This window comes from Pseudarthrobacter sulfonivorans (assembly GCF_031454915.1).
GTDB lineage: Bacteria > Actinomycetota > Actinomycetes > Actinomycetales > Micrococcaceae > Arthrobacter > Arthrobacter sulfonivorans_C.
Window position 1 is genome coordinate 565772 of sequence record NZ_JAVDRS010000002.1, and the last position, 56167, is coordinate 621938.

53 protein-coding genes and 1 pseudogene (1 of these 54 only partly in view) are annotated in these 56167 nt (G+C 65.9%); 26 read left to right on the forward strand and 28 right to left on the reverse strand.

Going from position 1 to position 56167, the window contains the following annotated elements:
• From J2808_RS06615 to J2808_RS06630, 4 genes are all read right to left on the reverse strand, one after another.
• On the reverse strand, window positions 1-283 hold the beginning of the coding sequence (locus J2808_RS06615; RefSeq protein ID WP_309813457.1) for a flavodoxin. Its footprint begins 416 nt before the window's first position; 283 of the gene's 699 nt are visible here — the first part of the coding sequence; the start codon lies at window positions 281-283; its stop codon lies off the left edge, out of view.
• A gap of 13 nt (window positions 284-296) precedes the next feature.
• Complete coding sequence (locus tag J2808_RS06620) at window positions 297-1142, reverse strand: aldo/keto reductase (RefSeq protein ID WP_309813458.1); 846 nt, start codon at window positions 1140-1142, stop codon at window positions 297-299.
• The gene (locus J2808_RS06625; RefSeq protein ID WP_309813461.1) at window positions 1139-1576 is read right to left on the reverse strand and encodes a (R)-mandelonitrile lyase; all 438 of its coding nucleotides are present in this window, start codon (window positions 1574-1576) and stop codon (window positions 1139-1141) included. Before J2808_RS06625 ends, J2808_RS06620 begins: the two co-directional genes overlap by 4 nt.
• A 112-nt stretch (window positions 1577-1688) precedes the next feature.
• Window positions 1689-2627: a carbohydrate kinase family protein gene (locus J2808_RS06630; protein ID WP_309813463.1), complete on the reverse strand. Its 939-nt coding sequence runs from the start codon at window positions 2625-2627 to the stop codon at window positions 1689-1691.
• Window positions 2628-2694: 67 nt separating this feature from the next.
• Here J2808_RS06630 and J2808_RS06635 point away from each other — a divergent pair, with 67 nt between their 5' ends.
• From J2808_RS06635 to nagA, 9 genes are all read left to right on the forward strand, one after another.
• Window positions 2695-4416 carry a sialidase family protein gene (locus tag J2808_RS06635; protein WP_309813465.1) on the forward strand — a complete coding sequence of 574 codons (1722 nt, stop codon included), beginning with the start codon at window positions 2695-2697 and terminating at the stop codon, window positions 4414-4416.
• Window positions 4417-4528: 112 nt separating this feature from the next.
• Window positions 4529-6148, forward strand: coding sequence for an ABC transporter substrate-binding protein (locus tag J2808_RS06640; RefSeq protein WP_309813467.1), 1620 nt, complete (start codon window positions 4529-4531; stop codon window positions 6146-6148).
• Window positions 6149-6258: 110 nt separating this feature from the next.
• Window positions 6259-7215: an ABC transporter permease gene (locus tag J2808_RS06645; RefSeq protein WP_309813468.1), complete on the forward strand. Its 957-nt coding sequence runs from the start codon at window positions 6259-6261 to the stop codon at window positions 7213-7215.
• Between the two features lie 3 nt (window positions 7216-7218).
• Window positions 7219-9366: a dipeptide/oligopeptide/nickel ABC transporter permease/ATP-binding protein gene (locus tag J2808_RS06650; RefSeq protein ID WP_309813469.1), complete on the forward strand. Its 2148-nt coding sequence runs from the start codon at window positions 7219-7221 to the stop codon at window positions 9364-9366.
• Window positions 9363-10169 carry an ATP-binding cassette domain-containing protein gene (locus tag J2808_RS06655; RefSeq protein WP_309813471.1) on the forward strand — a complete coding sequence of 269 codons (807 nt, stop codon included), beginning with the start codon at window positions 9363-9365 and terminating at the stop codon, window positions 10167-10169. The genes J2808_RS06650 and J2808_RS06655 overlap by 4 nt, the downstream gene beginning before the upstream one ends.
• An 86-nt stretch (window positions 10170-10255) precedes the next feature.
• Window positions 10256-11173: a dihydrodipicolinate synthase family protein gene (locus J2808_RS06660; protein WP_309813473.1), complete on the forward strand. Its 918-nt coding sequence runs from the start codon at window positions 10256-10258 to the stop codon at window positions 11171-11173.
• A gap of 314 nt (window positions 11174-11487) precedes the next feature.
• Window positions 11488-12435 (forward strand): ROK family protein, encoded by a 948-nt coding sequence (locus J2808_RS06665; RefSeq protein WP_309813475.1) that lies wholly within the window; start codon window positions 11488-11490, stop codon window positions 12433-12435.
• 59 nt (window positions 12436-12494) lie between these two features.
• Window positions 12495-13178 carry an N-acetylmannosamine-6-phosphate 2-epimerase gene (locus J2808_RS06670; RefSeq protein ID WP_309813477.1) on the forward strand — a complete coding sequence of 228 codons (684 nt, stop codon included), beginning with the start codon at window positions 12495-12497 and terminating at the stop codon, window positions 13176-13178.
• Complete coding sequence (gene nagA / locus J2808_RS06675; RefSeq protein WP_309813481.1) at window positions 13175-14425, forward strand: N-acetylglucosamine-6-phosphate deacetylase; 1251 nt, start codon at window positions 13175-13177, stop codon at window positions 14423-14425. Before J2808_RS06670 ends, nagA begins: the two co-directional genes overlap by 4 nt.
• A 31-nt stretch (window positions 14426-14456) precedes the next feature.
• Here the strand turns inward: nagA and J2808_RS06680 are convergent, their stop codons facing one another.
• From J2808_RS06680 to J2808_RS06695, 4 genes are all read right to left on the reverse strand, one after another.
• Window positions 14457-14825 (reverse strand): nuclear transport factor 2 family protein, encoded by a 369-nt coding sequence (locus J2808_RS06680; protein WP_309813483.1) that lies wholly within the window; start codon window positions 14823-14825, stop codon window positions 14457-14459.
• Window positions 14826-14910: 85 nt separating this feature from the next.
• The gene (locus tag J2808_RS06685; protein ID WP_309813484.1) at window positions 14911-15678 is read right to left on the reverse strand and encodes a glucosamine-6-phosphate deaminase; all 768 of its coding nucleotides are present in this window, start codon (window positions 15676-15678) and stop codon (window positions 14911-14913) included.
• A gap of 91 nt (window positions 15679-15769) precedes the next feature.
• Window positions 15770-16501, reverse strand: coding sequence for a FadR/GntR family transcriptional regulator (locus J2808_RS06690; RefSeq protein ID WP_309813486.1), 732 nt, complete (start codon window positions 16499-16501; stop codon window positions 15770-15772).
• Window positions 16502-16629: 128 nt separating this feature from the next.
• Complete coding sequence (locus J2808_RS06695; RefSeq protein WP_309814222.1) at window positions 16630-17433, reverse strand: alpha/beta hydrolase; 804 nt, start codon at window positions 17431-17433, stop codon at window positions 16630-16632.
• Window positions 17434-17838: 405 nt separating this feature from the next.
• Between J2808_RS06695 and J2808_RS06700 the strand changes: the two genes are divergently transcribed.
• The 5 genes from J2808_RS06700 to J2808_RS06720 all read left to right on the forward strand — a co-directional run bounded on the left by J2808_RS06700 (window position 17839) and on the right by J2808_RS06720 (window position 20758).
• On the forward strand, window positions 17839-18570 hold the full coding sequence (locus tag J2808_RS06700; protein WP_309813487.1) for a GAF and ANTAR domain-containing protein: 732 nt from the start codon (window positions 17839-17841) through the stop codon (window positions 18568-18570).
• Window positions 18567-18815: a hypothetical protein gene (locus J2808_RS06705; RefSeq protein ID WP_309813489.1), complete on the forward strand. Its 249-nt coding sequence runs from the start codon at window positions 18567-18569 to the stop codon at window positions 18813-18815. The genes J2808_RS06700 and J2808_RS06705 overlap by 4 nt, the downstream gene beginning before the upstream one ends.
• 11 nt (window positions 18816-18826) lie before the next feature.
• Window positions 18827-19603, forward strand: a complete 777-nt coding sequence (locus J2808_RS06710) for a GAF and ANTAR domain-containing protein (protein WP_309813494.1) — start codon at window positions 18827-18829, stop codon at window positions 19601-19603.
• A 140-nt stretch (window positions 19604-19743) separates the two neighbouring features.
• Window positions 19744-20484, forward strand: coding sequence for a GAF and ANTAR domain-containing protein (locus tag J2808_RS06715; protein WP_309813496.1), 741 nt, complete (start codon window positions 19744-19746; stop codon window positions 20482-20484).
• Window positions 20471-20758 carry a hypothetical protein gene (locus J2808_RS06720; protein ID WP_309813497.1) on the forward strand — a complete coding sequence of 96 codons (288 nt, stop codon included), beginning with the start codon at window positions 20471-20473 and terminating at the stop codon, window positions 20756-20758. The genes J2808_RS06715 and J2808_RS06720 overlap by 14 nt, the downstream gene beginning before the upstream one ends.
• 51 nt (window positions 20759-20809) lie before the next feature.
• On the opposite strand, the gene J2808_RS06725 is transcribed toward J2808_RS06720, so the two are convergent.
• The 5 genes from J2808_RS06725 to J2808_RS06745 all read right to left on the reverse strand — a co-directional run bounded on the left by J2808_RS06725 (window position 20810) and on the right by J2808_RS06745 (window position 27107).
• Window positions 20810-21649, reverse strand: a complete 840-nt coding sequence (locus J2808_RS06725) for an IclR family transcriptional regulator (RefSeq protein ID WP_309813500.1) — start codon at window positions 21647-21649, stop codon at window positions 20810-20812.
• Window positions 21650-21660: 11 nt separating this feature from the next.
• Complete coding sequence (locus J2808_RS06730) at window positions 21661-22485, reverse strand: creatininase (RefSeq protein ID WP_309813502.1); 825 nt, start codon at window positions 22483-22485, stop codon at window positions 21661-21663.
• An 86-nt stretch (window positions 22486-22571) separates the two neighbouring features.
• Window positions 22572-23825 carry an aminopeptidase P family protein gene (locus J2808_RS06735; RefSeq protein WP_309813505.1) on the reverse strand — a complete coding sequence of 418 codons (1254 nt, stop codon included), beginning with the start codon at window positions 23823-23825 and terminating at the stop codon, window positions 22572-22574.
• A gap of 46 nt (window positions 23826-23871) precedes the next feature.
• Window positions 23872-25182, reverse strand: a complete 1311-nt coding sequence (locus J2808_RS06740) for an MFS transporter (RefSeq protein WP_309814225.1) — start codon at window positions 25180-25182, stop codon at window positions 23872-23874.
• Between the two features lie 407 nt (window positions 25183-25589).
• Window positions 25590-27107: an HNH endonuclease signature motif containing protein gene (locus tag J2808_RS06745; protein WP_309813509.1), complete on the reverse strand. Its 1518-nt coding sequence runs from the start codon at window positions 27105-27107 to the stop codon at window positions 25590-25592.
• Between the two features lie 37 nt (window positions 27108-27144).
• Here J2808_RS06745 and J2808_RS06750 point away from each other — a divergent pair.
• A pseudogene (locus J2808_RS06750) lies at window positions 27145-27603 on the forward strand (serine hydroxymethyltransferase); the annotation flags it as partial.
• Between the two features lie 361 nt (window positions 27604-27964).
• On the opposite strand, the gene J2808_RS22345 reads toward J2808_RS06750, so the two are convergent.
• Window positions 27965-28183: a hypothetical protein gene (locus J2808_RS22345; RefSeq protein WP_463675843.1), complete on the reverse strand. Its 219-nt coding sequence runs from the start codon at window positions 28181-28183 to the stop codon at window positions 27965-27967.
• Here J2808_RS22345 and J2808_RS06755 point away from each other — a divergent pair.
• Window positions 28116-28496 (forward strand): FAD-dependent oxidoreductase, encoded by a 381-nt coding sequence (locus J2808_RS06755; protein ID WP_309813512.1) that lies wholly within the window; start codon window positions 28116-28118, stop codon window positions 28494-28496. The genes J2808_RS22345 and J2808_RS06755 overlap by 68 nt on opposite strands.
• 70 nt (window positions 28497-28566) lie before the next feature.
• Here the strand turns inward: J2808_RS06755 and J2808_RS06760 are convergent, their stop codons facing one another.
• Window positions 28567-30108, reverse strand: a complete 1542-nt coding sequence (locus J2808_RS06760; protein WP_309813515.1) for a helix-turn-helix domain-containing protein — start codon at window positions 30106-30108, stop codon at window positions 28567-28569.
• A gap of 107 nt (window positions 30109-30215) precedes the next feature.
• On the opposite strand from J2808_RS06760, the gene J2808_RS06765 reads away from it, so the two are divergent.
• Window positions 30216-31745, forward strand: coding sequence for a purine-cytosine permease family protein (locus J2808_RS06765; protein ID WP_309813518.1), 1530 nt, complete (start codon window positions 30216-30218; stop codon window positions 31743-31745).
• 82 nt (window positions 31746-31827) lie between these two features.
• Here the strand turns inward: J2808_RS06765 and J2808_RS06770 are convergent, their stop codons facing one another.
• From J2808_RS06770 to uriH, 3 genes are read right to left on the reverse strand one after another with little or no spacing between them, the layout of a single operon-like run.
• Entirely contained in the window at window positions 31828-32802 is a 975-nt protein-coding gene (locus J2808_RS06770) for a ribokinase (RefSeq protein ID WP_309813521.1), read from the reverse strand.
• A complete protein-coding gene (gene uriT / locus J2808_RS06775; protein ID WP_309813523.1) occupies window positions 32799-34226 on the reverse strand; it encodes a uridine transporter UriT in 1428 nt (475 codons plus the stop codon). Before uriT ends, J2808_RS06770 begins: the two co-directional genes overlap by 4 nt.
• The gene (gene uriH / locus J2808_RS06780) at window positions 34223-35209 is read right to left on the reverse strand and encodes a uridine-preferring nucleoside hydrolase UriH (RefSeq protein ID WP_309814227.1); all 987 of its coding nucleotides are present in this window, start codon (window positions 35207-35209) and stop codon (window positions 34223-34225) included. The genes uriT and uriH overlap by 4 nt, the downstream gene beginning before the upstream one ends.
• A gap of 216 nt (window positions 35210-35425) precedes the next feature.
• Between uriH and J2808_RS06785 the strand changes: the two genes are divergently transcribed.
• From J2808_RS06785 to J2808_RS06805, 5 genes are all read left to right on the forward strand, one after another.
• Window positions 35426-35629: a hypothetical protein gene (locus J2808_RS06785; RefSeq protein WP_309813526.1), complete on the forward strand. Its 204-nt coding sequence runs from the start codon at window positions 35426-35428 to the stop codon at window positions 35627-35629.
• 56 nt (window positions 35630-35685) lie between these two features.
• Window positions 35686-36735 (forward strand): LacI family DNA-binding transcriptional regulator, encoded by a 1050-nt coding sequence (locus J2808_RS06790; protein WP_309813528.1) that lies wholly within the window; start codon window positions 35686-35688, stop codon window positions 36733-36735.
• A gap of 90 nt (window positions 36736-36825) precedes the next feature.
• On the forward strand, window positions 36826-37935 hold the full coding sequence (locus J2808_RS06795; RefSeq protein ID WP_309813531.1) for a GTP pyrophosphokinase: 1110 nt from the start codon (window positions 36826-36828) through the stop codon (window positions 37933-37935).
• Between the two features lie 215 nt (window positions 37936-38150).
• Window positions 38151-39437 carry a glycosyltransferase family 87 protein gene (locus J2808_RS06800; RefSeq protein WP_397428010.1) on the forward strand — a complete coding sequence of 429 codons (1287 nt, stop codon included), beginning with the start codon at window positions 38151-38153 and terminating at the stop codon, window positions 39435-39437.
• 61 nt (window positions 39438-39498) lie between these two features.
• Window positions 39499-40719 carry a glycosyltransferase 87 family protein gene (locus tag J2808_RS06805; protein WP_309813534.1) on the forward strand — a complete coding sequence of 407 codons (1221 nt, stop codon included), beginning with the start codon at window positions 39499-39501 and terminating at the stop codon, window positions 40717-40719.
• 54 nt (window positions 40720-40773) lie between these two features.
• Here the strand turns inward: J2808_RS06805 and J2808_RS06810 are convergent, their stop codons facing one another.
• The 7 genes from J2808_RS06810 to J2808_RS06840 all read right to left on the reverse strand — a co-directional run bounded on the left by J2808_RS06810 (window position 40774) and on the right by J2808_RS06840 (window position 48106).
• Window positions 40774-41379, reverse strand: a complete 606-nt coding sequence (locus J2808_RS06810; protein ID WP_309813537.1) for a TetR/AcrR family transcriptional regulator — start codon at window positions 41377-41379, stop codon at window positions 40774-40776.
• Window positions 41380-41486: 107 nt separating this feature from the next.
• The gene (locus tag J2808_RS06815; protein WP_309813540.1) at window positions 41487-42140 is read right to left on the reverse strand and encodes an IclR family transcriptional regulator; all 654 of its coding nucleotides are present in this window, start codon (window positions 42138-42140) and stop codon (window positions 41487-41489) included.
• 22 nt (window positions 42141-42162) lie between these two features.
• Window positions 42163-43845, reverse strand: coding sequence for a thiamine pyrophosphate-binding protein (locus J2808_RS06820; protein WP_309813544.1), 1683 nt, complete (start codon window positions 43843-43845; stop codon window positions 42163-42165).
• Window positions 43846-43879: 34 nt separating this feature from the next.
• On the reverse strand, window positions 43880-44419 hold the full coding sequence (locus J2808_RS06825) for a gamma carbonic anhydrase family protein (protein ID WP_309813546.1): 540 nt from the start codon (window positions 44417-44419) through the stop codon (window positions 43880-43882).
• An 89-nt stretch (window positions 44420-44508) separates the two neighbouring features.
• Window positions 44509-45888, reverse strand: a complete 1380-nt coding sequence (locus J2808_RS06830) for a 2-hydroxycarboxylate transporter family protein (RefSeq protein ID WP_309813549.1) — start codon at window positions 45886-45888, stop codon at window positions 44509-44511.
• Window positions 45889-45994: 106 nt separating this feature from the next.
• Window positions 45995-46870, reverse strand: a complete 876-nt coding sequence (locus J2808_RS06835; protein WP_309813550.1) for a hydroxymethylglutaryl-CoA lyase — start codon at window positions 46868-46870, stop codon at window positions 45995-45997.
• Entirely contained in the window at window positions 46871-48106 is a 1236-nt protein-coding gene (locus J2808_RS06840) for a CaiB/BaiF CoA transferase family protein (RefSeq protein WP_309813553.1), read from the reverse strand.
• 253 nt (window positions 48107-48359) lie between these two features.
• On the opposite strand from J2808_RS06840, the gene J2808_RS06845 reads away from it, so the two are divergent.
• On the forward strand, window positions 48360-49088 hold the full coding sequence (locus J2808_RS06845; RefSeq protein WP_309813556.1) for an IclR family transcriptional regulator: 729 nt from the start codon (window positions 48360-48362) through the stop codon (window positions 49086-49088).
• Here J2808_RS06845 and J2808_RS06850 read toward each other — a convergent pair.
• Window positions 49069-49503 (reverse strand): hypothetical protein, encoded by a 435-nt coding sequence (locus tag J2808_RS06850; protein WP_309813560.1) that lies wholly within the window; start codon window positions 49501-49503, stop codon window positions 49069-49071. The genes J2808_RS06845 and J2808_RS06850 overlap by 20 nt on opposite strands.
• 9 nt (window positions 49504-49512) lie before the next feature.
• Window positions 49513-51510, reverse strand: a complete 1998-nt coding sequence (locus tag J2808_RS06855) for a primary-amine oxidase (RefSeq protein ID WP_309813562.1) — start codon at window positions 51508-51510, stop codon at window positions 49513-49515.
• A gap of 122 nt (window positions 51511-51632) precedes the next feature.
• Between J2808_RS06855 and J2808_RS06860 the strand changes: the two genes are divergently transcribed.
• The 3 genes from J2808_RS06860 to J2808_RS06870 all read left to right on the forward strand — a co-directional run bounded on the left by J2808_RS06860 (window position 51633) and on the right by J2808_RS06870 (window position 54535).
• Complete coding sequence (locus tag J2808_RS06860; RefSeq protein WP_309813565.1) at window positions 51633-52223, forward strand: TetR/AcrR family transcriptional regulator; 591 nt, start codon at window positions 51633-51635, stop codon at window positions 52221-52223.
• Window positions 52224-52326: 103 nt separating this feature from the next.
• On the forward strand, window positions 52327-53424 hold the full coding sequence (locus tag J2808_RS06865) for a D-TA family PLP-dependent enzyme (RefSeq protein ID WP_309813568.1): 1098 nt from the start codon (window positions 52327-52329) through the stop codon (window positions 53422-53424).
• 154 nt (window positions 53425-53578) lie between these two features.
• On the forward strand, window positions 53579-54535 hold the full coding sequence (locus J2808_RS06870; RefSeq protein WP_309813572.1) for an AraC-like ligand-binding domain-containing protein: 957 nt from the start codon (window positions 53579-53581) through the stop codon (window positions 54533-54535).
• A 105-nt stretch (window positions 54536-54640) separates the two neighbouring features.
• Here the strand turns inward: J2808_RS06870 and J2808_RS06875 are convergent, their stop codons facing one another.
• Window positions 54641-56116, reverse strand: coding sequence for an APC family permease (locus J2808_RS06875; protein WP_309813575.1), 1476 nt, complete (start codon window positions 56114-56116; stop codon window positions 54641-54643).
• Window positions 56117-56167 lie beyond the last annotated feature (51 nt).

The window sequence follows — 56167 nt, forward strand, 5'->3', positions numbered from 1 at the left end:
CCATGCCCGCCAGGACCTCGGTGTTGCCGACGTCGAGCTCGGTGCGTCCGCCGTAGTAGTAGTTCTCCCCGGCACGGGAGAAGTAGGCCAGCAGCACCCGTCCACCGCTTGCACGCGGGGCGGGGCTGCTCTGGGTCGCGGTGGACTCAGCAGTGTCCTGGGCGGGCATGGTGTTTGGCTCTCCTGTGGTGCATGCTGACGTCCCGGCGGCCACCACCGCACCGGCTAGGCCGGCGAACGCGGAGCGCAGCACGGTTCGCCGCTCGATGCTCGGCAATTCCATGCGCATCGTGGCCTTAGTCGACGCGGCGCTGGCCGAGAAAGCTGACCATCTGGGGATCGCGGTGGTCGAAGAACAACGAGGTGCCCGTGTCCATGGGTGCGATGAGGGCCATTTCTGCTGCGCCCAGTTCGAAGTCGAAAACGTCCAGGTTTTCGGCCATGCGGTCCGGGCGGACGGATTTGGGAATCACGACGACGCCGCGCTGGATAAGCCAGCGGAGCACCACCTGTGCCACGGACTTTCCGTGCGCGCTGGCGATGGACGTCAGGGTGGGGTCGGAGAACAGGTTGTTCCTTCCCTCCGCGAACGGGCCCCAGGACTCATGCTGGACACCGTGCTCCCGCATGAAATCATGGTCGGCCTGGCGCTGGTGAAACGGGTGGGTTTCAATCTGGTTCACGGCCGGGGTGATGTCGTTGTGCGTAATCAGGTCCATCAGCCGGTCTGTGTGGAAGTTGGACACGCCGATGGCCCGGACCAGTCCTTCAGCGTGCAGCTCCTGCATGGCCCGCCACTGGCTGTAGTAGTCGCCGTAGGGCTGATGCATCAGGTACAGGTCAACGTGGTCCAGGCCCAAGCGCTTCAGCGAGTTCTCGAAGGCGCGTTTCGTGTTGCTCTCGCCCGGGTCCTGCACCCAAAGCTTGGTGGTGACGAACAATTCGTCGCGGGCGATGCCACTGTTCCGCATGGCGCGGCCAACAGATTCCTCGTTCTGGTACGCGGCTGCGGTGTCCAGTGAACGGTAGCCCGCTGCGAGCGCATCAGTGACGGCCTGCTCGGTCTGGTCTTCCGGGATCTGGTAGACGCCGAAACCGAGGACTGGCATTTCGACGCCGTTATTAAGCGTGATGGTGTTCATGGCAGGTTCCTTGCGGTGGTGAGTTGGGGCTGGCTCTGGGACTGGGCAGCGGCGTATTCCCGGCCGGAGACCGGTTCGAGCCATATGGCGGTCTTGCCGCCGTCGTTCTCGAGGAGGGCCAGGTGGCACATCATGCTGTCCGCGGTGGCGCCGTGCCAGTGTTCTTCTCCGGGTGGGGTGTGGACGGTATCTCCCGGACGTATGACGATGACGGTGCCGTCGCGGGTGGCGACGAGCCCCGTGCCGTCCGTGCAGTGCAGGGTCTGTCCGAGCGGGTGTGAATGCCAGTTCGTGCGGGCACCCGGCGTGAAGCGGACCATGGCAGCCACGAGCCTGGACGGGGAGTCGGCATTGTGCAGCGTGTTGACATACACGTCCCCGGTGAACGTCTCTGCCGGGCCTCGAGCGGTGGTTGTGGGAGGGATGAGTTTCATCTCCCAAGAGAACCAGTCATTGGGCGTGCCCGGGAGTGCCTGCTGTTACAGGTACTACCAGTACCTGTATGGGCAAGGCCAGCCGCCTCCTTGCTCCCCCGGGTCATGCCGCTTACTCCTCCGGAACCGCGTTCAGTTCCGCGCGGGTGGGCGGGTTGGCGCCGGGGCGGGAGACAGTGACGGCCGCTGCGCGGGAGGCGTGGGCCAGCAGTTCAGCAAGGCCCTCGGCTGGCAGTTCGCGCAGGTCCTTCCGGTTCTGTGCGCCGTCCAGGCCCCGGTCCACAATCCCGGAAAGCAGCGCAGCCATGAAGGAATCCCCCGCACCCACGGTGTCCGCCACCTCCACTTCGGGTGCCGGATATTCTGCCTCGCCGGCGGCGGTGATCCCCCACGGACCGGCCGCGCCGCGGGTAACCACTACCATCGCCGGCCCCTCCGCACCGTCCTGGGACAGCCAGCGGCGGGCCGATTCCAGCACGTCGACGCCTGGGTACAGCCACGCGAGATCCTCATCCGAGGCCTTGACAACATCCGCCAGTGACGCGAACTTTTCCGCCTGCTTCCGTGCATAGTCCACGTCGGTGATGATGCTGGGCCTGCAGTTCGGGTCGAAGCTGATGGTGGCGGACGGGTGGGCGTGTTCCACGGCAGCGAACACCGCCGCGGCGCCCGGCGCGAGCATCGTGGCAATGGAGCCGGTGTGCAGCAGCGTGGTGCCCTGCAGCATAAAGGCGAGCCGGTCCGCCAGGTTGGGAAGCTCCCAGGCGAGGTCGAACGTGTAGGTGGCGGCGCCGTCGTCGTCAATCAGGGCGGTGGCCACGCTGGTGGGCAACTCGTCCGGGCCCTGCGGCAGCATCACGGAACTGGCCCGCAGGTGGGCGGCAACGGCGTCGCCGTAGGCGTCGCGGCCGTAGCGGCCGATGAACTGCACGGGATGGTCCAGGCGGGCCAGCCCCACCGCGACGTTGAGTGGGCTGCCGCCTACGTGGGCTTCGATTCCGGAGGCGCGCTGGACAACGTCAACAAGGCCCTCGCCGATAACAGTGAGCATGGGTCATACTCTGCCAGAGAAGCGGCCGCGCCACGCAGGTTTATTACCCATCGCCTACCATGGAGATATGACATCCCATGTCCTGCCGATGGCCGCAGCCATGCCCGACGTCGAGCACGTCCTCGCCGTCCGGGGAGCCGGCGGTTACCGCCAATACAGAATTCCCGCCCTCGCCGTCTCGCAGGCAGGCACTGTGCTGGCGGCCTATGACGGGCGACCCAACCTCGATGACCTGCCCAACCCGATCGATCTCCTGCTTCGCCGCAGCACTGACAACGGGCAGACCTGGGGACCCCAGCAGGTGGTGCGGACCGGCGGCGGCCTCAACGGCTACGGCGATCCGAGCCTCCTGGTGGACGCGGACACCGGCCGGATATTTTTGTTCCACGCCGCCGGAACGCGCGCCGGCTTCTTCGAGGCCGTGGCGGGAATGGAGCCCGATGACCACGTCCAGCACTGCGACCTCAGCTTCTCCGACGACGACGGCCTGACCTGGCAGCACCGCCGGATCACCGCCCAGCTCAAGCTCCGGCCGCCCGCACGCGCCGGCGAACCGGCCATCACCGGAATCTTCGCCGCGGCGGGCCAGGGCATCCAGATCCACGCCGGCCCTTTCCGCGGCCGGCTGGTGCAGCAGTACGTTGTCCTGGCCGGCGGCGAAATCATGGCGGCATCCGCCTACAGTGATGACCACGGCGAGAACTGGACGCTCGGGGAACTGATCGGCGCCGGCACGCACGGCTTCAGCCCCAACGAAAACAAGGTGGCCGCCCTGAAGGACGGCCGGCTTCTGCTCCACAGCCGAGGCACGCCGCGCCGCCTGGCCGCAACATCGGACGACGGCGGCGCCACCTGGGGTGCGCTGGCCCCGGTCGGGGACCTCCCGGACCCGGGCGACAACGGTTCGCTGGTCCGCTTCGACGGCCTGCCGTCCGTGGCCTGCTTCGCCCACGAAGCCACCGATTCATGGCTGCTGGCCACCAACAACCACGACACGTCATTGCGTCGGAACACCGCCCTCAGCCTGTCCGCCGACAACGGACGCAGCTGGCCGGCCAAGCTGGTGCTGTGCCCGGGCAGCTCTGCGTATTCGACGGCTGCACGGCTGCCCGACGGGAACATCGGCGTCCTGTACGAGCGGCAGGGATACCGTGAGATCGTGTTTGTTTCCGTGCCGGCGGGGCAACTCAGCAAACAGCTCGTTGCCTTTCGCGACGGCCCCGTTGGGAGTCCCCCGCCAGCGTCCGGCGACGATGCGCCGGAGCCCGACGGCGCTGCCGGCCTCGTGTTCGACATGGAAGTCCGCTCCATCACTCCCGGCCGCCCGCCCGTCTGGCAGAACGCCGGTGAGTTCTACGTGATGCCCGCCGGCGGTGACGAATGGGGCGTCCACACGTGGAAGGAAATCGGCCAGGGCTACACGGCCGAGGACGCCCAGGTGATCGGGACCAGGGAGGCGCAGGACCTCAACTACGGCCCCATCATTCCCGGCTACAAACCCGGGGACATCCTTGCGTTCACCGGCCGGGCACGCAACGACGGAACTGAGCCACTGACCCATGCCCGGCTGTCCGGCCCCGGCGCGGAGGACTTCCCCGCAGCAGATCTCGCCCCCGGCCAGGAAGCCCTCTACTTCACCCCCGGCTACACCGTCACCGAGGCGGACGTGGCACGCGGCCGCGCGGACGTGGTGTTCGACGTGACCGCAACGCGGGGCACCACAGCCGTGCGCCGCCGTCGTGCGTTCAGTTTTGACACCCGCACCGGGGCCATTAGCGCGCCAGGGTGAAAGAGCGTCCGGAGGAATTCGCGCTTGACGCGAGGCTGTGATGAGACTTACAGTCGACATACGAGCTCGGACGTCCTACATCCGATAAACCTTCTGGAATGGCGAGGCCCTCATGAACAACATCACCAAGAACCTGCCGCTGGTCAATGACGCCAGCCGCCGGAACTTCCTCAAGCTCACCGGCGCCATGGGTGCCGCTGCAGCCTTCACCACCACTCTCGCCGCCTGCGGCGGCCCGGCCCCCACCACCAACTCCGCCGGCGGCGGCGGCGCAGTCAACAAGGACCTCACCATCGAGGCGGGCATCTCCTACGCCCTCTCCACCGGCTTCGACCCGCTAAGCTCCTCCGGCGCCACGCCGATGGCCGCCAACCTGCACATCTTCGAAGGCCTGATCGAACTGCACCCGGCCACCCGCGAGCCATACAACGCCCTGGCCGCAACCGACCCCAGGAAGGTCAACGACACCACCTACCAGGTAACCATCCGGGACGGCGCCAAGTTCCACGACGGCACCCCCGTCACCGCCGAGGACGTTGCCTTCTCCTTCACCCGCGTCATGGACCCGGCCAACAAGTCGCTGTTCTCGCAGTTCATCCCATTCATCCAGGACGTGAAGCCCGTCGACGCCAAGACGGTCGAATTCACCCTCAAGTACGCCTTCCCCGGCTTCGGCCCCCGCATCTCCGTGGTCAAGGTTGTCCCCAAGGCCTTGGCCACGGACCTCAAGGCCTTCGACGCCGCCCCCGTCGGCACTGGCCCGTACAAGCTCATCTCCGCCGTGAAGGACGACAAGATCGTCTTCGAAGCCTTCGCCGACTACAACGGCCCGAAGCCCGCACTGGCCAAGGGCATGACCTGGCTCCTGCTCTCGGACGCCGCAGCCCGCGTCACCGCTGTCCAGTCCGGCCGTGTCCAGGCCATCGAAGACGTCCCCTACCTGGACGTCGACGGCCTCAAGTCCAGGGTCAAGGTTGAATCTGTCCAGTCCTTCGGCCTCATGTTCCTGTTGTTCAACTGCAGCAAGGCGCCGTTCAACAACAAGCTGGTCCGCCAGGCCCTGCACTACGGCCTGGACAAGGACGCCATTATCAAGAAGGCCCTGTTCGGCAACGCCGTAGCCGCCAGCTCCTACTTCCAGGAAGGCCACCCGGACTACGTCAAGGCCAAGAACGTCTACGGCTACGACGCCAAGAAGGCCGAAGACCTGCTCAAGGAAGCCGGCGTGACGAGCCTCGAATTCGAGCTGCTCACCACGGACACCGCCTGGGTCAAGGACGTTGCCCCGCTGATCCTCGAATCCTGGAACAAAATCCCGGGCGTGAAGGTCTCCGTGAAGAGCATCCAGTCCGGCGCGCTGTACACGGACCGCGTCGGCGCCGGCGACTACTCCGTCGTCGCGGCCCCGGGCGACCCGTCAGTCTTCGGCAACGACGCGGACCTGCTCCTGAGCTGGTTCTACTCGGGTGCCACCTGGATGGAAAAGCGCGCCTACTGGACTGCGCCGGAACGCGCCAAGCTGCAGGAACTGATGAACAAGGGTTCGCAGGCCTCCGCGGCGGATGCCAAGAAGATCACCGGCGAAATTGTGGACCTCGTCTCCGAGGAAGTTCCGCTCTACCCGATCTTCCACCGCCAGCTGCCCTCCGCCTGGGACGACAAGAAGCTCAACGGCTTCAAGCCGCTGCCCACCACCGGCATGTCATTCATCGACGTCGGACGCACCGCCTAACCAAGGCACTGCGTTGCGAGGCCTGCTCTGCGCCCCTCATCCCCCCGGGAGCACGCCGGGCAGGCCTCGCAACATTTGAACTGCAGCACCCAAACAAACCGGAGAACAAATTGGTCACGATATTGCGCCTGCTCGGCCGCAGACTCGCAGCACTGCCATTGATGATCCTGGGCATCACCCTGCTCGTCTTCCTCGTCCTGCAGGCCGCTCCCGGCGACCAGGCCAGCTCGGCCCTCGGCGACGGCGCGTCTGAAGAGGCGAAAGAGCAGTACCGCCAGGAAAACGGCCTGAATGATCCGCTGGTCCTCCAGTACTTCAGCTTCCTCGGCAAGCTGCTGCAGTTCGACCTGGGCGTCACCACCCCGCCGGCAAAGTCGGTGGCCTCCATGATCGGCTCCGCGTTCCCCCTGACGCTGCAGCTGACCTTCCTCGGTGTCCTCATCGCCATCGTCCTGTCCCTGACGTTCGGTATCCTCGGCGCCCTCTACCGCGACAAATGGCAGGACCAGCTGGTCCGCGTCTTCTCGATCGCCGCGATCGCCACGCCGTCGTTCTGGCTGGGCATCCTGCTGATCCAGTGGTTCGCCCTGGGCGCCACCCCGATGTTCCCCTCGGGCGGCATCGCGACGCCGGAATCCGGCTTCGGCGGCTGGCTGAACTCCATGGCCCTCCCCGCCCTCGCGCTCGGCATCCCCGTCTCGGCTTCGCTGATCCGGGTGGTCCGCACTTCCATGGTGGAGGAGCTGGACCGCGACTACGTCCGCACCGCCATCGGCAACGGTGTCCCCTACCGCGAAGTGGTTTCCAAGAACGTCCTCCGCAACGCCCTGGTCACCCCGGTGACCGTGCTGGGACTGCGCGTGGGCTACCTGCTCGGCGGCGCCGTCGTGATTGAAATGATCTTCGCCCTGCCCGGCATGGGCCAGCTGATCCTCAACGGCATCACCAACCTGGACGTCAACCTGGTCCAGGGCGTGGTGCTCACCATTTCCATCACCTTCGTTCTGGTGAACATCGTGGTGGACCTCCTCTACTTGCTCATCAACCCCCGAATCAGGACGGTATAGCTAATGCGCAGCAAGCTTGCTGAACGGCTGAGTGCCCCGGGCATCCGTTTCAAGGCCCTTCCGTGGGGCTCCCGCATCGCCCTCCTCTTCCTCATCATGATTGTGCTGGCCGCCGTCTTCGCGCCGGTCATCGCACCGCACGATCCGCTGGAAACCTTCATCCCGGCCACCCCGCCCGGCGCCGAGCACTTCTTCGGCACCGACCGCCTGGGCCGCGACATCTTCTCCCGCATCCTCTTCGGTGCGCAGTCTTCGCTGATGATCGGCCTCGGCGCCGTTCTCCTGGCCATCGTGGCGGGCGCCCTGCTGGGTTCCCTGGCCGCGACATCCAGCAAGGCCGTGAATGAACTGATCATGCGCCTGATGGACATCCTGATGGCGTTCCCGGGCATCGCCCTGGCTGCAGTGCTGCTGGCCGCCTTCGGCAACACGGTTCCCACCATCATCATCGCGATTGCCATTATCTACACCCCGCAGCTGGCCCGCGTGGTCCGTGCCAACGTGCTCTCGCAGTACGGCGAGGACTACGTCCGTGCCGAGCGCGTGATCGGCGCCGGCCGCTTCTACATCCTGCTCAAGCACATCGTCCGCAACACGGCCGCCCCCGTGCTGGTGTTCGCCACCGTCATGGTGGCTGACGCCATCATCCTCGAAGCCTCGCTGTCCTTCCTCGGGGCCGGCGTCCAGGACCCCGCACCGTCCTGGGGCAACGTGATCTCCTACGGGCGCAACCTGGTCCTGTCAGGCGGTTGGTGGGCCACCACCTTCGCCGGTGTAACCATTCTCCTCACGGTGCTGTCCCTGAACATCCTGGCCGAGGGCCTCACCGACGCCATGGTGAACCCGAAGCTGCGCAAGGCGGCTGCTGTTAAGGACGACGACGGCACGTCATCGACAGTTACAGGTGTGTCCGGCGCTGCGGTGGGTGCCACCGCCGTCGATACGGAAGTCGCCACCTCCGTGGCCCAGCCTTCAGTGGTGGAAACGCACGAGCTCGACGGCGTCCGCGCCGCCTACGGCGATACCCTTACCGAGGAGCACTACAGCGGGGCCGCCGTCCTCTCCGACCCGAAGCTGGCCGCGGTAAACCCGCACCTGCTGCTGGACAAGGAACTGGAACTGCTCGCGGCCATCGAAGCCCAGCGCACCGACCGCCTCCCCCAGGTCCCCGCCGATGCCCGCAACGTCCTCGAGGTCAGGAACCTGTCCATCCGCTTCCCCGGCCGCTTCGGCGACACCGCGATTGTGGACAACGTCTCCTTCAGCGTCCGCGAAGGCGAGACCATGGGCCTGGTGGGCGAATCCGGCTGCGGCAAGTCCATCACGTCCCTCGCGGTGATGGGCCTGCTGCCCAAGACCGCCGTGGTCACCGGTTCCATCAAATTCGACGGCAAGGAACTGCTGGACCCGGCCACCCAGCACAGCAGCGCCAAGGCCTACGAGGGCCTGCGCGGCGAGCAGATCGCCATGGTCTACCAGGACGCGCTGAGCTCCCTGAACCCGTCCATGAAGATCAAGGACCAGATGGAGCAGCTGACCAAGCGCGGCGGCCGCAAGACCCCCGCGGAGCTGCTGGAACTGGTCAAGCTCGATCCCGTCCGGACGCTCGCCAGCTACCCGCACGAGCTCTCCGGCGGCCAGCGCCAGCGCGTTCTGATCGCCATGGCCCTGTCCCGCTCGCCGAAGATCGTGGTTGCCGACGAGCCCACCACCGCCCTGGACGTCACCGTCCAGAAGCAGGTTGTGGACCTGCTCAACGAACTACGTGAACAGCTCGGCTTCGCCATGGTGTTCGTCAGCCATGACCTCGCCCTGGTGGCCTCCCTGGCCCACCGCATCACGGTCATGTACGCCGGCCAGGTGGTGGAATCCGCGCAGGCTTCGGAGCTGCTGCAGAACCCCAAGCACGAATACACGCGCGGCCTGCTCGGCGCTGTCCTCTCCATCGAGGCCGACGCCGTGCGGCTGCACCAGATCCCCGGTACCGTCCCGTCCCCGCGCGACTTCGCGCCGGGTGACCGCTTCGCCGCCCGTTCGCTGCGGTCCGACGCCGACCCCAACCAGCAGCTGGTCCTGACCTCGGTTTCCTCCGCCGGAGGCGAGGCCGCAGACCACTTCTGGGCGAGCCACCTGAAGGAGGACGCAAAGTGACTGATTCCACCGGCAAGCCGGTCATCGAGCTCAAGGACGTGAAGGTCTACCACCACGCACGTGGCGGCGGGCTGTTCCGCCCCAACATCGTCAAAGCGGTCGACGGCGTCGACTTCACCATCAGCCGCGGCGAAACCGTGGGCATCGTGGGCGAGTCCGGCTGCGGCAAGTCCACGCTCGCGTCAGTGCTCGTGGGACTGCAGACCCCGACGTCGGGCGAGGTGCTCTTCCACGGCAAGCCCGCCATCAAGCGGAACGCCGCGATGCGCAAGGAATTCGGCCGTTCCGTGTCCGTGGTCTTCCAGGACCCGGCCACCGCCCTGAACCCGCGCATGACCGTCCAGGACATCCTCACGGACCCGCTCCAGATCCACGGCATCGGCACCGCGGCAACCCGCGCGGCCAAGGTCAAGGAACTGCTGGCCCTCGTGGGCCTGCCGCAGTCCGCGGCCGAGGTCACGCCGTCGCAGGTTTCCGGCGGCCAGCGCCAGCGTGTGGCGATCGCCCGCGCCCTGGCGCTGGATCCGGACATCATCGTGGCGGACGAGCCGACGTCCGCCCTGGACGTTTCCGTCCGCGCCCAGGTGCTGAACCTGCTGTCCGACCTGAAGACCCAGCTGAACCTCGGCATGGTTTTCATCTCGCATGACATCCAGACCGTCCGCTACGTCTCCGACCGCATCTGCGTGATGTACTTCGGCAAGATCGTCGAACAGGGCAGCGCTGAGCAGGTCTTCGACAGCCCCACCAACGACTACACCAAGAAGCTGCTGGGCGCCGCGCCGAGCCTGCTCCACATCTAGACTTCCCCTCCTGTCCTTCCCCCTCCCCCTGCCCCTCCCCCCTGCCCCTCCCCCCCCCATTCAGCACCAACCAACGGAGTATTCACGTGTCCACTCAGTTCCAGGGCGTCATCCCGCCCGTCGTCACCCCCCGCCACGCTGACGGCAGCATCGACACCGCGTCGCTGACCAATGTCACCAAGCACCTGCTCGACGGCGGCGTGGCCGGCCTGTTCGTCCTGGGCTCCTCCGCCGAGGTGCCCTACATGACCAACGCCGAACGCGAACTGGTGGTCAGCACCATCGCCGCCGCAAACGCAGGGACCGTGCCGCTCATCGTGGGCGCCAACGAGCAGACCACCAACCGCGTGATCGAGGAAGCCAAGAAGGTCATCGACCTCGGCGCCGACGCCATCGTGGTCACTTCCATGTACTACGCCATCGGCAACGCCGCGGAAACCGAAGCCCACTTCCGGACCATCCACGCCGCCGTCGACACCCCGATCTTCGCCTACGACGTCCCCGTCCGCACGCATTTCAAGCTCCCCACAGACCTCCTGGTCCGCCTGGGCCGCGACGGTGTTATTGCCGGCGTCAAGGATTCCTCCGGCGACGACGTTGCCTTCCGCCAGCTGCTCCTGGCCGCCAAGGACATCCCCAACTTCGACATCTTCACCGGCCACGAAGTTGTTGTGGACGGTGCCCTCCTTGGCGGCGCCCAGGGCGTTGTCCCCGGCCTCGGCAACGTGGACCCTGCCGGCTACCGCCGCCTCTTCGACGCCGCCAAAGCCGGCGACTGGGCCGGCGCGGCCCGCGAACAGGATCGCCTCGCCGACCTCTTCGAAATCGTCTACACCCCCAACGGCCGCGTCTCCGGCGGTGCAGCAGGACTCGGCGCCTTCAAGACCGCCCTCCAGGTCATGGGCGTCATCGAGTCCAACACCATGAGCGTGCCGATGCTGTCCCTGAACGAGGACGAGACCAAGGCGATCCGCGTCATCCTGGAACGCAACGGGCTCGTCTAGTTAGTCGTGGTCGGGGCGGCGCGGTAGCTGCGTTCCGCCGGCGCTTAGACACCTCCCGCCATGCCGCTCCGGTCGCTGGGCGACCTCCGCAGCATTCTGGTCGGCGATGCGCGCCTATCCGGAAAGCAGCCACCGCACCTGAGGTGACCGCCTCACCGAAGCGCCGGGGACTTCGTTTTGCGTAGGCCCGCATCGCCGACCAGAGGCGGATGAACGTCGCCCAGCGACGGAGTCCGGCGTCGGGAGGTGTCTAAGGGCCGGCAAAATGGAGCCCCCGGCGCGCCGCAACCACCGGAAACTATGTAAGGACACACATGCAGTACGCGATCGGGGTTGACCTTGGTGGTACTAAGACTGCTGCCGGCGTTGTTTCGGCGGCCGGCGAGGTGCTGTTTTCGGAGACCATTCCTACGCTGAACCGTGACGGTGGCGGGGCGATTCTGGATGCTACGGCGGCGCTGGTTTCTTCCCTTGTTGTTCGGGCTCAAACAGAGGGCCTGGAGGTGGCGGGGGTTGGCGTTGGTTCTGCCGGGGTTATTGATGCCGGGCGCGGGGTGGTGGTGTCGGCTACGGATGCCATTCTCGGGTGGGGCGGGACGGCGCTGACGGCGGGATTGGCATCGCGGCTCGGCTTGGATCCGGAGGCCGTGCGGGCAGTGAACGATGTCCATGCGCATGCCCTCGGTGAGGCGTGGGCGGGTGCCGCTGCCGGCACGGCAAGCTCGCTGCTGGTGGCCTTCGGCACCGGCGTCGGGGGCAGTTTTGTGCTCGACGGGCAGCCGCTCCTGGGGCACCGTTACGTGGGCGGCCACGTGGGCCACGTCGCGTCGCCGTATGCCTTCCACGAGGGCGTTGCTGTGCCGTGCGTCTGCGGCGGAGCCGGGCACGTTGAGGCCATCGCCTCCGGGCCAGCCATCCGTGAGGCGTACGTGCGCCTGGGCGGCACGTCTCCGGCCGCGGACGCCCGCGCCGTCTTTGCCCTCGCCGGCGCGGGCGACGCGATCGCCATTCAGGCCGTGGGCATGGGCGCCGCGGCGGCCGGGCAGGCCGTGGCCGGCCTTGCCAACATCCTGGACCCCGAAGTGGTGGTGGTGTCCGGCGGGCTGTCCGACGCCGGCGCCCCCTGGTGGCGTCCCATGGAACGTGCCCTCCGGGCTGAGCTCCTGCCCGCTTTGGCCGGACTCCCCGTCCTCCCGGCTAAACTCGGCAACGCAGCAGCCATAGTGGGCGCCGCGCGCCTGGTCCTCACCGCCCCGTCCTGACACCATCGCCCTAAGCACTTCGTCTAGACAGCTCCGCCACATATCCAGAGGAACCTACGTTGATCCTGACTCCCGAAGACCTTGAAGCCCTGCGCGGCCATCTGATTGTGTCCTGCCAGGCGTACCCGGGCGAGCCCATGCGCGATCCCCGCACCATGGCCCAGATTGCCGCCGCAGCGGTCACCGGCGGCGCTGCGGCCATCCGCGTCCAGGGCCTCGCCGACGTGCAGTTCACGCGTTCGGCAGTCGAAGTTCCGGTGATCGGGCTCTGGAAGGACGGTCACGACGGCGTTTTCATCACTCCCACACTCCGGCACGCTTTGGCGGTGGCCAACGCGGGCGCGCACGTCGTGGCGATCGACGGCACCCGCCGCCAGCGCCCCGACGGGCTGACCCTGGCCCAGACGGTGGCCGGGATCCACGCCGAATCCCACGCCCTGGTCATGGCGGACTGCGGCTCGTTCGACGACGCCGCCGCCGCCGTCGAGGCCGGGGCTGACCTGATCGGCACCACGCTGTCCGGCTATACCGGCGAGCGTCCCAAAACGGACGGCCCTGACCTCGAGCTGGTGGAACAGATCGCCGCCGCCGGCTTCGGTGTTCCCCTCATCGCCGAAGGCCGCCTCCACACACCGGCCCAGGCGCGGCAGTCGCTCGACGCCGGCGCGTTCGCCGTCGTCGTCGGTACCGCCATCACGCATCCGGCCACCATCACCGGCTGGTTCGCCGAGGCGTTGAAGTGACTCCGCAGCCGGAACTAAAACAGCAGGCTGCGGACTCCGGCAGCTACCTCTTGGCCGGCACGGTCCTGACGGACGGAATGTCCTTGGACAACGCCGTCGTAGCCGTGACAGAGGGCCGCATTGCGTATGTGGGACCTCGCGCCGGGCTGGACGTTTCGCTGACGGATCTTGAAGAACTGGACCTGCCGCCGGGCAGCATGATTTTGCCCGGCCTCATTGACATTCACTGCCATGGTGCGGCCGGTGGCGACTTCCCCACGGGCGACAGCCAGGCAGCACGGACGGCGGTGGACTTCCTGCACCGCAGTGGCACCACCACGCTGCTGGCCAGCTTGGTGACTGCCAGCCGCGACGACCTGCTGCGGGCTTTGGGAGCGCTCAGGCCGCTCGCCGACGAAGGGCTCATCGCCGGCATTCACTCCGAGGGCCCCTTCCTGTCCCACGCCCGGTGCGGTGCCCAGGACCCGCGGTTCCTGCGCGACCCCGACGTCGAACTCCTCGGCGACATCCTGGACGCGGCCGGCGGACACCTGCGCTCCATGACCTACGCGCCCGAGCTCCCCGGCTCGGACGCCGTGGTGCAGATACTCGCCAAGCGCGGCGTGACGCCGTCGTTGGGCCACACCGATGCTGATGCGCGCACGACGGCGGCCTCCCTCACCGAGGCGGCCGAGCTGCTCGCCGCCTCCGGGCAGGGAACCGTGTCCCGCCCCACCGTCACGCACCTGTTTAACGGGATGCCGCCGCTGCACCACCGCAGCCCCGGCCCCGTCGCGGCCTGCCTGCGCCTGGCCGGGGCAGGCACGGCCGCCGTCGAGCTGATTGCCGACGGTGTGCACCTGGATCCGGAAACCGTCCGCATGGTGTTCGAACTGGTGGGTGCAGGCAACGTGGTCCTCGTGACCGATTCGATGGCGGCCACCGGACTGCCGGACGGCCACTACGAGCTGGGCCCCCAGTCCGTGTCCGTCAGCGGTGCCGTCGCCCGGCTCAGCGACGGCACCCTCGCCGGCGGGACGGCCACGCTGCTGGACGTTGTCCGCCGAACCATCGACGCCGGCGTGGAACCGGCTGCGGCCGTCAAGGCAGCCACCGCGGTTCCGGCGGCGATTATCGGCCGGCAGCAGGACATCGGGAGCCTCCGCGCCGGGATGCGTGCCGACGTCGTGGTGGTGGACCGCAACTTCGGCCGCGTCCTGGTCCTGCGCGAGGGCCGCACCCTGGGGCGTCCCGCCGTTGGCCTTTAGACGCCGGAAACTACGCCCGGCTACGGCCGCGTCACAATCCCAGTTCGCTGCGCGATTCGGGGGTGTCTTCGTAGACACGCCATTCGGACAGCTGCCCACCGCGGACAATGGCCAGCCACAATGCCGGTCCCTCCAACTCGGGGTGACCAGGACAGAGCGAGTGCCCCGAGACTGTGACCGCCTCACCCTTGGCTGAAAAAGGTTCAAAAACGTTGCGGTACCCCTGGTAGGCAAGAAAGAAGCCACGCCAGGCATCAATGCACGCCGGCCGTCCAAGAACTGCCGTACCAGCGGTATCGACGAATCTATGGTCCTGCGACATGAGCGCAGCGAGGCCCTCGACGTCGCGGGTGCTGATGCATTCGTTGAACCTGATAACCGGCTCGGCATCGTCATTCATGCCAGAAGATTAGCTCACTGGGTTCCATGGGCGCAGCCGCAAAAGCAGTCGCGCCGGATACCTCCGGATGTCCGGCCGCCGGGGGTCAGACCCCGGCGGCCGCGCCCTCTACCCGCACAGCGACCTGGCCGCTTCCCGACGCCAACAGCGACGCGGCCGCTTCGTCCGCCACCACCGTCACGTGGGGGTGCCGCTGCAGGATCGACGCGGGACAGGCGGCGGTGACGGGACCGTTGAGGGCGGCGGCCAGGATGCCGGCCTTGTCCGCGCCGTTGACCACCAGCAGCAGGTGTCCGGCCTCCATGATGGTGCCCAGGCCCTGGGTGATACAGCGGAGCGGAACCTCCTCCGGCGTGCTGAAGTAGCGGGCGTTGGCCTCGCGGGTGCGCTCCGTGAGGACCTCCACACGGGTCCGGGAATCCAGCGCGGAGCCGGGCTCGTTGAACGCCAGGTGCCCGTTGTGGCCGATGCCCAGGATCTGCACGTCGATGCCGCCCGCGGCGGCAATGGCGGAGTCGTACTCAGCAGCGGCACGCTCCGGATCCGCGGCGCTGCCGTCCGGCACGGCAACCTTGGCCGGGTCCAGCTGCAGCCGTTCAGTCACCTCGCGCCTGACTACTTCGGCATAGCTCTGGGAGTGCCCGGCGGGCAGGCCCACGTACTCGTCCAGAGCGAGGCCACTAACCGAGGACATGTCCACGGAGTGCCCGGCGAGCGCCTTATAGATCGGCAGCGGCGAGCCGCCCGTGGCCAGCCCCAGGACCGCATCGGGCTTGCTGCGGATGACGGCGGCAAGGATCCCGGCGGCAACGGAGCCGGTGGCTGAAGCGGTGGGCACAACGAAAATTTCCACGACAAAGGCACTCTCTACGAAAAATTGGGCAGGACTGAATGCGCCCGGACGTGCGGGCGGCGGGGAACAGGTCTGGCGGGTGGTGGCGGCGCTAGCTGGCCGCGACATCCTTCAGTTTCAGGCGGATGCCGTCAAAGTGGCGCTGCAGGCGTTCGGAGGCCAGGGCCTTGTCCTTGTTGGCCACGGCCTCGTAGATGTCCCAGTGGTCCTTCGTCTGCTGCTCAAGGTTGACCGGGCCGGTGCCGAGCGCGAGGTGGATCTTGCGGTATACCTGCCAGAACACGTCCATCAGGTTGATCAGCAGATCATTGTTGAGCGGGGCGTACAGGCGGCGGTGGAACTCGGCGTCGTGCACGTACAGGTGCTCGCCATTCTTGGCGGCGGCTTCCATGGCCTCCATGGTGGAACGCAGGTCAGCCAGGTGGTCGTCCGTAAGGAGGTCGATGGCGGACCCAATCAGCCCGGATTCGAGGGCCTGCCGCACATCGATGAGCTCCATGGCCTCCTCGCCCTTATGGCGGAGGGACAGCCGGCCGCGGAAGGTCAGGCCGGACACCAGGGCGCTGAAGTTGTTCGGGGCGACGAACATGCCGAACCCGTGGCGGATCTCGATGACCCCGAGGGCCTGCAGCACTTTCAGGGATTCGCGGACGGTGTTGCGGCCAACGCCCAGTTCGGCGGAGAGCTCGCTTTCCGTGGGCATGGCGTCTCCGACGTCCAGGCCGCGATCCAGGATGAGGTCCATGATCCGCGTCTGCAGGGCATGCGAACGGAGCTGCGCGCTGAAGCGGGCGGGCGATACTTCTTGCGATGCGGTGGCCACGTGATCTCCTCCTTGCCGCGCCGGGCGGCAACGACTTGTATTACTTACCAAGGGTACAGGAGATGGGACGTCCAATGTCCAGAGTGGCGTACCTAATTTGTGAAGCTCGTACCCCACAGAGTCCGAATCTAACCCAGTAGGGTGCGGATCAGCTCGCGGCACGTCCGGTAGGCGGGCGTTTTCGTGTCAATGAGCGCGTAATGGTCGCCCGGGACCATAACAAGGCGCGTCGCCATATGCGCCGCCGTGCCGGCGTCGACGTATGCCCGGGACTGGCTCAGGGGAACGGTGTCGTCATCAGCCCCGTGCACTGCGATGACGGGCACCGCCAGCGGCAGGGTGGTCATGGGGTCCGCGTATTTGTGCCGGAGCGGATATTTCGACGACGATCCGCCGAGCAGGTTGCTCACGGCACCGTTGCTGAGGTTCAGCTGCTCCGCCTCGGCAAGGTTGAGCAGCCCGGACTGGCTGACAACGCCGGTGAGGTGCACCGCGGAGGCGTCTTGCCGGCGCAGGATCTGTCGGTCCGCATCCGGCATCCCCAACTGGGCCAATTTGCCCCGTCCGGCCGCCCACGCAGCCAGGTGGCCCCCGGCTGAATGGCCCAGCGCCACCACGGAGCCCAAGTTCAAGGTGTGCTTGGTTGCGAGTTCGTGCAGCTTGTCGATTCCCGCCAGGACGTCGATGAACGTGTTCGGCCAGCCGCCGCCGTTTCCGGCCCGCCGGTATTCAAGGTTCCAGGCGGCCATGCCATTGGCGGCAAGGTCCTTGGCGAGTGGTTCCCCAAGTTCCGCGCCGTACTGCGAGCGCCAATAGCCGCCATGGATCACCACCACCACGCCGCGATGTTCACCGCCGGCCGGCAGTTCCGGCAGGAAAAGCTCGCCCCATTGGCTGGCGTCCTCGCCGTACTGGTACTTGTGCCGCTTCACTGCATCCCCCTTGACGCTACTGGTGTCCCCCTCGGCGCCGGGCGAACACGCGGCGGCGAAACCGCCTACAACCGCCGTGGCCGCGCCCGCCAGCGTGCGCAAAACAAACGTGCGACGCCGCAACTCAACCACGTGTCGAGCCTACAGCGTTGTGGACATGGGCTGATTTGGGTGCGGGACTACCGGAGCGCAACAGCCGCCGTCGTGCGTGTCCCTGCGGGATCGCGCGACCCACTAATAGTTCGCCTCCTCCGGCTGCGGCAACCTTCAAAGAGCGTAGTGTCGGTAGTAGGCGATTTCGGGTGGCACAGAGGTCCGGGGTTAACTATTCGGGCCGCGCGCGCAGAGAGCGCACAGCCGCCAGCCGGGTCTTGTGACCCCGGCGATGCATGGAATCGAGGCCGCATGGCCGAGAACGACGCACTCCCCACAGCGGAACAGTTACAGGACCTGCTTCTTGAGAGTCCAGGCTTCACTGAATTCCTTCTGGAACTCGCCGCCATTTCCGCATCCTTGCTCGGCGGGGACGCGCCCATGCTGTGCGCCATCACAGTGGAACGGGAAACGGGCCCGGCAACAGTAGCCAGCAGCTCCGCGGAAGCCCGCAGCCTCGATGAGCGCCAATACGCTTTCGACGACGGTCCCTGCCTGACTGCCTTGCGGCATCAGCGCACCGTCCTCATCGCTGATCTTCAGACTGACGAGGCCTGGGCCTGGTATGCGCAGGCCGTCTCAGATGAGGGGATCCAGACCATTCTGGCTGTCCCCATTCCGAGCGACAACGGTTCCCGTTCGGCGTTGAACTGCTACTCAACCAAGCCCCATGCTTTTGGCCGGGAAACAGTGGCCGCTGTGCAAGAACATGCTGCGTCGCTGTCCAGAATCCTTCGCCTGGCCATGCGTGTGCATGCCGCGGAGCCCTACCCGCAGCACCTGAGGTCGGCGCTGCGCTCCCGGGCCATCGTGGACTCCGCCGTGTCCCTGATCATGGTTCATAACCGCTGCGGCCACGAGGCCGCCGTCGAGCTCCTGCAGTTGGCCTCCCGCAGCAGCAACCGACGGATGAATGACATTGCGCAGGACATCCTGCACAACGCATCCGATATACCAGTTGTTGTCGGGGGTGGAGATCAATGACCAATGACGGCCCGCTCGAAAGTCAGCAGCCCGCCTTCGAGCCAGACCCGCGCAAGTTTGCCGCCGCACAGTTCCAGCGCGCAAACCTGACTCTCCCGGAGTTGTGGACCTACTATTACGGGATCGGCGGCAGTGCCGATGAACTGGTGCTTGACGCTTATCTGAACGAGATAGTGGAGCTGCCTCCCCTGCAGGTGGATCTCCTCCATACCGCCATCAGGGAGATTACGGCGGACGGAACATGAAGGGAGTTCCAATGTCCGAGGACGTTGATACGCAGGCCTTCCACTACGGCGGTGGACGTGCGGAGAGTGTGGAGGACTTGGTCCTCCAGCTGCAGGACCGCATCCTGGACAGCTCCGACGTCCATGACTTCATGACGGATATGGCCACTATTATCGCCACACGGCTCTCAGACAGCGGGAACCAGATCTCCTGCGGGATTACGGTGATCCGGCACAAGCGCCCCACAAGTGTGGCCAGCAACGATTCCCGTGCCCGGAGCCTGGACGAGCTGCAGAACCGTGTCGGCGACGGTCCCTGCCTGACGGCCCTCCGGAGCGAAGCCATGGTCTACGTCCCGCATCTCGACGCCGATCTGCGCTGGCCGAAATACAACATTGCTGCACGCGCGGCTGACATAAGATCCATTCTCGCCGTGCCCATGCGCCTTCAGGCATCCGCACAGGCCGTGGTCAACCTGTACGCCCCCAAGAAAGACGGCTTCTCGCATCCGGGCGTTGAGGCAGCCGAAAGCCTCACCGGCACTGCTGCGAAAGCCTTGGACCTGGCACTGAAACTTGCGCAATTGCGCACCGCCCGTGACGACCTCTCCGCCGCACTAAAGTCCCGCACAGTGATTGACACCGCAATTGGGGCAATCATGGCGCAGAACAGGTGCAGCCGTGAGGCCGCATTCCAGATATTGGTCAAGACATCCAGCCATCGCAACATCAAACTGAAGGACGTGGCAGCCAGCATCGTTTCGTCCATTTCCGGCGAACGGGAATTCCGTACCACGTACGACGAGTAGCCTATCCACCCGAAAGCGTGCGGCTCAGGGCGAGCAGTCCGGCGGAGGCGTTAGGCTTTTATCTGAAGCGCTGAGCGTCCAAAACAGGGTTATCTGGCCCACCGTAGGCCGGTCGCGCTGAATGGCCGGAGGCAGAAAGTATGATCAAGAAGTACCCCTTGGATGAACTTTCCACTGCCCTCGGCAGGATCATGGGGCTGCTCCTCACCGAAGAAAAAGTGGACCGCGCCGTCCAGTTGCTCTCCCGCGCCGTCAGGGATGCCATCCCCGGAACCATTGGCGCCGGCGTCTCGATCCTTGATCCCCATGCCCGGCCGCTGAGTTCCGGTTCTACTGACTCTGTGGTTGAACGCGCGGACGCGCTCCAGTATGAGCTGGTCCAGGGTCCGTGTCTGACAGCCTGGGCCACCCAGCAAAGCCTCGTCATCCGCGACGTCGCCACGGAGACCCGCTGGCCAAACTGGAGTGCCGCCGTCGTGGATATGCCCATCCGCTCGGTGGTCAGCAGCCCCCTCATGGCGGACGGGGAGGCCATTGGCGCCATGAAGATCTACGCCGCTGTACCGGACGTCTTCGATGACTCCACCACAGCCCTCATGGAGCTTTTTGCGGCGCCCACGGCGACGCTCCTCTCGCACATTCAGACTACCGAGATTCCCGAACGCATCAGCGAGAGCCTTCAATCGGCCCTCTACAGCAGGGACCTGATCAACCGTGCCTGCGGCGTCCTTATGGAACGCCACACTCTCACTGAGGACGAAGCCCTTCAACAGCTGATGCGGGAAGCCCGTGTCTCGCGATCCACGCTCAGCGAAGTCAGTGCCGCGCTCCTGGGCGTTGCCCTTGACCGGCCCAGAGGCACCAGTGATGGGCTTCGATAGCAGCGAACCCGAGCAACGCCGCCGGCTCCAAGCAGCGTTGACGGCAGCACAGGTCAGCACCGGCGACCTGTGGCTTTACTACTTCGGCATCGGCGGGGCCGTGGGCGAGTATGAAGTGGAGGCCTACATGCAAGGGCTCCTCTCGCTTCCCCAGCTGCAGCGGGATCTGCTGGCCATGGCCGCCAACGAACTCTTTGCCGATTACACCGGCCCGCGCGCACCCTACGCAGACGAGATCGACGCCGAAGATCCCCCCGGCTCCGAACAGGCCTGACGCTCTCCCACTTTCTTGAGGAAAGTGAACGTGAGAGAGGGTCTGGCTGGGCTAGCGGCCAGCCAGAGGGGCGTTTCCGCCCAGCCGGGCGGTGACTTTGTTCGCCGCGGCCGCGCAGGATTCGCCGAGGCTCTGAAGGCGCTCGCTGGAAACACGGAACCGCGGGGCGGGGATCAGGACGGCCGCCACAACGTCGCCCCGGTGATCGTAGACGGGCGCGGCAACGCCCACTTCATCCAGCGAGGATTCGCCGTAGTTGACGGCCCAGCCCCGGCGGGCGTCGTCCTTGAGGCGGGCCAGATACGCCTCAAGGCTGGTCTCATCCAGTCCGGGATACTTAATGGCTCCGCCGAGCAGGAGGGAACGTACGCGCTCTTCCGGTTCCGTCGCAAGGAACACCTGGACCGAGGAACTCAACGCGTCGCTGTATCGCGCCCCCAACGGCGTGGTGTGTTTGATCTGGTGGCGGCTCGCGATCTGCTCCACGCAAATCGACTCGTTGCCTTCCCACATCATCAGGGCGCTGGTTTCACCCGTAAGTTCGGTCAGCTCGCGCAGGACCGGATATGCGACGCGGCGCTCCTCGAGTTCCGCGAGGAGCGGTCCGGCGACGGCAATCAGGCCCAGACCCAGGCGGAAGCGGCGAGTATCTTCATCCCGCTCCACGAGGTTTTCCTGCTCGAAGGTTGCCAGGATCCGCGACACGGTGCTTTTGTGCAGGCCTACCCTGTTGGCGATTTCCGTGACGCCCAGCAAGGGTTCGTCGGCGGTGAATGAGCGGAGGACGGCGATGGCGTTGACAATGACTGAGGCGCCCTTGGTGTCGCTCTTGCCGTTCGACTCGATGCTGGTGTCATTGCCGTTGGTATCGTGGGAATCTGGTGTGGTCATGGTGCTCACTATCATTGCGCATAGTCAGCAGACGGCGGTGCAGTAGCAGGCCCGTTGCGTTCGCTGTTCAGCTCGCGGGCCAAGTCCATGGCCAGATCTTCGACAACCTGCCGGTATAGCAGTTCGCCCTTGGCCGCGCTGGACCCGGCAGCCGAGGAGAGGCAGCCTGTGGCCGGTGTGCGTTCAGGAACCACAGGGAGCCTGTCGAAGCGCGGCAGGACTGCGGCGGGCCCATCGACCAAGCGGTCCATGCCAACCCGGGCCGGCTCCAGATGGAGCATAAGCGAGGTTTCCAGGACTCCGCCGTGCTCGATTTCCCAGCCCGGGAATCCGTCCGGGTAGACCTTAGCCAATGTGTCCTGGCTGACGAAGTCCCAGTAGGACAGCAGCAGCACGCTTTGCTCCGCTCCCGGCTTGACCCCCAGGTCTTCCAGGGCCAAGTCAATTCCCTCGTAGAGAAACTGGTAGTTCTCAAAGTGTCCGTTGACAAAGACCACATGCCGGACGCCCTGGTTGAGGAAGGATTTGACCAGGTTGCGCGCCACCCCTATGAGCGTTGCGCCGTCCAGGCTGGTGGTCCCGGAGAGGTGGTTGCCGCCGCCGGATTTCTGTTGCGACTTGTACCCGTAGGCGATCGGCTCGGCAACGAGTGCCCCCAGACGGTTGGCAACCCCCTCCGCAAAGCGCGACGATAGGAGGGTGTCAGTGCCCAGCGGCAGGTGCGGCCCGTGCTGCTCCAGGGAGCCGACAGGTATCAGGACGATCGACTCCCCGGAGGACAGGACTTCGCGGTAGGCGAAGGCGTCCAGGTCTTCCAGAAATACTGACTTGTCCATGCTCGTGGTGCTCCTTGTTTAGTGGTGCGGAAGGGCGGCGCCGTGCCTGACACGGTGCCGCCTTTCCTCGCCGCTGTTTGGTGGTGTCAGGCGCCGATGATGTTGTATTCGGGGCCGAAGGGGAACTTCGTGATGTTCTCTGCCCCGTCTTCGCCCACCACGAGGATGTCATGCTCGCGGTAGCCGCCGGCACCGGGCTGGCCGTCCAGGACGGTGATCATGGGCTCCATAGAGACCACCATGCCCGGCTGGAGTACGGTGTCAATGTCTTCGCGGAGCTCCAGTCCGGCTTCCCGGCCGTAGTAGTGGCTCAGGACTCCGAACGAGTGGCCGTAGCCGAACGTGCGGTTGGCCAGCAGCCCGTAGCCGACGTAGATCTCGTTGAGCTCGGCGGCGATGTCCTTGCAGACGGCACCGGGCTTGATGAGTTCGAGGCCGCGCTTGTGGACCTCGACGTTGATGTTCCACAGTTCCAGCGAGCGGGCATCCGGTTCGCCGTAGAACAGCGTCCGCTCCAGCGCCGTGTAGTAGCCGGAGGTCATGGGGAAGCAGTTCAGGGACAGGATGTCGTGTTCCTGGATCTTGCGGGTGGTTGCCCAGTTGTGTGCGCCGTCGGTGTTGATGCCGGACTGGAACCAGACCCAGGTGTCGCGGATTTCGGAGTTGGGGAAGGTCCGCGCGATCTCGTGGACCATGGCCTCGGTGCCGATCAGGGCAACCTCGTACTCGGTGATCCCGGCCGTGATGGCGTTGCGGATGGCCTCGCCGCCCAGGTCGCCGATCCGTGCGCCATGCTTGATCACCTCGATTTCCTCGGCGGACTTGATCATGCGCTGGCGCATGGCGGCCTGGGCCACGTCCACGAGGGTTGCCGACGCGAAGGCGGCCTGGATCTTGTTGCGGTTGTCCAGGGGCAGCGAGTCATCCTCGACGCCGAGGCGTCGCGGGTTGATGCCTCGGGTCCGCAGGACTTCCTGGATGGCGAAGATGTAGTTGTCCCGGCGCCAGTCAGTGTAGATGATGTTGTCGCCGTAGCTGCGGCGCCACGGCATGCCGGCGTCGATGTTGGCGGTGACGGTGACGTTGTCATCCTTGGTGACCACCATGGCGTACGGGCGGCCGAAGGTGGTGAAGAGGAAGTCGGAGTAGTACTTGATGGAGTGGTAGCTGGTCAGGACGACGGCGTCGAGGTCCTTCTCTGCCATGATGCGGCGGAGGCCCGCCAGGCGGCGTTCGAACTCGGCGTCGGAAAACGTGAGGCTGACCTTTTCGCCGTTCTTGAGGACCTTGGTGCGCTCCAGTTCGGCGACGGTGGTTGCGTTTTCGGTGGTGGTGGTCATGGTGGTGCCTTTCTGTGGTGCAGTTACGTGAGAGGAAGAAAGTCTGTTATTCGTGGCGCAGCGGTTCTTTGCAGGTTTCCCTGGAAAGTGCGACGGCGATCAGCGAGACGACTGCCGCAGCGACGAGGTACCAGGCCGGTGCCAGATCGTTGGCCGTTGCCGCGATCAGGAGCGTTGCCATGAACGGGGCGGTGCCGCCGAACAGGGCGTTGGAGAGGTTGAAGCTGACTGCGAAGCCGCTGTAGCGGACCCGGGTGGGGAACATTTCAGCCAGGAAGCTGGGAAGAGTTCCGTCGTTGAGGGTGAGCATCGCGCCCAGCAGGATCTGGACGAGGACGATGACCAGGAAATTCCCGGTTCCCAGGAGCGCAAAGGCGGGCACTGTCAGGAGTATGAAGGTGACGGAAGCGCTGATCAGCACCTTCTTGCGTCCAAAGCGGTCCGAGAGCATCCCTGTCAGGAAGATGAAGCCGATATACGTCAGAAGCGCAATGGTCGTCGCAAGGAACGATTCGGTTTCGCCCAGGCCCAGTTCCGAGGACAAATAGGTGGGCATGTAGCTGAGGATCACGTAGAACCCGACGGCGTTCAGCAGCACTGCGCCCACGGCCTGAAGTAGCTGGCGCCAGTGGTTCCGGAACAGGCTGGACACGGGGGCCTTGACCGCCTGGTCCTCCGCTGCGAGTTCGCGGAACACTGGAGTGTCTTCGAGCTTGGTCCTGATGTAGCGGCCGATCAGTCCCATCGGGGCTGCCAGCACAAACGGCAGGCGCCAGCCCCAGCTTTGCATGGCATCGGAACTGAGCAGAACAGTCAAGAGTCCGGCCATCAGGGAACCAAGGAGCAAACCGGCCGCGGTGCTGGCTGGAACCACCGCCGCGTACAGGCCGCGCTTGTTGGCCGGGGCGTACTCCACGAGGAAGGCCGATGCTCCGGCGTACTCTCCGGAGGCGGAGAAGCCCTGCACTACGCGGATGACCAGAAGCAGGACAGGAGCCCAGATGCCGATCGTGTCGTAGCCCGGGATGAGGGCTATGCAGAAGGTTGCCCCGGACATGATCAGGATGGACAGCGAAAGTGCTGTCCGCCGGCCCACCCTGTCACCGATGTGGCCCCAGACGAAACCGCCGAGCGGGCGCACCAGGAACGAAATCGCGAACAGGGCGAAAGTTAGCAGCAGCCCGGTCTGCGGGTCTGACTCAGGGAAAAACACCGTGGCGATCGTGACTGCCAGGTAGCCGTAAACGGCGTAGTCGAACCATTCAACGAAGTTGCCGATAAAGCTGGCCGCGATGACCCGGCGGCGTGTTTCTTTGCTGACGGCGTTGTCAGCGGGTTCATAGTTCTGGCCGCTCATCGTGCTGCGGCCCGCTCCGGAGCCATCACGCGGGCCCGACGGCTCTGTGACGGGCCCAAGGTCATGGGCCGGGGAGGAAGTTTCGTTACTCATGTATCCACCAAATTGGTTTGGGGTTGCAATCAGCGCAACGCTGTTGCAACAGACTATGACGTGATGATCGCCACAGTCAATGCGTGTTGAACTTATTTTTCCTCGAAAGCACGACTTCCAGTGGGGGATGGCTTATCTGCGACACGAAGGAGTTCGTCGTCTGTTGCGTTTATCGGGACTAAGTTGCGCCACAACCCCACGCTCTGGATCGACCAAGAAAGTCTCTTTACCCGGCGCTCTTGCAAATGCGCTTGGGTGTCATGCAGCGTCTGAGGATGCCAGTTTCACCGGGTCCGACCGCGACTCGCTACTCGTCAGGCGGTGGCGTGGAGGATTCGTTCCAGGCCGTCTTCTCCCAGGGACAGCCCGAGGTGGATGAAGTCCGAGTGGCCGCCGCCTTTTCGCCGTGCTGGGAGTTGGCGCCCGTTTTTGCGCGCTTTCGGGTTTGGTTCGGGCCAGTGTGGCGGTTCCCAGTCCTGGTGTTCACTTTTGTAGTGCCGGCCTGTGGGAGATGTCCAGCCGGGTGGATCGTGCTTGGTTGCTGGTGTGGGTTGCCAGTTGATGAGGTGTCTGAGGCGGTGGTGTTTGGGGCACGGTTGGCCCAGGTTCGCCACGCCGGTGGTGCCGCCCTTGGCCCAGGCGAGGAGGTGGTCTGCTTCGTTGTCCAGGGACTGGTTGGAACAGCCCGGGAAAGGGCACTTGCCGTCCCGTAGCCGCAGCCACTGCCGCATGGCCTTGGTCAGCCGGTAGCTGGTCCGACCGATCTCCAGCGGAGCCCCGTCCCGAGGGTCGATCAGGACCCGGTAGAACGAATCGGCCCCGTCCGCCACGAGGTCCCGGGCCATCGATGCCGGAATCGGGCCGTAGCCATCCAGGATCGCCGGTTCCTCCGTGGCGCCAAGCAGCGCAAACACCGGAACCGTCACGAGCACCTGGGCCCGGGGCGCCGGGACGTGCCCCGGATCGCTTCCTTCCGGGTTTCCGTTGCCTTCCGGGTTTCCGTTGCTGACCGGGTTCCCGCTGGTCAGGAGGGCAGTGGCGAGGACGTCGGCGCGGAGCTGGGTGAGCGTGCGGTCCTCGCCGGGGCCCTGCAGCCCGCGGGCGAGAGCGGTGGTCCGGTTCCAGATCGCGGCGGCCTGGTCCGCGGGCAGGTAGGCCGAGAGCCAGGCCATCCCGTCCCGGTCCGGGGCGTACAAGACCTGCCGGTCCAGGACGCCTTTGGCGTGGCGGGCCTCGATACTCTCGGCGTGGTGGCGTTCGCGCCAGGTCCGGGCCTTGTGCCGGAACCGGGATGCCGGCATTTCCCCCGCAGGGCAGCCGCCGGCCGCGTCCGGGGCGTCCGGGTCCAGGAAGTGGGCCTCCAACGCCGCAGCACCATGACGGTCCAGGGTGGCCGCTTCGTCCACCATGACCCGGACGTGCTGCCACGACAGGGTGCCTTCCTGCAGTGCGGACAGGGTCAGCGGCAACACGGTGGTCAGCATGTGGGACTGGTTCAGCAGCGAACCGGCGGCCCGGTCACCGATGGTCAGGACACACGCGACCTCCGCGGTCACCGCCATCTCCACGGCCCGAACCGGGGCATCCGGCGGCGCGACAGCGTAGGCAGTGTCCGCGTACTGCACGGCAGCCCGGGCCTTCAGAGCGGCCACCCGGGCCTCCACCGCACGGACCCCGGCAAGGAGGTCCAGGCAACCATCCGCCAGAGCGGCCAGCGGGTCAGCACCCGTCGGCTCGGAACCAGATCCAGGATCCCCGTCCAGTTCGGCATTGAGCACGGCAAGGGCGGCATTGATGTCCTCAAACGCCTTCGCCACCGCCGCTTTTGCCATAAACCCATCATCCAACGAGGCACTGACATTCAAGCGAGACCGCCGGCCCAAACTGATCGTGGCCGGCTGGTCCCCTACTCCCGCCAGCTCGTACTCCCGCCAACTCGATTTCGCCGAGTTCCGCCGGATCGCGGACCTCGTGGGCGCCTACCTGATGGTGGATGGCGCATTTCGCCGGACTGGCGGCCGCGGGACTGCACCCGAACCCGGTGCCCTTCGCCGACGTCGTCACCGCCACGCACAAGACCCACGGCGGTCCCCGCGGCGGCGTCATCCTCGCCAAGGAGCAGTACGCCAAGAAGATCAACAGCGCGGTTTTCCCGGGCCAGCAGGGCGGCCTGCTGGAGCATGTCATCGCCGCCGCCAAAGCCGTGGCATTCAAACTCGCAGGCTCCCCGAATTCAAGGAACGCCAGGAACGCATCCTGCAGGGATCGAAGCTGTTGGCCGAATGCCTCCTCCAGGAGGACATTGCCGCAGCCGGCATCTCCATGGTCAAGGCACCATTAATAAAGACGGCGGGGACGGCACCCCAGTGGGCGCATCGCTCAACGAAGCCACCGTCGTCGAACTCCCCGCCCGCGTGACCACGCTGGCAGAACGAATCTGACCTGACTAGAGCAGCCCAGCGAGCACCCAACAGCGCCCGAAGCACAGAAAACCTTGCATTCGCATGTTGGCATTGTGACCCAAACAGCCCGGCGCCGCAGAAGTTATCCACAGGCGGTCAATTGGCCGCGCCAAGTGCGGGAACGTTCGCTGGAAACCCACATTAAGTGGGAGAGGAGCCCTCACCTCCTGCACCCCGGCATAGACCACAAGGCGCATCAACAACCTCCACTGGGCCCGTGGTCTCAGTTATGCCGGGGAATTGGATCTGCTGCGCATCAACAATAGCCGGCCCTGGCGGCTGGCTTGCCGAACGTATACGGAAAAGCGCAATAGCGGAGATAAGAACCAAGCGACGTTCGTCACCACCGAAGGCCATGCCTCGTGGAACGCCCCGTTGATGATGAAGGCACTGGCGCCAAGGAGATTCGCCGTCTGGAAGGCCCTGCAGGTTTTCAGCCAACCCATGGAAACCGCCAGAAAGGCCCTGAGGATCGCAGCGGCGCCGGCCCAGCCAGCGATGCGCAGTGTGGAGGACGTATACACGGTGGCACCCCAGCTTCGCGGCCGAGTCCTCGGTGTACACGCCCAAACCTGGCAGCACTGCTTCGCTTTGCTCAGCCCCGAACGGGCAGAAGCCGTTCCCCAGCTTCAGCGTTCGATCGGATCACTGCACTTCGTCGGCGACTACACCTCCGAGACAGCCGGCACCCACGGGGCCTACACCGAGGCTGAACGCGTTGCTGCACTGATTCGGGACTCCCTGCGGCACACGGTTTAGGGTCGACACAGCGGCATGGGCTTTTGCGGGCTCATGCCGCTCGGGGTCTATGCGTCCGGGCCTATTTGGGCTAGAGGGCGGCGAGGCGGGTGGCCAGGTGCAGCGCGGCGAGCCGGCCCGTGCCGCGGGGGTCGCCGCCGCAGAGCGAGAAGATCCGCTGCAGCCGCTGATGCATCGACTGGCGTTCCAGGTGAAGCTCCCTCGCGGCCTGTGCGGTATTGCAGCCTGAATCCAGCCAGACCCGCAACGTCTCCATGAGGGTGGAATGACGCTGGTCATCGTGCTCGATGATGGCGCCGAGCTGCTGGCGGACAAACTCCGAGCGCCGCGCCTCATCCAGGGAGTGGAATGCGAACCGTTCCAGCGCGAGGGCCTCGGCGTCGAGCACGGCCCCGGTCTGTCGCGGACCGGCTGGGTGATGCCCGTCCTCCACCCCCAGTTCCAACGTCAGGCGGGCCTCCCTCAGGGACCACGGCGCGGCAGAAATCCCGGCAGCCACCGGACCCACCGCGCTGATACTTCCTTCGGGCAGTTCAAGCGTCCGCAGCCCGGCCAGAATGTCCTTCCGGTCTTCCTGCGCCTTGCCGGGGCGCAACACGGCCAACGCCAGCAGCTCCTCATTGTCCGCGTAACTGGCGCTGTGCCGCCCCACCCGGTCCAGCAGCTGCTCCACGGCCGTGCGGAGCTGCCGGGAACCAGGGGACCGGATCACCACTGCCACCAGCTGCGCAGCCAGGGGGATCCCGGCGGCCGGGGCCAGCTGTTGGAGCCGCCAGTTTTGCGAGCCGGAATCGACGGCGCGGATCAGCGCGGCACCCGCCATGTCCTTAAGTCCGGGCGGCATGCGCTGCAGCAGGGCCAGTGCCAGAATGTCCACCGAGCGGTTCCCCGCGATCCTCGCCAGGTTCACATCGCCCCCCGCCACGGTGTGGAGGCTCAGACGCGCCGACGGTATCCCCCGCACTGAAACGTCAATGTGGGTGGTCCGCGCGTGGTCCTGCTCGGCATCGGCGGTGTCCGGAGGGCCGGCCTCCGCGGCATGTTCAGCAGGCAGTGCGCTTGCCAGCGGAGCGCCCGAGTTGGATGTCAGGACCACTTCCGCGCCGGTAGCCTCGGCGAGGACGGCCAGGATCCGGTCAAGGCTGCCGCCATGGGCCAGCTCCACCGCCATCGTGTGGCTTGCCCGGTCAGCCTGCTGCAGGTGCGCAGCTGACTCGCTCACCAGCAGCGAGTTGATGGCCTCCATGACGCCGACAAAGGGCACCACTTTGCGGAGCTCTATCAAGGGAAGCCCGGCGGCTTCCGCTGCTCCCACCATCGAGGACGGAATGGAGGGCAGGACAGGCCCCGTCTCGATGGCCAGCGCAGCCACGCCACGTTCCGCCAGCTCCCAGATGTAGCCAATACGCCGTCTATCCGTTGCCGTGGCAAGGGCCTGGCCGCCGGTGAGCAACAGTTCACCGCCGCCAAGTAACGGGGCGATGTCCAATACCTCACTGGAGTGAATCCAGCGCAGCTGCGTTTGGGCCGCGGTAGCAGCCGCCGCACGGATCACAGGATCCGCTGGCGTGAGGGTTGAATGTTTCAAAACATCCTGAAGGGATATGGGCATGACACTCCGTCGCATGAATAGCCGATCTTCATGACACATTGTATGTGGTGGATGTGGCGTAAGCCACATAATCTGGGTTTATCCCTTTTACTCATGGAGGCTTCCCCATGCAAGACAACCTCTCCACTAAGCAGCCGGAGTCGGCAATGACGCCGACCGAGGACTGCGAAGCCTGGCTCCAGCCCATTCCCGAGTCCCAGCGCACGCACAAAGTTTCCGGCCAGTTCTGGATCTGGGCCGGTGCAAACCTTGCACCGATCAACTGGGTGCTCGGCGCCCTCGGCATCCACCTCGGCCTCGGCTTCGCCGACACCGTCACCGTTCTGGTTTTGGGGAACCTGATCGGCATGCTGCTCTTCGGCTGCTTCGTCCTGCTCGGCCAAAAGACCGGCGCCACCGGCATGGTCCTGGCCCGGGCAGCCTTCGGCCGCCGCGGCAACTACCTCCCGGCCACCATCCAGGCGGTCCTGGTGATCGGCTGGTGCGCGGTCAACACCTGGATCATCCTTGACCTGGTCATGGCCCTGTTCGGCACGCTCGGCTGGGTTGATCCCACTGCCCACAACTACGCCTGGAAGATCGGTGTGGCCACCGCCATCATGGCCGCACAGGTGGCCATCGCCTGGTTCGGCTACAAGGCCATCGCCGCGTTCGAAAAGTGGACCGTGCCGCCTACCATCATCATCCTGGCCGTGATGTCCGCCGTGGCCTGGTTTGGCATGAAGATCGACTGGGGCTACGCCGGCCCCGCCGGGCAGATCCTTGAAGGCTCAGACCGCATCGCCGCCATGAGCGCCGTGATGACAGCCATCGGCATCGGCTGGGGCATCACCTGGTTCACCTACGCCGCCGACTACTCACGGTTCGTCAGCACCGAAGTCCCCAAGAAGAAGGTCTACCTGGCCTCTGTCCTGGGCCAGTTCATCCCCGTGGTGTGGCTCGGCATCCTCGGCGCCAGTCTCGCCACCAACAGCGGTGAGATCGACCCCGGCAAACTCATCGTCCAGAACTTCGGCGTCCTCGCACTGCCCGTGCTGCTGATGGTGCTGCACGGACCCATCGCCACCAACATCCTGAACATCTACACGTTCTCGGTGGCAACCCAATCGCTGGACATCACCATCAGCCGCCGCAAACTCAACCTGTTCGTCGGCGTCTTCTCCCTCGCCGCCGTCATCTTCTTCATCTTCCAGGAAGACTTCGCCACGGTACTCGACGCCTGGCTCATTGGCCTGGTCGCCTGGGTTGCCGCTTGGGGCGGAGTCATGCTGGTTCACTACTTCTGGCTCGAGAAGCGTCATCCGGGCAACCCGGAAAGGCTCTTCGACGCAGTGGGCACCAAGCGGCTCCCCGACGTCAACTGGGCCGGCGTGGTCTCCCTCCTGGTGGGCATCTTCGCCACGTGGCTGTTTATGTACGGACTGGTTCCCGCCATGCAGGGTCCCATTGCGGTAGCCCTGGGCGGCTGGGATCTCTCCTGGCTCGCAGGCGGCCTCGCGAGTGCCGGCAGCTACGCCGTCCTGGGCCCGAGGTTCCACCGCAGGCACCTGGACTCCGCTTTGCCGGCGGCCACAGTTGCCAAGGCGACCGCTGACCTCCGCTTCGCCACCCGGCCCAGCGCACCGGCCGGACACTGACAAAACCACCACACACAAAGAAGCGCCCGACGGCGGCAGCCCTCACCTGCCGCCGTCGGGCGTTTTGAGTTACGTGGGACCGTCAGGCGACGCCCGCGGCCAGCACGCGCTTGACGTCGTCCTCGTCCGGGTAGGCGGCCTGGGTTCCCTTGCGGGTGGTGGCGAGCGCGGCAGCGATCGAGGCGAAGGCTGCCGCGTCGGCCAGTGCCGCGCCGGCGGCCAGGCGCGCGGCCACAGCTCCGGTGAAGGCGTCCCCGGCGCCGGTGGTGTCCACCGCGTTGACCTTGACGGGTGCAATCTGGACAAGCTGCTGGTCCGGGGCGGCCAGCGAATCGAGCACCACGGAGCCGTTGGCCCCAAGGGTGACGAGGACCCGCTGGAGCCCCCGCCCGGCAAAGCGAAGCCGGACAGCTTCCCAGTCGCCGGCATCCGCGTCGCTGCCGGGAATCTCGGCGGAACCAAGGAACTGCGACGCCTCATGGGCGTTGACCAGCAGGACGTCCGTCAGGTCCGCCAACCGCTGCGGGATCTCCGCATAAGGCGAGAGATTGAGCACCACCGTTGCGCCGGCGTCGTGCCCTGCCTGCGCGGCGGCGAGCACAGTCTCTGTGCTCACTTCGAGGCAGAGGGTGACCACGGCGGCGCCGTCGAGGACATCCGCTGCCGCGGCGACGTCCGCGGGCGACAGGGTGCCGTTGGCGCCCGCCGAGATGATGATGTTGTTCTCACCGCTGGCGTCCACGGCGATGACGGCGACACCCGTCTCCGCCGAGGCGGTCCGGACATGCGCGACGTCGACGCCCGCGCCGGCGGCGGAGGAGAGCAGCATCTCCCCGTTGGAATCGTCGCCCACGGCACCGACGAGGCGGACATCCGCACCCAGCCGGCTCGCCGCGACCGCCTGGTTGGCGCTCTTGCCGCCCGGGTTCACGGCGAAACCGTTGCCGTGCACGGTCTCACCGGGCAGCGGCAGCCGCTCGCAATAGATGGTCAGGTCCGCGTTCAGGGACCCGACGACGACGATCCGGCCTTCGGACTCTTCCGCTGCGGGGCTCATTCGGTCACCTCAGCCTCGACCGGCTTGGGGATCAGGAGCGAGGCCGCGAAAGCGGCAACCGTGATGACGAGGCCGGTGACCACAACGTTCAGGTAGGACGCCTTCGCATCACCGAGCGCCGACGTCGCCACCAGCACGGCGGGCAGCACCAGGAAGCTGAGTCCGGCGCCGAGGTTGAAGGCGCCCGCGTTCATGCCGGGCAGGAATCCCGGGTTTCCGGCGGGTGAGAGGACAACTCCGAGTCCGTTCAGCATGATGTTGACCGTACCGGCGTACATGATGCCCAGCAAGACCGTTCCGGCGATCATCATGGGCAGGCTGGAGAGGCCGAAGAACGCGATGATGGCCAGGGCCACGATGCTGCCCAGCATGCCGATGCGCAGGACCCTGGTGTAGCCGAGGACCGGCGCGAGTTTGCCGCTGAGGGGGCCCACCAGCCAGCCGAGCAGGGCGTACGGGGTGAGGATGATCAGCGACATTTCGGTGGGGCCGATGCCGAATCCCGGGTCCGCGGCCTGCACGTACGCCGGCACGATGCCGTTGATGACGGCGAAGATGCCGGTCATGGTCAGGGTGGTGGTCAGCAACGGCGCCCAGGTGGAGCGCTGGCGCAGGTGGACGGTTTCCACCATCGGCTGTTTGGCGCGCTTTTCCACCGTCCAGAAGGCGTAGAACGCGGCCACGGCAACCACCACCAGGCCGATGGACAGCATCAGCGTCCCGGGCTCGAAGGCGCCCACCAGCTTGGAACCCTCGTTGAGGGCCGTCAGGAGGGCTCCCACCGCAACCACGATGAAGAACACACCCAGCCAGTCCATGGTGGTGCCTTCGGCCGGCTTGCTTTCGCCGGCGAGGACCGCGATCAGGGCGGTGGCCACGATGGCGAGGACCACCATAAGCCAGAAGATGCTGCGGAAGCCGTAGTGCTCGGCGAAGTAGCCGCCCACAAAGGAGTCGACGCCGGCCACGCCGCCGTTGACCGCGGTGATCAGGCCCATGAGGGTGCCATATTTCTTGGGGCTGCTGACGGCGGAGCGGAGCATGATGAGGCAGAGCGGGACCGTGGGTCCGCTGACTCCCTGGATGATGCGGCCCACGAACAGCCAGGTGACGTCCGGGGCCAGCGCCGCGATGACCGAGCCGACGGCCATCAGCACCATCATGCCGATGAGGATTTTCTTGCGCCCGATGATGTCGCTCAGGCGGGGCAGGAAGAGGGAGAACAGGGCCGCGGCAGTGAAGAACCACGTCTGGGACAGGCCGATGGTGGCCTGGTCGGTGTTGAGCTCCTCGCCCATGGTCACCAGGGCGGGGCTGAGCATGGAGGCGTTGAGCTGGAAGGCCACGCAGGCGGCCAGCAGGGCCACCATCAGGGCGGTGACGTTGCCGGTTTTGGCGTTGGGGCTCGTGAGGGTGGCGCTCATTTCTTGGCCCCGGCGGTTGCTGCTTCGAGGGCTGCGGGTTCGCCGATCCGGACCAGCGCGTCCGTGACCAGGTCCCAGAACTTTTCGTGATCCAGGTCGACGGCCACGGAGGTGGTGCAGTCTTCGGGAGCGGGCGCGCGGAAGTCGGCCACGGTCATGCCGAGCGTCAGGGTGCCCTGCAGCTCGATGTCCACAGGAACCTTGCGGGTGGTGACGATGCTGGGGTCGATCACGTAGGCCACGGCGCACGGATCGTGGACGGGGGGATAGTCGAAGCCCTGGGCGTCCTTGTAGGTCTGGGTGAAGAATTCCATCAGTTCCATCACGAACTGGGCGGGCTTGGTTCCCACGGCTGCGATCTTCTCAACCACCTCCGGGGTGGCCAGTGCCTGGTGCGTGAGGTCCAGGCCCACCATGACTACAGGCCACTTTTCGTTGAACACGATGTGCGCGGCTTCGGGGTCGATGATGATGTTGAATTCGGCCACGGCACTCCAGTTGCCCACGTGGTAACCGCCGCCCATCAGGACAACTTCCTTCACGCGTTCCACGATGCGCGGTTCCTTGCGGGCGGCAAGCGCGATGTTTGTGAGGCCGCCGGTGGGGACCAGGGTGACGGTGCCGGGTTCGTGGGCCATCACGGTGTCGATGATGAGGTCGACGGCGTGCCGCGGGTCCAGTTCGATGGCCGACTCGGGCTGGGCGGGGCCATCCATGCCTGACTCGCCGTGGATGTCCGGCGCGTTTTCGATGGTGCGGACCAGGGGGCGGGCGCAGCCGGCCGCGAAGGGGACGCCGGTAATGCCGGCGATGGTTCCGACGGACAGGGCGTTTTTGGTGACCTTTTCGAGGGTCTGGTTGCCCACCACCGTGGTGACGGCCAGCAGCTCGATGTTCGGGTTGCCGTGTGCGAGCAGCATGGCGACGGCGTCATCGTGCCCGGGGTCGCAGTCGAGGATGATCTTCCGGGGGGCGGGGTTCATCGAATTGGATTCCACGTCTATTTTCTCCACGTCATTGGGGCCTGCAAGAGCAGCGGGCGCACTTATCAGAGTGATCATGACAGCTTCGGACCGCTTGCGTCAAGCGCTTAACGTTGAGAAAGGTCAAGCGCTTGACGCCACTATTTGCCTAGAGAACTGCCGTTTGCAGAAGCGCCAGGCACACACCCCACTAGAGCCGGCCTTTAGGCTCAAGCCATGAATAACACCAAGAGAGCAACGCTCATTTGGTCGCTGGGGGCAGTTATTTTCTCTCTCATCGGCGTCTACACTGCACTGACTTCCTCGGGAGTCTGGTACCAGGTGGTTTTGGCCTTCATCCTTCTACTCGCCGGCTGCGCCTTCGCTGCCAGGGCAGTTCTTACCTTGCGGGCCCAGGCCGAAAGCGGGCCCGACGCTTAAGTAGCGGCTTCTAGGGAACGGTCGGGGGCGGGTTCTCCCCCTACTACGATCGAGGTATGGAATCCGCGGAACAGTTGCAGCAGCCCGCGCGTTCGCGGCGGGTCACGGCGGCCATGGTTGCTGCGCGTGCCGGGGTTTCGACGGCGACTGTTTCGCTCGTGGCCAATGGCAAAACCGCTGGCCGCGTCTCCGAGGACAACATTTCCAGGGTGCGGGCGGCCATCACCGAGCTCGGTTATGTAGTGGACGGGATCGGCAGCTCGCTGGCCAAAGGCGTCAGTTCCATCGTGATCCTCGTGGCCCCGGACATCTCCAACCCGTTCTTCGCCAAGGTGATCGCCGGGGTCCGGGAGTCCCTTGGCGCGGACTACCAGCTGCTGCTGTCCGTCACCGACGCCGGGGAGTTTCCGCAGGCTGACGACGTCCGGAAGCTGATGGCGCTCCGGCCTGCCGGGCTCCTGGTGGATGCCCCCAACGCCGGATTCCTGGAAGAACTCTCGGCCGCCGGGCCCCTGGTCCTGCTCGACGCCCCGGGACTGGAGGCCTACGCCCCGTCGGTCAACCTGGACGTGGCCCATGGAGCCCGCCAGCTGGCGGCGCACCTGGCCGAGGCCGGCCACCGGCGGGTGGCTTACCTGGACAGCGTTACGGGAACGGCAACGTTTGACGTCAGGCGCCGCGCCTTCCTTGCAGAGGCTGACACCCGCGGCATCTCGGTGCCGGCCGACGGCATCATCAGTACCACCATCGACGTCGGCGCGGCAGCGGCTGCCTTCGCCGCCGCCTGGCCGGAGTGGCAGCGGTCCGGGGTCACCGCCGTCGTCTGCGGCACGGACACGCACGCCTACGGCGTGCTGCAGGAAGCACGGGTGGCGGGTCTGCAGATCCCGGGTCAGCTGGCCATCGCAGGCTTCGACGATCTGCCCTACTCCGCCACGAGCAACCCCAGCCTGACCAGCGTGCACCTTCCGGCCACCTCGCTGGGAGTGCAGGCCGGCGGCCAGCTGCGCCGCCTGATGGAAGGCCGCCCGCTGGAACAGCCGCAACTCACGCTCGAAAGCTCGCTGGTGGTCCGCAACTCCACCCGTCCCACGCCCTGGAAATGACCTCTCCCACCCCACCTGCCCCGCCCCCGGCGTAGACACCCCCACCACTTGGGACGCCAGGGTGTCGCACCCCCGCCGTAAGCTGGGAACATGCCGAGTAACTGGGACAGCCTGGACGTCAGCCTCCGCGAATCCGTGCAGGAGAACGTGGAGATCTACGAGCGTGTCCGCCCTGCCCTGAAGCTGGTCACGCGCGATGTCCTCCTGACCCTGCGCCGCATGCTGAAGGACAGCGAAGTGACGCCGCTGTTTGTCACCGGGCGCACCAAAACGGTGGAATCGTTCCGCGAGAAGATTTCCCGGATCGAGGACCCGCTGGAGCCGGGCGGACCGCCGGTGCTGAAGTTCCCGGATCCGTTCCGCACGCTCAATGACATGGTGGGCGTCCGCGTCATCACCAAGCTGCCGGCCGAGAACGCCCTGGCGGCCAACATCATCAAGCGCGAGCGGCAGGTGTTCGACTGCCGCGGGGACCGGGAGAAGGACATCGGCTCCATCGAGTCCGGCACGTACGGCTACTCCAGCCGCCACCTCATCCTGCGCACCATCCAGAACGAGGCCGTCAAGGAGTACCAGCAGGTTTTCAACCCGGACATCCCGGCCAACGGCAGCTACTTCTTCGAGTGCCAGATCCGCACGGTCTTCGCCCACGCCTGGAGCGAGATCGAACACGATATCCGGTTCAAAGCTGAGGACCCGCGCGCCTGGACGCCGCATTTTGACCGCCAGTTCACCGCCACCGCCGCCATGCTGGAAACCGTGGAAAGTGCCTTCGCGGACCTGCACGAACGCTACGAGGAAGTCCGCAGCTACTGGGACATGGACGGCGAGGGCGCCGCGCAGCTTACCCCCAACCGTATCCGCGACGTCTGGCGCACCCTGCTGCCGCACGTGGACCGCAAAGTGGATGACGACTGGGGCTGGGCGGCCGAGCTGATGGCCGCCCATGGCCTGAACCAGACCGTCCAGCTTGCCGGCCTGCTCAGTGCCCAGCGCATCACCGAGGTCCGCAAGGCGCTGGACCACCGCTACTCCCCCGGCCCGGACCGCCTGCTGGATGACCTCCTGCTCTGGCAGTACGGCACCAAACACATCGACCTCACCGCAGAAGCGCCCGACGCCGTCCCGCACCCGCGGCGCGACAGCCTCCTGCGGCGGCTGAAACAGATCGAGCGCTACCGCCAGGCCAAGGCCACGTAGGCGCTGCGAGCCCTAAAAGGAGTCGGTCGCCCGGCTGCAGGATTATTGGCCACCGCGGGCATTCAACTACCCTTGACTCATAGGGGCGGCTGTTGTACGCGGACCCCCGAGGCTTCCGGCTCCCGCCCAGCGGCACGGTCCGGCACCTGTTTTTGCCCCTCTCTGACAAGGATTCCGCCATTTCCACGGACGCATTCTTCGCCTCGCTCACCCGGATCCGCAATGTCATCCTGCCGGTGGCCGCACGGTCCTGGCTGAACACACCCCGCGGACTGCTCACCGGTTTTATCCTGGTGCACCTCGGGTTCCTGATTTTCGGGGCGCTGCTCTCCCTCCGCGGGGAAGCCTTCAGCGACACCTTCATCTACCGCGAGTGGGCCAGGGCAGGATTCAACGATGCGAACCTGACCGGCGGGCCGAGCCCCTGGGTCTACCCCATCCTGGCGCTGATCCCCATGGCGATCGCGGGGGTGGCCGGACCCGGACCGTTCTTCTTTCTTTGGGTGCTGATGACCACCCTCCTCAACGGCTGGGGCTTGGCCAAACTCACGGACCGTGGCCGGAACCAGGACGCGATCCCCGCTGGCTGGTGGTGGTTGATCTTCACGCTGCTGATGGGCTGGCTGGGCTTCGCCCGCGTGGACGGCCTCACCGCACCGATCGTCCTCGTGGCCCTGGCCTATGGTGCAGGCCGCCCGTTCATCGCCTCGGTCATCCTCGCCGTTGCTACCTGGGTCAAGGTCTGGCCGGCGGCCGTGATGCTGGCCCTGTTCGCCGTGGTCAAGAACCGCATGCTGGTGGTGCTGGCAGGTGTGGCGACGTCGGCCGTTGTGGTGGCCCTCGCCGCCGCCGTGGGCAGTGTGCCCAAGCTGCTGAACTTCCTGACCCAGCAGGGCGATAGGGGCATGCAGCTCGAGGCAACCTTCACCACACCGTGGCTGTGGCTGTCCGTGCTGAACGTCGGCGATTCCCGGATGTACATGAACACCGACATCAACTCGATGCAGGTGGACGGCCCGGGCACGGCCGTGATGTCCGTGCTGATGCAGCCGCTGCTGATCCTGGCGGCACTGCTTGTGGCCGGCCTGACGTTCTGGGCGCTGCACAACGGCAAACTGAACCAGGCCGCAAATGGCGCTGGCGTGGACCGCACCGAGCTGCTGCTCGCCGGAGCCCTCACCCTTACCACCGCCTTTGTGGTCTTCAACAAAGTGGGCTCGCCCCAGTTCATGGTGTGGCTGGCGCCCGCCGTTGCCGTGGGACTGGCGCACAGCTGGCGTGAATGGCGGGTCCCCGCGGCCATGCTTATCGCCATCGCCGTGGCCACCTTCTTCATCTACCCGCTGTTCTACGACGCCCTGAGCCACAACAACCCGCTCATGGCGGGCGTGCTGACCATCCGCAACGTCCTCCTGGTGGTGCTGTTCCTGTGGTCTGTCCGGCGCCTGTACTCGCTGGGCAAGAAGACTCCCGCGTCCGTCCCCGCGCTCAAGGAGTCCTGAGATTTCCACGAAGTTCTTCGACCGGCTGGTCAGCGTCCGCAGCACCCTCCTGCCCGCCCGCGTGGTGGACTGGTTCGCCCGTCCGTCCAGCGTCTGGTGGGGCTTCGCGGTCATCCACCTGTACTTCCTGGGCTGGATGGCATCGTTCTTCCTCAACGGCGATACGTTCAGCGACACCGAGCAGTACCGCCAGTGGGCCATGGACGGGTACAACCCGGACAGCCTGGACGGAAAGATCAGCCCCTGGGTCTACCCGGTCCTGGCGCAGATCCCGATCTTCCTCGCAAACATCGCCGGGCCCAGCCTCTACCTGCTCTGCTGGTTCCTGATCATCACAGCCCTCAACGCCGTCGGGCTCGTGTACCTGACCCGCGGACCGCGGAAGGTGCGGGGCATTGCCCCGGCCTGGTGGTGGCTGTTTTTCACCGTTTTTATGGGGTACCTGAGCTTCGCCCGGGTGGAGGGCATCACCGCCCCCATCGTGCTGATCGCGCTGCTCTACGCGGCCGAACGGCCCGTGGTGGCGGGCGTCCTGCTGAGCGTTGCCACGTGGATTAAGGTGTGGCCGGCTGCCGTCCTCGTGCCGATTGTCATCGCCAGCCGGAAGCGGATCCAGGTGCTGGCCTCCGGTGTGGCGGTCACCGCCGTAGTGGGTCTGGGCACGTACCTGACCGGCGGGCTGCCGCACATCATGGACTTCCTCACCAACCAGGGTGAGCGCGGCATGCAGCTCGAGGCCACGTTCTCCACGCCATGGGTGTGGCTGAGCGTCTTCAACATCGCCGGCTCCAAAATGGCGGACAACACGGCCATCAACTCCACCGAGGTCTACGGACCAGGCGCGTCGGTGGCGGCGTTCCTGATGCAGCCGCTGCTGATCGTCGCCGCGGTGGTGGCCGCCATCCTGCTGGTCCGGGCACTGAAACGCGGCGCCGAACGGGAAGAGCTCTTCCTTGAGGGCGCCCTGATGATGACCACGGCGTTCATCGTGTTCAACAAAGTGGGTTCGCCGCAGTTCATCATCTGGCTCGCGCCCGTGATCATCGCCGGGCTGACCCACGACTGGGAGCGCTGGAAGGTTCCTGCGGCCCTGCTGATGGGGATCGCCATGACCACATTCGTGATCTACCCGCTCTTCTACACGCCCCTCATCCACGCAAACCCGATCATGGCCGCCATCCTGACCACCCGGAACGTGCTCCTGGTGGTGCTGCTGTGGTGGTCGGTGAAGCGGACCGCGGAACTCGGCCGAAAGGCGCCGGCGGTTCCGCAGGCGGCCTAACGGGCATATGCGGAGCTGACGCTTCGCCCGCAGACGTCGTTGCAGGTCCCCGATCTAACCCTGGGGGACGCTTTTGGGCCGGTATTCTGCAATCAGTCCGGCGGCCATCCTCCGGGCCCGGCGGGCGGCCAGCTTGTCGCCTTCGGCAGCGGCGATAATTGAGCCCTTCATAAGGATGTGCCAGGAGAGGGCGAACGCCTCTGAGTCCTCCAGGCCGGCTTCATCGGCCAGGATCCGAACCTGCTGGCGGATCCTGCCCAGGTATTCAATGCTCGCCTTACCCAGAGGATGGGCTGCCCCCATTTCCAGCAGCACCTTCACGAATGAACATGCTTCGAATTCATCGTCTTGGAACCACTGGTCGTAAACATCGAAGATGGCCAGCAGCTGGTCCTCAGGGTTCTGCGCCCTGCTCCTGGCCTCCGGGACCACAGATCCCATCATCCACAACTCGTCGCGCCGCTTCAAAAAGGCCAGCACCAAAGCGTCCTTCGACGGGAAGTGCCGATAGAACGTTGCCTTGGCCACGCCTGACGCGCGGATCAGCTCGTCGACGCCGACATCGCGGATCCCACGGCGCGAAAACAATCCGTAGGCTGCCACCACAATTCGGGTGTGGACATCATCAGGAGCTTCGAGATCGTCGGCGAGGGTCCTCATGACAGCGAATTCTACCTTCGCCGTGTCACAAATTGACCCTTATGCTGCGCTGACCCGAGAGCGCCAACGACCAACCCGCTGCCGGGATGAAGGTCCCTGCCAGCCGCCTAGTTCCGTCGCTCCATGGCATCAGCGATCCGCCGCGCTGCCTGGATCACAACATCGCCGTGGTCTTTGCCGGGTGATTCATTGACCCGGGCCAAGGGCATGGCGAGGCAGACAGCGGCGACGATTCCCTGGTCCGTCTGCACCGGCGCGCTGATCGAGCCCAACCCGGGGGTTCGGGTACCAACGGACTCGATCCAGCCCGTTGCTGCCAGTTCCGCCAAGGCGTCCTCGTCGCCGGCCAGGAGCCGTCCGCTGGATCCTTGGGGCAGCGGCAGCCTGGAGCCGGGCGGCAGCGTGGCGCGGAGTTCGTGGCGGCTGTCGGCGCTGAGCAGGCAAACGCGGTCACCGCCGCGCCGTACCCACAGCTGCGCGGTCTCGCCGGTGGAATCCCTGAGGTCGTTCAGGACCGGCACGCCAGCATTCTCGAGTGCTGACCGGACAAAACGGTCCCCCAGCCGGAAAGCACCGCCCTCGCTGCGGCGCAGGAATCCGTAGTCGGCGAGCTGCAGTGCAAGCCTGTGGGCCGTCGACAATGACAGGCCGGTCCGCCGTGACAGTTCACTCGCTGACACAGCTGACCGGCCTACGGCATCGAGAATTGCGGCGGCACGTTCGAGGGTGCGGTTGCTTCCGTTGGTATCAGGAGACGGCATATGGCCAGCTTATGACGTCCGCTCAGCCCTTGGCGGCCACAGATTCCGCCATGAACTCGGCCACGACTTTTTGGGAGATCGCCACGTCCAGGACATAGACGCCTTCCTCGTGGTTTGTCAGCCATTCCTGCAGCCGGTCCAGGTCGGCCAGCGTGCGCGCCTTGGTGCCCTGGGCACCGAGGGCACGTCCGACGGCGGCAAAGTCCACTTCGTCGATCAGCATCGCCTGGTTATGAAGTCCCTTGGCGGCGTACTGGTGAAGCTCTGCCCCGTAGGCGGAGTCGTTCAGCACCACCACAACACCCTTGCGGGTAGCCCGCAAAAAGGTCTCGAAATCGGCAAGACCCATCAGTCCGCCGCCGTCGCCGCTGACCAGGACGGTGGTGCGCTCCGGGCGGGCCACCGAGACGCCGGCTGCGGATCCGAAGCCCAGACCGATGGACTGGAAGGCGGTGCCCACCAGGATCATGGCCTGCGGGTCCGGCACGGAAAGGTACATCGGGGCCCAGCCGATGAAGTGGCCGCCGTCCATGACCACTGAGCGTTCGGCCGGCAGGATGCGGTCCAGGGCGGCGACGACGGCACGAGGATTCAGGCGTCCGTCAGGCCCGAACTCGACAGGGTCCTCGCTGGGCAAGGATGAGCGGAACTCCGTCTGGGAGACTTCCGGGACCTGGCTGCGCCAGGTGGAAGAGGCGGTGGGGACCCGCTCCAGCAGACCCTCGATGAACGGGTGGATATCCGCACGGATGTACTCCGCGTCCGGGTGTCCCGGGTCCGGTTCGTTATCCACGCGGACAACCCTGGTACCGTCCGGGAACAGCGTTCCGTAGCGGGTCTGGAAGGTGTTCAGGCTGGCTCCCACCACCAGGACGAGGTCCGCCTGGCGCGCAACGTCCAGGCGGTGGCTGCGGGTAAATCCTCCTGCAATGCCGAGGTCCCACGGGCTGTTGAAGGCGTTGGCCGCCATGACCGATGTCATGAACAGCGCGCCGAGCCGGTCCCCCACGTCCCGAAGCTCTTCCGTAGCGTGTGCCAGCAGGACGCCGCGCCCGGCCAGGATCAGCGGCCGTTCCGCCGCGGCGAGCAGGCTGGCGACGCGGTCCAGGTCTCCCGGCTCTGCGGGCCACACGGGCTTTGCAGGCAGGGGCTGGAGCGGCTCCGGGTCCGAAGGCGGGCCGGTGGCCAGGTCGTAGGGAATAGCCACGATCACGGGCTGGACGGTCTGCAGCGCGAGGTCGAACGCGCGGTGGGTGATGTCGGCGGCGTTGCCCGGGCCGGCGGTCAGGGTCACCACACCGGCGGCCTCGGCTGCCTTGGCCTGGTCGACGTCGAACGGCCGCAGACCGGTGGAGGGCGCGTCCCCCACCACGAGGACCAGCGGAATGCGGGCCATCCTCGCCTCGGCCAGCGTGGTGTACGCGTTGGTGAAGCCGGCGCCGTAGGTGGTGGTTGCCGCGGAGATGTCTCCGGTTGCCCGGTAGTAGGCGTCCGCCATGGCCACGGTTGAGGCCTCGTGCCGGGCCGACGTGAACGGAAAACCCCGGCGGGTGAGCCGGCTGATGAGGTGGGCGTTGCCGTTGCCCATCAGGCCGAACAGGTGGCCCGCCCGTTCCGCCACCACGTCGGCGACGATCGCGGAGACGTGGCCTTCGTCCGGGAGTGCGGGAGCGTCGGCTGCAAGGTCAGGGCTGGTGCTGGTCATGGCTTCTTTCATGTTCCTGGGTTAGGGCAAGGCTCTAGCTGGCGGAAACGACCAACGGCGAGGCGCCGCGGTGCTTCCGGGTGAGTTCGAGGTACGTAGCGGCGTTCTTGCTGCAGTGCTCAATTTCCTCGGGTGTGAGCGGGCGGCGCACCTTGCCGGGGACGCCTGCAACGAGCGATCCCGGCGGAACCTCCGTGCCCTCGAGCACCAGCGCATTTGCGGCGATGAGGGAGCCGGCACCGATGACGGCGCCGTTCAGAATTGTGGCATTCATGCCGATCAGCGACCCATCGCCGATGGTGCAGCCGTGCAGCACGGCACCGTGGCCCACGCTGACATGGTTACCGATGCGGGCCGGGTAGCCGGGGTCGGCGTGGACAACGGCGCCGTCCTGGATGTTGCTGCCCGCACCAATACTGATGTCCTCCATATCCGCCCGCACCACGGCGCCGTAAAAAATTCCGGTACCGGCACCTATGGTCGCGGATCCGACGACGACGGCGGTGGGAGCTAGCCAGGTGTCTTCGGAGAGTGCGGGGTTGCGGCCGTCGACGGCCAGGATGTGGGAGCGCATGGGTTCCTTAGGTGAGGTGGAAGGGCGGTGCCCCGCAGAGCCTGCGGGGCACCGCCGTCGTAATTCGTCCTGGGTGTAAAGGCTGGCTGCTAGGTGAGGAACGGGACGATCAGTGAGGTCAGGAAGAGGACCAGCGCCCCGCCGAGGCGGTTGGGCAGGGCAGCAAACGGCATCAGGTGCATGCGGTTCGCCGCGCTGAGGACTGCCACGTCACCGCTGCCGCCGGTGTCCGCCATGACCAGGCCGGGCGTGATGGATGCTTCGACGAAGTTGAACTTAACCAGCCATCCGAGGATGCCGGAGGTGAGGGTCGCGATGACGACGGTGCAGATGGTCAGGAGGATGAACAGTGGGTTGCTGAGCGAGGCGAGCACGTCGGTGATGTCGATGTAGGTGAGGCTGACGCCCACCAGGAGTGCGGGAACCAGGACGGCGCCGATCAGGTCGCCCCAGTCCGCTGTGGAGTCTTCGACGTCCTGGGGGAGCAATCCGAAGATCTTGACGGCGGCGGCCGCGATGATGGCCCAGGCGTAGGGGTGCAGTCCGGGAAGGAAACCAGCGGCGAGGTTGCCAAAGACAAAGAGGCTGCCGGCGATGAGCAGGCCTTTGCCCAGGGCGATGAAGGATGAAGTGTCCCGCTTCGGAGGCAGGGTGAGTTCGTCGGAGCGGCCTTTGATCCGGAGGAGCTGGCCGTGGCCGTTGAAGCCGACGAAGAGCTGTTTTTTTCGCTTGCCCAGTCCGTTGTAGACGCCTGCGATGAGGATGCAGACGACGTTGGCCATGACGACGGCGGACATGAGGTCACCCATGAAGGTGGCGGAGTCGCCACCGGTGGCGGAGGCGTACATTTCGGACATCGGCAGGGCGCCAACGCCGAGGCCGCCAGCCATGATTGGTGCGGCGATGAAGAGAATGCCTTCGATGAACCCAAAGCCTGTCAGGGCGGCGATGAGCCCGACCAGGACGAATGTAGCGATGAGGCAACCCACGATGGGCACTGCGAAGCGTGGTCCTGCCTTGAGCAGGAGCGCACGTGGCATGCCAAGGATGGAACCGGCGATTATGCCGATGACGAAGAAGTCCAGGAAGCCGTGGCCGTCGATGAAGTTCTGCACGACGGTGACGATGTTTTCCGGCATCAGGCCAAGGAAGGCGAGGGTGGCGGGTGCGAACGTGCAAAGGATGGTGGGGAGTCCGAAGTCACGGACCACCGGGAAAAGGTTGCCGATCCAGATGAACAGCCCGCCGAGCAGGATGGTGGTGGCAAAGCCGACCACCATGGTGTCCGGAAGGTTCCCGGTGAGGGCCGCGGTGAGGACCAGGCCCGAGAGGACGACGAAGAGGGGAACCGGGATGCTGGCAATGCGGAAACCTTGCTGGCCGGGGTAATGGGTCCCCGGCCGCGGGCCCGCAGAGCGGGTTACCGGATGCTCGATGCCCCCGGCGGGGCCGGGGGAGGTCTCGTTCATGGCCGTGTCCGTTGATTGAGTGGTTGATTCCGTGATGCGTGGGCTTGTAGACATCATCGTCTCCAAAACGGTGAGTAGGAATGAGGTGGCGGTTTGGATTTGCTCTTTAGCGGGCGGGGTCCAGCAGGCCGGCAGCGGGGGAATGCGTGACGATGTCGCGGGCCAGACGGACTGCTTCCGTCAGGCGGGCTTCGTCAATGCCGGTGTCGTGGCCTGCGTCGTGCAGGTGCCGGACGAGTTCCTCGGTGGCGATGTTGCCGTGGGCACCGGGTGCGAATGGGCATCCGCCGTAGCCGCCGAGGGCGGCGTCGAAGCGGACGACGCCGGTCCCCACCGCCGCGCTGGCGGTGGCCAGCGCCTGGCCGTGGGCGTTGTGGAGGTGCAGGTAGTACGTCAGGTCCGGTTCGGCGTCGCGGACGTGGCTCAGGCTTGCCATGACTTGCACGGTGGGTGTGGTGCCCAGCGTGTCGGCCAGCCCGATGTCCGTGATGCCCATGTCCTTGAACGCGCGGACTACACGCAGCAGGTAGCCGGGGTCGATGCTTCCTTCGAACGGGCAGGTGAAAGCGGTGGAGATCCCTGCGAAAAAGCGGGTTGCCGGGAACCGGGAGACTGCCTCGCCAATGCCGGCGAGGGCGTCCTCCACAGCCTGGCCGGCGTTGGCGTTGCTGTGCGCCTGGCTGGCGGAGGTGACCACCTGGATGTCCGTCGCTCCGGCCGCAACGGCTCTCTCGACGCCCTTCCCGTTGAGTGCCAGGCTGGTGTAGGTGACCCCGGCGGCAGCGGGCAGGGAGGAGATGACCTCGGTGGCGTCGGCCATCTGGGGTACGCGTTTCGGGTTGACGAAGGAGGCCGCCTCGATGCGCTTGAGGCCGGCTGCCACCAGGGCCTCGGCGATTTCGAGCTTGTGCGCTGTGGACACGATGACCGGTTCGTCCTGCAGCCCGTCACGCAGGAAGACGTCTGTGATTTCCACCTTCATTTAGCGCACCTCCTGCAGTCCGAGCCCGGCAATTTCGTCAGCGGTCATGCCGGCGAGCTCCCGCAGGACTTCGTCGGTGTGCTGGCCCAGTTCCGGGCCGACCCATTTGACGCGGCCCTCGTGGCCCGGGATCTTGGGCACCACGCCGGGAAAGCGGATCAGCTCGGGCTCGTTCTCGATGACCACCTCGTGGGTCTGGATCATGTCGCGTGCAAGGTAGTGCTTGTCCACCGCGATGCTTGGCGCGTCGTAGACAGGACCCGCGGGGACTCCGGCTTCGTCCAGCTTGTCGAGGATCTCAGCGAGCGGCGCACTGCCTGTCCACGCAGAGATGGCTCCGTTGAGTTCTTCCTCGCGGGCACCGCGGGCTTCCGTGGCGAGCAGCGATTCGTCTTCGGCCAGGTCCTCGCGGCCGATGGCCCGCATCAGGCGGACGAACACGGAGTTTGAGTTCCCGCCGATCACAACCTCCAGGTTGTCCTGGCAAAGGTAGGAGCCCGTGGGCACCACGCCGGGAAGAGCGCCGCCGGTGCGCTGCCGGATCATGCCGTACGCGTCGTAGTCAGGGACCAGCGATTCAAGGAGGCTGAAGACCCCTTCATAGAGGGCGACGTCCACCACCTGGGAGGTGCCCGTTGGCAGCCCGCGTGCCTTCTGCAGCATAAGCATCAGGGCACCGATGACCCCGTAAAGACCGGCGACGGTATCCCCCATGCTTGCCGCTGCGCGGCCGGCGGGACGGTCCGGTTCTCCTGTGATGTAGCGAAGGCCGGCGAACGATTCCGCCGAGCTGCCAAAGCCCGCGCGGTTCTTGTACGGGCCGGTCTGGCCGTAGCCGGAAATGCGCACCATAACCACGTCGGGGTTGAGCTCCTGAAGTACGTCCGGGCCCAGCCCCCACTTCTCAAGCGTGCCGGGACGGAAGTTCTCAATGACCACGTCGCACTGGGCGGCGATCTTCTTGACCGCCTTGCGTCCTGCTTCGGAGCGCAGGTCCAGGGCCACGGACTTCTTGTTCCGGCCAATGGTGCGGAACAGCATGGACGTCGTGCCGCGGGTCTTACGCCAGTCCCGCAGCTCATCGCCGCCCTGTGGTTTTTCGATCTTGATGACCTCCGCGCCGAAGTCGCCAAAAAGCCGGGCGGCAAACGGCGCCGCAATAAAGCTGCCGAGCTCCAGTACACGGATGCCTTGGAGAGGAAGGGAGTTGCCCTCCAGAGAAATTTCCTGCGTCATGTCATTCCTGCCTGCGTCTTTGAGTGCAAGACTTCCCATTCAGTGGGAGATGCTTGTCATTGGGCGGATAGACGATAGCATCACCATGTGACGGGCGCAACACTTTGTGATCCGGAAGCCTCATCGCGGCGGATGTACCGAAAGCGAACAACAGCCTGGCGGTGTTCGATAAGTGCAATATAGGTTCTAATACAGAACTAGTTAGTGGATGCTGACTGTCGCCGAGGCAAAGACAACGGATCGGAAAACCACCATGGCAAGCGCACAACCTTCAGGGGCAAAAACAGCGCCGGCCCATTCGCAGACGCTTTCACGCGGGATCAGGATGCTCGAACTCCTGAGCGAGGAAACGGCGCCGCTCAGCATCGGAGAAGTCTCGGAGCGGCTGGGGTTGCACCGTTCTGTCGCCTACAGAATCCTGCGGACCCTTGAGGACCACGGACTCGTCGCCAGGGACAGTGCCGGGGGCATCCTCCTGGGCACCGGCCTTGCCGCACTGGCCCGCGGCGTTGCCCGCGACCTGCAGACGGCAGCGCTGCCCGAGCTGACTTCCCTGGCCAATAAACTCGGTGCCACCGCATTCCTGGTGGTCCTGGACCGCGGGGACTGCACCACGCTCACCAGCGTGGAACCGCGGAACAGCCGTGCCGCCGTCGTCCAGCGGCCGGGTACCCGGCACCCCCTGAACGTCGGGGCGCCGGGTCTGGCCATCCAGTCGATCCTGGACGATTCCCAGTGGGAGGCGATCTCGCCGGATCAGCCGCGCCGTGCGGAGGTGGCATCGGTTCGCGAGTTGGGATTTGCCGTTAGCCACCACGAAGTCTTGCCGGGCGTGACGGGAGTGTCGGCCCCGCTGAGGCTGCGGGCGGAACTCCAGCCCGCAGCCATCGCAGTGGTTTACCCCAGCGCCCAGCTTCCCTCAGAGCAGGTTGGAAGCTCAGTCATGGAAGCCGCTGAGCGGATCAGCGAGCAGCTCCGCTAGCCCGCAGTCGGGCCACCAGAGTGGCGGCGAGCAGCGCGGTGGTCAGTTCCAGCCCGATGACGGCGAGCAGGCTCCCGGCCTGGTCACCCGCGGTGCCGGCGACGGTATTGCCCGGGCCATGGGCGTGACCGACGGCTCCCCTGCCGAGCAGCAGCAGCCCATGGAGGGCAACCATCGACACGGCGCACGCCATGACCCGGCGCAGTGCGGCGACCCGGCTATCCCGCCAGATATGTAGGGCGCAAGGCAGGCAGACGGCCGCGAGCACCAGCATGAGGGCACTCATCCAGGCGCCGTGCTGGCTTTGGGCGGCAAGCCAAACATGCACGGCACTGGAGGCTGCCACCACCGCGGCGCATAGCCGTGGGTGCAGGACGGGCCCTCCGGAGCGGGCCCGTCCGAGGGTATGGGTCATGGCACGTGCCTAGCCGTGGCAGCTGGTGGGGCCGGGGCCGGAATCGGCGTGGCAGCTGCCGGCCGTGCCTGATCCGCCGGAGCTGGCGGGCACGTCCAGGACTGGGCTGCGGTCAAAGAACCCTTCGGGGCGGAGTTTGAAGCCCACGGTGTCCACCGGCATGATCGGCCAGTCCTCCACCCGCGGGAAGTGCGTGAGCCCGAAGGTGTGCCAGATGACGATGTCCTGGCCGTCGATCTCGCGGTCCTGGGCGGCGTACGCCGGAAGCCCGGCACCGCCCGGGTGCTGGTTGACGAAGTCGCCCGTAGGGTAGCGCTCGTTGTCGGCGTAGCGGGTGACCCAGAGGTCCTTGGTGGCGAAGGCGGCGCGCCGTGCAATGGACGAATCCGGATCAGCCAGCAGTGTGGGCTGGTTCTGGGAGTGGAGCTTGTAGCCGACGGGCTCGCCTAGGCGGTTGCGCGATTCGGGGTTGGAGATGATCCAGGTCCGGCCGGCCCGGGCGTCGGCCTCACGGACGGCCTCGGATTCACGTGTAAGCACCGTCCGCTTGCGGGAGAAGGCGTTGCCCCGCTCATTCCCCTCCCCCATGGCCTGGCGGACCACATCTTCCTCCTCCACGCGGTTGGTGAAGCCATCAACGGCCATGTCCAGGCGGGCGCTGAACAGGTGCTGGTGGAACGGCGCCCCAAGGCCGGGTGCCAGCTGGGAGATGTTGTCCGAGCCTCCCTCCGGGAATGCGCTGGTAAAAACGACGCCGGTGGCCTTGGCTTCGAATTCGATGGTGCCGTCGAGGTAGAGGTACCAGTAGAAGCCGTAGTCGTAGTTGCCAATGGTGGTGAAGAAGGAGATCACCAGGCGGCGGTTGCGGCGGGTGTAGTTGATGCCGGTCCAGAGATCGCTGTGCTTGGACAGGATGCCCCAGTCCTCCTCGTGCATGCAGATGCCGTTCCGGATCTCGCGGGGGTTGCCGAAGGCGTCGGAAATGACGGGACTGAGGTAGGTGATGTCGCCGAGGCAGTCGCAGCCGAGCTCCAGGGAGTTGGCGTACTGGCCCACCAGGTATTCGCCGGTGTCGAAGTAGTTCTGCCAGGACCGGATGGGCGAGGGGTCACCGTAAGGCACCACCATTTCCGCGATCGACGCCCGGTTGATGATGGGCCGCTTGCGGCTGCCGTCCTGGAAGGCGAGGTTGTGCAGCACCACGCCTTCGCGCACATCGAATCCGACGTCCACGCTCCATTTTTCCCATTCCACGTGGTTCCCGCCGCTAATGGTGAAACTTGGACCGTCTGGCTGGGTGATGCTGATCGGCTTCTGCGTGGTGCGCAAGGGCCCGGTGAGCTCAGGGTCCGTGTAGTTGCCGTGCTCCACAGGCACTGGCACGACGCCAAGGTCCAGGACCTGCGTCACTTCCTTGCCCACCACGTCCACGTAAGCAACGAGACCGTCAACCGGGTGCGCCCAGGCGCTGTCCTCCGGAAACTCCTGGACGAAGGCCAGGCCGCGCAGGATCCGGCGCCCCTTTTCCTCGGCGTATTCAAAGACACCTGCGGAAAGTGGCGCCACCCGGACCTTACTGACGTCGAGCCCGCGTTCGGCCAGGGCTTTCAGCCACCGCTCGTCGGACGCCAGAAGTTCCTCGACGACTTCGAATTCCTCTTCGAGGACGGGAAGCTCGCCGGTGACGGCAGTGTCCAGTTCGACGGCGGACACCACTTCCTGGCGGGTCACGCAGACCACCACATCCGTAGGCGCGCCGCCCGCAATGTCGTGGAGGAAAATCCGGAACCTGCGGTCCTCGGCGGGGATCCCGACGGTGGCGGCAGCGCCGCCGTCGGAATATCCGACGGCGGCACTTCCGCGGGCGGGGTCCACCAAGCCCAGGTAGGCGATGCGCTTTTCAGCCCCGAGAAGGCCGGCGGCGCGCAGGATGGCCTGGACTTCGGTGATTTCGTCGCCTGATGCCAGGCGGTACGGGGTAACTGTGTCAGCTGCTGCAAGCGTCATGGGTGACCTCTGTCCGGGACCGTCGCTGGTCGGAATTTTTATTTTCTATAGTTGTAGAGAATAAGCGTCCGTAAGATGGCTCACAAGAGTCTGAGTGAAAATATTTCCGGGGAGTGGCCGCGGTGCCAAAGATAGTTGACCATGACGAGCGGCGCCTAGAACTGGTGGATGCCACCTGGCGGATCATCGCCCGGCTGGGCATTGAGGGCGCCACGATGCGCGAGATCGCGCTGGAGGCAGGCTTCGCCAACGGGGCCCTCAAGCCCTATTTCCCCACCAAGGACACCCTCCTGGAGTTCGCATTCGGGCACGTCTTCAACCGGACCAACCAGCGCGTCGCCAAGGTCACCGAAGGCAAAACCGGACTCCCGGCACTGCGCGCCTTCTGCCTGGAGGTACTTCCCCTGGACGAAGAGCGGGTCAACGAAGCGCGGATCGTCATCCCGTTCTGGCAGAAAGCTGTCAACGATCCGCAGAAGGCCGAGATCCACCAGCAGTCCATGGAAGAGTGGCTTGCGGCCATCCGGCAATACCTCGCCGAGGCCCGGGAGGCCGGCGACGTCAGAGCCGCCGTCGACGACGCCACCCTGGCCAGCCAGCTCCTGAACATGCTCCTGGGCGCGCAGATCGGGGCAGCGCTGACCACTCGCCCTGACGCCGATCCCGGCCTCACCGACCAGCTCGAGGGTTACCTCGCACTGCTGGCCGGGTAGCCGGGCTTCGCCAGGCACGCGCCCACCCCAACCCCGCCAACGCACGACCGCTCAACACCTGACCGCCCGGCCAGCCGGGAGTCCAGCAAGGAGAATTGCGCCCATGACCATCCCCGCTGAGATCGATACCCCGGACATCATGATCGACCTCGACATCCTCGAACGGAACATCGCCCGGATGGCAGCGGCCGTCCGGGAGAAGGGCCTCGCCCTCCGTCCCCACGCCAAGACCCACAAGGTCACCGAGATCGCCGCCCGCCAGATGGCCGCCGGAGCAGCCGGGCTGACGGTGGCAACCATCGGCGAAGCCGAAGTGTTCGCCGACGCAGGCATCGAGGACATCTTCATCGCCTACCCCCTCTGGATTTCACCGCAAAAAGCCGAGCGGCTCCGGCGCCTGGCGTCAACCGCAACAATTTCCGTGGGTGTCGACTCCGCAGCGGGGGCAACGACACTCGGATCAAGCCTCGGGCAGGCGGCCGGGAGCGTCAGCGTGCTGGTCGAAATCGACAGCGGCCACCATCGCAGCGGCGTCCGTCCGGAGGCTGCGGCGGCGGTTGCCGAAGCCTCGTCCCGCGCCGGGCTGAAGGTTGCGGGGGTCTTCACCTTCCCGGGCCACAGCTACGCCCCAGGAATGCCTGCAGAGGCCGTCGCGCAAGAGCAGCAAGCGCTGCGGGAAGCCGCGGAATCCCTTGCGGCAGCAGGATTCGAAGCGACGCGCCGCAGCGGAGGCTCTACCCCGACGGCGCTTCTGACCGACGGATCCGAAGCCACCGAAGTGCGTCCCGGCGTGTACGTTTTCGGCGACGCACAGCAGCTGGAGCTGGGCCGGTGCGCCATGGAAGACATTGCACTGACTGTCGCTGCCACCGTGGTGAGCCACCATGAGACTCCCCCGGATGCCCCGGCGCGCTTCATCATCGACGCCGGCAGCAAGATCCTGGGCAGTGACCGGCCCGCCTGGGCCAGCGGGTTCGGCCGGCTGATCGACCACCCTGATGCCCGGATCACTGCACTCTCGGAGCACCATGCCACCGTCGAGTGGCCCGACAGCCGAACCCTGCCGCCCCTCGGCGAGCGGCTGCGCATAGTCCCCAACCATGTCTGCCTGGCGATCAACCTGGTGGACGACGTCGCGGTGACCAGCAACGGTGCACTCGTGGACCGCTGGGCCGTGGGAGCCCGGGGCAAAAACAAGTAACCGCTCCCCGACGGACGGCAACCCCACAATGGGAAGTCTTTTTTCGACAACTGTTGAAAAAAGAGAGGCTCCGGCGTTAACCTGAATGGACCGTGTCCCAGGACACAGCCATCGGGGAACCCACGTTTGCGGCCATCCGTCGTCAGGAACATCCATGCCAGCTGCAGTCCAGCCCGCCAGCCAGAAACTCACGTCCAGCGTCGCGGAGACGTTCGACCACTGGAAACACCTCGTGGCGGAGTCCTTCGTGCCGCTCGCCGCACGGACAGCAGACGTGGACGGCTTCCGCGGGAAGATGCGGGCGCGCGTGCTGGACCGCATGTCCATCGTCGAAGTTACCGCCACCTCCCACGAGGTCCACCGCACCGCTGCCCTGATTGCCCAACCCGGCGAACGCTACTTCAAACTCAACCTCCAGCTGGAGGGCACAGGGCTTCTGGTTCAGGACAACCGCGAGGCCCTGCTTCGGCCAGGAGACCTGGCCATCTATGACACAAACCGGCCATACACCCTGGCATTCGAGGCGAATACACGCATGATGGTGGTGATGTTCCCTTGTGATGCCCTCGCGCTGCCCACGGACTACGTGGGCCAACTGGCGGCGGTGCGGATGGCCGGCAGCACCGGCCTCAGCGGCATAGTGGGACAGTTCATCGGCCAGCTTGCCAGTAACCTTGAGGTCCTCAGTGGTCCGAGCGGCTCACGCCTGGCCGCAAACGCACTGGATCTGGTGTCCACCATGCTGCACGCTGAAATGGCCATTACCCCGGACAGGATGAAACCGCAGGCCCTCCTTGCTGTGTCAGTTCGCGAGTACATCGAGGCGAACCTCGCCGATCCCCTGCTGTCCCCCGCGACCATCGCCGCCGCGCACTTCATCTCCACACGCCATCTGCACAACATCTTCCACGAGTCGGGCTCTACCGTTGCGAGCTGGATCAGGAGCCAAAGACTCGACGGCGTGCGCAGGGAACTCCGCGACCCGCTCCACGCCGGTAAATCCGTGGGAGCCGTCGCAGCACGTTGGGGCTTCCTCGACGCTGCCCACTTCAGCCGGACGTTCAGGGATGCATTCGGCCAGTCCCCCAGCGACTGGCGGCGCGGCGCCTGACTGGGCAGCCTGTTTCGAACCCGGACAGCAACTGGCCCGGCGCAAAGTCCATCTGCGCCGGGCTAGTTGCTGGTTCGTTATCAGTCGCCGCCAGCACGCTGCGCGCTAGCGGTTATGCCCCAGGCTGGCCACGCGCTGCCGCCGCTCAATCCGCGATTCCACCAGTACCCCGGCAGTGAACATGGCCGGGACTGCCGCCAGCAACGCCGACGCCGTCTCGGCACTGCCGCCGATCAGCGACGTGAAGTTACTTGCCACCAGGTACAGCACCCACGCCAGCAGCACTGCCGCCAGTGCGGGAGCAAGGAGCGTCTGCCAGAGCTGGCCTTCCACGCGTTCCCGGCGGAAGAATCCCACCACGGCCACGGAGCAAAGGATGTACAGCACCAAAAGCGCCGCAACTGCGAGCCCGCTGAACCAGGAGAACAGCGTCAGGACAGGATCGAGCGCCAGCAGGGCAAAAGGGACCACCAGCACGACGGCGGTGGCGCTCTGGATCCAGGCGGCGAACGCCGGTGCCCGGTGGCGGTTGGTCCGGGCCACGATGGCGGGCAGGGAACCTTGCAGCGCCAGGGAGTGCAGGTACCGGTTGATGCCGTTATGGAACGCGATGATGCCGGCCAGCAGGGAGGTCACCAGCAGGATTCCGGTGGTGATGCCTGCCCAGGGGCCGAAGAGTTCCTCGATGGGTCCCAGGACGAAGGTGGTGGCATCCCCTGACTCCAGGGCTGCGCCGGCCGCACCCATGACCTGGGTGGGACCGTAGTAGCTGACCAGCATCCAGGAGATGAACGAGAAGAATATGGCGATGACGCCCACGGACAGGTAGGTTGCCCGGGCCACAGTGCGGTTGGCGTCCTTGGCCTCGGCTGAATAGATTGCGGTTGATTCGAAGCCGAACATCGAGGCCACGGCGAACATGATGGCCACGCCCGGGGCGCCGCTGGCGATGGCTTCCGGGGAGAAGGACGCTGCGATACTAAGGCCCTCCGGCCCGCCGCCGCGGAACAGTACCGTGAACCCGAACAGCAGCAGGATGGCCACTTCGAACCCAACCAAAAGGGCCAGGACCCGGGCGCCGAGCTCAATGTTCAGCGAACCGAGCACCTGCACGCCTGCCATGGTGACCAGAGCCAACAGCCACCAGGGGATGCTGACGCCGGCGGAGTCCAGCAGGCCGGAGAAGGCGGCACCGTACAGCCCATACATCGCCGCTTGGACGGTGCTGTAGGCGAGCAGTGCCAACCACGCTGCCCCCGCGCCGGTCTTTCTTCCAAATGCGGCTGTAACGTAGGCGTAGAAGGCGCCGTTGGCTTGGATTTTCCGGCTCATGGCCACAAATCCCACGGCGAAGATCACAATGACTACGCCGACAACGAGGTAGGCGCCCGGGGCGCCGGCACCGTTGCCCAGCGCGGCCGCCAAGGGGGAAGCACCAGCGATTCCCGTCAGTGGTGCCTGGGCGGAAAGAACAAAGAAGAGGATTCCCATCACGCCGATGCTGCCGGCGCGGAGGGCAGTTGAATGCTCGGTCGGGGGCTTGGTTTCAGTTGCCTGGGAGGCAGAATTCGAAATACTCATTGGGTCCTTCTTAACGGTCATGAGCGCTGGGGATGGGTGCGCGTAGTCAGC

What these genes read in the sequence shown, in the direction of transcription:
- J2808_RS06620 (WP_309813458.1), bottom strand. Translation starts at nt 1,142, where the DNA reads ATGAACACCATCACGCTTAATAACGGCGTCGAAATGCCAGTCCTCGGT.
- J2808_RS06625 (WP_309813461.1), bottom strand. Translation starts at nt 1,576, where the DNA reads ATGAAACTCATCCCTCCCACAACCACCGCTCGAGGCCCGGCAGAGACG.
- J2808_RS06630 (WP_309813463.1), bottom strand. Translation starts at nt 2,627, where the DNA reads ATGCTCACTGTTATCGGCGAGGGCCTTGTTGACGTTGTCCAGCGCGCC.
- J2808_RS06635 (WP_309813465.1), top strand. Translation starts at nt 2,695, where the DNA reads ATGACATCCCATGTCCTGCCGATGGCCGCAGCCATGCCCGACGTCGAG.
- J2808_RS06640 (WP_309813467.1), top strand. Translation starts at nt 4,529, where the DNA reads ATGAACAACATCACCAAGAACCTGCCGCTGGTCAATGACGCCAGCCGC.
- J2808_RS06650 (WP_309813469.1), top strand. Translation starts at nt 7,219, where the DNA reads ATGCGCAGCAAGCTTGCTGAACGGCTGAGTGCCCCGGGCATCCGTTTC.
- J2808_RS06665 (WP_309813475.1), top strand. Translation starts at nt 11,488, where the DNA reads ATGCAGTACGCGATCGGGGTTGACCTTGGTGGTACTAAGACTGCTGCC.
- J2808_RS06680 (WP_309813483.1), bottom strand. Translation starts at nt 14,825, where the DNA reads ATGAATGACGATGCCGAGCCGGTTATCAGGTTCAACGAATGCATCAGC.
- J2808_RS06700 (WP_309813487.1), top strand. Translation starts at nt 17,839, where the DNA reads ATGGCCGAGAACGACGCACTCCCCACAGCGGAACAGTTACAGGACCTG.
- J2808_RS06705 (WP_309813489.1), top strand. Translation starts at nt 18,567, where the DNA reads ATGACCAATGACGGCCCGCTCGAAAGTCAGCAGCCCGCCTTCGAGCCA.
- J2808_RS06710 (WP_309813494.1), top strand. Translation starts at nt 18,827, where the DNA reads ATGTCCGAGGACGTTGATACGCAGGCCTTCCACTACGGCGGTGGACGT.
- J2808_RS06715 (WP_309813496.1), top strand. Translation starts at nt 19,744, where the DNA reads ATGATCAAGAAGTACCCCTTGGATGAACTTTCCACTGCCCTCGGCAGG.
- J2808_RS06720 (WP_309813497.1), top strand. Translation starts at nt 20,471, where the DNA reads ATGGGCTTCGATAGCAGCGAACCCGAGCAACGCCGCCGGCTCCAAGCA.
- J2808_RS06725 (WP_309813500.1), bottom strand. Translation starts at nt 21,649, where the DNA reads ATGACCACACCAGATTCCCACGATACCAACGGCAATGACACCAGCATC.
- J2808_RS06730 (WP_309813502.1), bottom strand. Translation starts at nt 22,485, where the DNA reads ATGGACAAGTCAGTATTTCTGGAAGACCTGGACGCCTTCGCCTACCGC.
- J2808_RS06735 (WP_309813505.1), bottom strand. Translation starts at nt 23,825, where the DNA reads ATGACCACCACCACCGAAAACGCAACCACCGTCGCCGAACTGGAGCGC.
- J2808_RS06740 (WP_309814225.1), bottom strand. Translation starts at nt 25,182, where the DNA reads ATGAGCGGCCAGAACTATGAACCCGCTGACAACGCCGTCAGCAAAGAA.
- J2808_RS06745 (WP_309813509.1), bottom strand. Translation starts at nt 27,107, where the DNA reads ATGGCAAAAGCGGCGGTGGCGAAGGCGTTTGAGGACATCAATGCCGCC.
- J2808_RS06755 (WP_309813512.1), top strand. Translation starts at nt 28,116, where the DNA reads ATGATGAAGGCACTGGCGCCAAGGAGATTCGCCGTCTGGAAGGCCCTG.
- J2808_RS22345 (WP_463675843.1), bottom strand. Translation starts at nt 28,183, where the DNA reads ATGGGTTGGCTGAAAACCTGCAGGGCCTTCCAGACGGCGAATCTCCTT.
- J2808_RS06760 (WP_309813515.1), bottom strand. Translation starts at nt 30,108, where the DNA reads ATGCCCATATCCCTTCAGGATGTTTTGAAACATTCAACCCTCACGCCA.
- J2808_RS06765 (WP_309813518.1), top strand. Translation starts at nt 30,216, where the DNA reads ATGCAAGACAACCTCTCCACTAAGCAGCCGGAGTCGGCAATGACGCCG.
- J2808_RS06770 (WP_309813521.1), bottom strand. Translation starts at nt 32,802, where the DNA reads ATGAGCCCCGCAGCGGAAGAGTCCGAAGGCCGGATCGTCGTCGTCGGG.
- uriT (WP_309813523.1), bottom strand. Translation starts at nt 34,226, where the DNA reads ATGAGCGCCACCCTCACGAGCCCCAACGCCAAAACCGGCAACGTCACC.
- uriH (WP_309814227.1), bottom strand. Translation starts at nt 35,209, where the DNA reads ATGAACCCCGCCCCCCGGAAGATCATCCTCGACTGCGACCCCGGGCAC.
- J2808_RS06785 (WP_309813526.1), top strand. Translation starts at nt 35,426, where the DNA reads ATGAATAACACCAAGAGAGCAACGCTCATTTGGTCGCTGGGGGCAGTT.
- J2808_RS06790 (WP_309813528.1), top strand. Translation starts at nt 35,686, where the DNA reads ATGGAATCCGCGGAACAGTTGCAGCAGCCCGCGCGTTCGCGGCGGGTC.
- J2808_RS06795 (WP_309813531.1), top strand. Translation starts at nt 36,826, where the DNA reads ATGCCGAGTAACTGGGACAGCCTGGACGTCAGCCTCCGCGAATCCGTG.
- J2808_RS06810 (WP_309813537.1), bottom strand. Translation starts at nt 41,379, where the DNA reads ATGAGGACCCTCGCCGACGATCTCGAAGCTCCTGATGATGTCCACACC.
- J2808_RS06815 (WP_309813540.1), bottom strand. Translation starts at nt 42,140, where the DNA reads ATGCCGTCTCCTGATACCAACGGAAGCAACCGCACCCTCGAACGTGCC.
- J2808_RS06820 (WP_309813544.1), bottom strand. Translation starts at nt 43,845, where the DNA reads ATGACCAGCACCAGCCCTGACCTTGCAGCCGACGCTCCCGCACTCCCG.
- J2808_RS06825 (WP_309813546.1), bottom strand. Translation starts at nt 44,419, where the DNA reads ATGCGCTCCCACATCCTGGCCGTCGACGGCCGCAACCCCGCACTCTCC.
- J2808_RS06830 (WP_309813549.1), bottom strand. Translation starts at nt 45,888, where the DNA reads ATGAACGAGACCTCCCCCGGCCCCGCCGGGGGCATCGAGCATCCGGTA.
- J2808_RS06835 (WP_309813550.1), bottom strand. Translation starts at nt 46,870, where the DNA reads ATGAAGGTGGAAATCACAGACGTCTTCCTGCGTGACGGGCTGCAGGAC.
- J2808_RS06840 (WP_309813553.1), bottom strand. Translation starts at nt 48,106, where the DNA reads ATGACGCAGGAAATTTCTCTGGAGGGCAACTCCCTTCCTCTCCAAGGC.
- J2808_RS06845 (WP_309813556.1), top strand. Translation starts at nt 48,360, where the DNA reads ATGGCAAGCGCACAACCTTCAGGGGCAAAAACAGCGCCGGCCCATTCG.
- J2808_RS06850 (WP_309813560.1), bottom strand. Translation starts at nt 49,503, where the DNA reads ATGACCCATACCCTCGGACGGGCCCGCTCCGGAGGGCCCGTCCTGCAC.
- J2808_RS06855 (WP_309813562.1), bottom strand. Translation starts at nt 51,510, where the DNA reads ATGACGCTTGCAGCAGCTGACACAGTTACCCCGTACCGCCTGGCATCA.
- J2808_RS06865 (WP_309813568.1), top strand. Translation starts at nt 52,327, where the DNA reads ATGACCATCCCCGCTGAGATCGATACCCCGGACATCATGATCGACCTC.
- J2808_RS06870 (WP_309813572.1), top strand. Translation starts at nt 53,579, where the DNA reads ATGCCAGCTGCAGTCCAGCCCGCCAGCCAGAAACTCACGTCCAGCGTC.
- J2808_RS06875 (WP_309813575.1), bottom strand. Translation starts at nt 56,116, where the DNA reads ATGAGTATTTCGAATTCTGCCTCCCAGGCAACTGAAACCAAGCCCCCG.